The sequence below is a fragment of the Streptomyces sp. NPDC017095 genome (genome assembly GCF_044332325.1).
Classification (GTDB): Bacteria; Actinomycetota; Actinomycetes; order Streptomycetales; family Streptomycetaceae; genus Streptomyces.
The window spans coordinates 1-55,742 of record NZ_JBIROU010000018.1 but is presented as its reverse complement, the minus strand read 5'-3'; the positions used below and the strand labels follow the sequence as shown (position 1 = coordinate 55,742).

General features: G+C 73.5%; 53 protein-coding genes and 1 riboswitch (1 of these 54 running past the window's edge). Of the genes, 27 read left to right on the top strand and 26 right to left on the bottom strand.

The features are described from left to right. From ACH4OA_RS29415 to ACH4OA_RS29395, 5 genes are all read right to left on the bottom strand, one after another. Positions 1-837: the 5' portion of a cobyric acid synthase gene (locus ACH4OA_RS29415; RefSeq protein WP_397941825.1), read on the bottom strand. The gene continues 708 nt to the left of window position 1, outside the view; the window shows 837 of its 1,545 coding nt (coding positions 1-837); the start codon lies at positions 835-837; its stop codon lies off the left edge, out of view. Beyond that, complete coding sequence (locus ACH4OA_RS29410; protein ID WP_397972146.1) at positions 834-1,778, bottom strand: cobalamin biosynthesis protein; 945 nt, start codon at positions 1,776-1,778, stop codon at positions 834-836. The genes ACH4OA_RS29415 and ACH4OA_RS29410 overlap by 4 nt, the downstream gene beginning before the upstream one ends. Positions 1,779-1,875: 97 nt before the next feature. Beyond that, a riboswitch (cobalamin riboswitch) is annotated at positions 1,876-2,017 on the bottom strand. 190 nt (positions 2,018-2,207) lie between these two features. Continuing rightward, on the bottom strand, positions 2,208-2,435 hold the full coding sequence (locus ACH4OA_RS29405) for a hypothetical protein (protein ID WP_365882711.1): 228 nt from the start codon (positions 2,433-2,435) through the stop codon (positions 2,208-2,210). 34 nt (positions 2,436-2,469) lie between these two features. Continuing rightward, positions 2,470-3,792 carry an anion permease gene (locus ACH4OA_RS29400; protein WP_397941831.1) on the bottom strand — a complete coding sequence of 441 codons (1,323 nt, stop codon included), beginning with the start codon at positions 3,790-3,792 and terminating at the stop codon, positions 2,470-2,472. A gap of 143 nt (positions 3,793-3,935) precedes the next feature. Beyond that, positions 3,936-4,607: a lysozyme gene (locus ACH4OA_RS29395; protein ID WP_365882720.1), complete on the bottom strand. Its 672-nt coding sequence runs from the start codon at positions 4,605-4,607 to the stop codon at positions 3,936-3,938. A 500-nt stretch (positions 4,608-5,107) separates the two neighbouring features. Here ACH4OA_RS29395 and ACH4OA_RS29390 point away from each other — a divergent pair, with 500 nt between their 5' ends. The 3 genes from ACH4OA_RS29390 (at position 5,108) to ACH4OA_RS29380 (ending at position 8,913) form a co-directional block, all read left to right on the top strand. Next, positions 5,108-5,872, top strand: coding sequence for a class II aldolase/adducin family protein (locus tag ACH4OA_RS29390; protein WP_397941832.1), 765 nt, complete (start codon positions 5,108-5,110; stop codon positions 5,870-5,872). Between the two features lie 227 nt (positions 5,873-6,099). After that, positions 6,100-7,227, top strand: a complete 1,128-nt coding sequence (locus ACH4OA_RS29385) for an alpha/beta hydrolase (protein ID WP_397941874.1) — start codon at positions 6,100-6,102, stop codon at positions 7,225-7,227. A 420-nt stretch (positions 7,228-7,647) separates the two neighbouring features. Continuing rightward, the gene (locus tag ACH4OA_RS29380; RefSeq protein WP_397972235.1) at positions 7,648-8,913 is read left to right on the top strand and encodes a hypothetical protein; all 1,266 of its coding nucleotides are present in this window, start codon (positions 7,648-7,650) and stop codon (positions 8,911-8,913) included. 16 nt (positions 8,914-8,929) lie between these two features. Here ACH4OA_RS29380 and ACH4OA_RS29375 read toward each other — a convergent pair whose 3' ends face one another. Next, positions 8,930-9,343, bottom strand: a complete 414-nt coding sequence (locus ACH4OA_RS29375) for a VOC family protein (protein WP_365883418.1) — start codon at positions 9,341-9,343, stop codon at positions 8,930-8,932. Between the two features lie 41 nt (positions 9,344-9,384). After that, entirely contained in the window at positions 9,385-10,275 is an 891-nt protein-coding gene (locus ACH4OA_RS29370; RefSeq protein WP_397972143.1) for a neutral zinc metallopeptidase, read from the bottom strand. Between the two features lie 1,381 nt (positions 10,276-11,656). Between ACH4OA_RS29370 and ACH4OA_RS29365 the strand changes: the two genes are divergently transcribed. The 4 genes from ACH4OA_RS29365 (at position 11,657) to ACH4OA_RS29350 (ending at position 15,524) form a co-directional block, all read left to right on the top strand. After that, complete coding sequence (locus ACH4OA_RS29365) at positions 11,657-12,319, top strand: hypothetical protein (RefSeq protein ID WP_397948201.1); 663 nt, start codon at positions 11,657-11,659, stop codon at positions 12,317-12,319. 127 nt (positions 12,320-12,446) lie between these two features. Next, on the top strand, positions 12,447-14,045 hold the full coding sequence (locus tag ACH4OA_RS29360; RefSeq protein ID WP_365879991.1) for an ABC-F family ATP-binding cassette domain-containing protein: 1,599 nt from the start codon (positions 12,447-12,449) through the stop codon (positions 14,043-14,045). Between the two features lie 336 nt (positions 14,046-14,381). Next, the gene (locus ACH4OA_RS29355) at positions 14,382-14,603 is read left to right on the top strand and encodes a helix-turn-helix domain-containing protein (protein WP_004002281.1); all 222 of its coding nucleotides are present in this window, start codon (positions 14,382-14,384) and stop codon (positions 14,601-14,603) included. Positions 14,604-14,720: 117 nt separating this feature from the next. Beyond that, positions 14,721-15,524 carry an enoyl-CoA hydratase/isomerase family protein gene (locus tag ACH4OA_RS29350; protein WP_397941838.1) on the top strand — a complete coding sequence of 268 codons (804 nt, stop codon included), beginning with the start codon at positions 14,721-14,723 and terminating at the stop codon, positions 15,522-15,524. A gap of 789 nt (positions 15,525-16,313) precedes the next feature. Here the strand turns inward: ACH4OA_RS29350 and ACH4OA_RS29345 are convergent. From ACH4OA_RS29345 to ACH4OA_RS29325, 5 genes are all read right to left on the bottom strand, one after another. After that, positions 16,314-17,069, bottom strand: coding sequence for an SDR family oxidoreductase (locus tag ACH4OA_RS29345; RefSeq protein WP_397972141.1), 756 nt, complete (start codon positions 17,067-17,069; stop codon positions 16,314-16,316). Positions 17,070-17,074: 5 nt separating this feature from the next. Further along, positions 17,075-18,859: a glycoside hydrolase family 15 protein gene (locus ACH4OA_RS29340; protein WP_397972139.1), complete on the bottom strand. Its 1,785-nt coding sequence runs from the start codon at positions 18,857-18,859 to the stop codon at positions 17,075-17,077. 62 nt (positions 18,860-18,921) lie between these two features. After that, the gene (locus tag ACH4OA_RS29335; RefSeq protein WP_397972137.1) at positions 18,922-19,731 is read right to left on the bottom strand and encodes an SURF1 family protein; all 810 of its coding nucleotides are present in this window, start codon (positions 19,729-19,731) and stop codon (positions 18,922-18,924) included. 49 nt (positions 19,732-19,780) lie between these two features. Continuing rightward, entirely contained in the window at positions 19,781-20,014 is a 234-nt protein-coding gene (locus ACH4OA_RS29330) for a hypothetical protein (protein ID WP_397972134.1), read from the bottom strand. A 238-nt stretch (positions 20,015-20,252) separates the two neighbouring features. Continuing rightward, the gene (locus ACH4OA_RS29325) at positions 20,253-21,248 is read right to left on the bottom strand and encodes a DEDDh family exonuclease (protein WP_397941844.1); all 996 of its coding nucleotides are present in this window, start codon (positions 21,246-21,248) and stop codon (positions 20,253-20,255) included. Between the two features lie 265 nt (positions 21,249-21,513). On the opposite strand from ACH4OA_RS29325, the gene ACH4OA_RS29320 reads away from it, so the two are divergent. Both ACH4OA_RS29320 and ACH4OA_RS29315 read left to right on the top strand, forming a co-directional pair. Continuing rightward, positions 21,514-22,224, top strand: coding sequence for a VIT family protein (locus ACH4OA_RS29320; RefSeq protein WP_365879977.1), 711 nt, complete (start codon positions 21,514-21,516; stop codon positions 22,222-22,224). Positions 22,225-22,519: 295 nt separating this feature from the next. Then, the gene (locus tag ACH4OA_RS29315) at positions 22,520-23,569 is read left to right on the top strand and encodes a zinc-dependent alcohol dehydrogenase family protein (protein WP_397941846.1); all 1,050 of its coding nucleotides are present in this window, start codon (positions 22,520-22,522) and stop codon (positions 23,567-23,569) included. Positions 23,570-23,600: 31 nt separating this feature from the next. On the opposite strand, the gene ACH4OA_RS29310 is transcribed toward ACH4OA_RS29315, so the two are convergent. After that, complete coding sequence (locus tag ACH4OA_RS29310; RefSeq protein ID WP_397972131.1) at positions 23,601-25,115, bottom strand: CoA transferase; 1,515 nt, start codon at positions 25,113-25,115, stop codon at positions 23,601-23,603. Positions 25,116-25,182: 67 nt separating this feature from the next. Continuing rightward, positions 25,183-26,712: a S8 family peptidase gene (locus ACH4OA_RS29305; protein WP_397941849.1), complete on the bottom strand. Its 1,530-nt coding sequence runs from the start codon at positions 26,710-26,712 to the stop codon at positions 25,183-25,185. A gap of 279 nt (positions 26,713-26,991) precedes the next feature. Here ACH4OA_RS29305 and ACH4OA_RS29300 point away from each other — a divergent pair, with 279 nt between their 5' ends. The 3 genes from ACH4OA_RS29300 to moaA all read left to right on the top strand — a co-directional run bounded on the left by ACH4OA_RS29300 (position 26,992) and on the right by moaA (position 30,133). Beyond that, positions 26,992-27,348: a DUF485 domain-containing protein gene (locus ACH4OA_RS29300; RefSeq protein WP_365878292.1), complete on the top strand. Its 357-nt coding sequence runs from the start codon at positions 26,992-26,994 to the stop codon at positions 27,346-27,348. Then, positions 27,345-28,970, top strand: a complete 1,626-nt coding sequence (locus ACH4OA_RS29295; protein ID WP_397972128.1) for a cation acetate symporter — start codon at positions 27,345-27,347, stop codon at positions 28,968-28,970. The genes ACH4OA_RS29300 and ACH4OA_RS29295 overlap by 4 nt, the downstream gene beginning before the upstream one ends. Positions 28,971-29,143: 173 nt before the next feature. After that, entirely contained in the window at positions 29,144-30,133 is a 990-nt protein-coding gene (gene moaA, locus ACH4OA_RS29290; protein WP_397941851.1) for a GTP 3',8-cyclase MoaA, read from the top strand. 41 nt (positions 30,134-30,174) lie between these two features. On the opposite strand, the gene ACH4OA_RS29285 is transcribed toward moaA, so the two are convergent. Then, positions 30,175-30,414 carry a hypothetical protein gene (locus ACH4OA_RS29285; RefSeq protein WP_365878287.1) on the bottom strand — a complete coding sequence of 80 codons (240 nt, stop codon included), beginning with the start codon at positions 30,412-30,414 and terminating at the stop codon, positions 30,175-30,177. 223 nt (positions 30,415-30,637) lie between these two features. Further along, a complete protein-coding gene (locus ACH4OA_RS29280; RefSeq protein ID WP_397941853.1) occupies positions 30,638-31,042 on the bottom strand; it encodes a DUF3099 domain-containing protein in 405 nt (134 codons plus the stop codon). Positions 31,043-31,285: 243 nt separating this feature from the next. Here ACH4OA_RS29280 and ACH4OA_RS29275 point away from each other — a divergent pair, with 243 nt between their 5' ends. Then, on the top strand, positions 31,286-31,567 hold the full coding sequence (locus ACH4OA_RS29275) for a GlsB/YeaQ/YmgE family stress response membrane protein (RefSeq protein WP_397941854.1): 282 nt from the start codon (positions 31,286-31,288) through the stop codon (positions 31,565-31,567). Positions 31,568-31,659: 92 nt separating this feature from the next. On the opposite strand, the gene tyrS is transcribed toward ACH4OA_RS29275, so the two are convergent. The 3 genes from tyrS to ACH4OA_RS29260 all read right to left on the bottom strand — a co-directional run bounded on the left by tyrS (position 31,660) and on the right by ACH4OA_RS29260 (position 35,909). Beyond that, entirely contained in the window at positions 31,660-32,928 is a 1,269-nt protein-coding gene (gene tyrS, locus ACH4OA_RS29270; protein WP_397972126.1) for a tyrosine--tRNA ligase, read from the bottom strand. 66 nt (positions 32,929-32,994) lie between these two features. Further along, positions 32,995-34,389: a metallopeptidase TldD-related protein gene (locus ACH4OA_RS29265; protein WP_397972123.1), complete on the bottom strand. Its 1,395-nt coding sequence runs from the start codon at positions 34,387-34,389 to the stop codon at positions 32,995-32,997. Further along, a complete protein-coding gene (locus ACH4OA_RS29260; RefSeq protein ID WP_397972120.1) occupies positions 34,386-35,909 on the bottom strand; it encodes a TldD/PmbA family protein in 1,524 nt (507 codons plus the stop codon). The genes ACH4OA_RS29265 and ACH4OA_RS29260 overlap by 4 nt, the downstream gene beginning before the upstream one ends. A gap of 238 nt (positions 35,910-36,147) precedes the next feature. Between ACH4OA_RS29260 and fabG the strand changes: the two genes are divergently transcribed. The 3 genes from fabG to ACH4OA_RS29245 all read left to right on the top strand — a co-directional run bounded on the left by fabG (position 36,148) and on the right by ACH4OA_RS29245 (position 38,290). Further along, positions 36,148-36,852: a 3-oxoacyl-[acyl-carrier-protein] reductase gene (gene fabG, locus ACH4OA_RS29255; protein ID WP_365878277.1), complete on the top strand. Its 705-nt coding sequence runs from the start codon at positions 36,148-36,150 to the stop codon at positions 36,850-36,852. A 5-nt stretch (positions 36,853-36,857) separates the two neighbouring features. Further along, the gene (fabI, locus tag ACH4OA_RS29250) at positions 36,858-37,625 is read left to right on the top strand and encodes an enoyl-ACP reductase FabI (RefSeq protein ID WP_397941858.1); all 768 of its coding nucleotides are present in this window, start codon (positions 36,858-36,860) and stop codon (positions 37,623-37,625) included. Positions 37,626-37,939: 314 nt separating this feature from the next. Continuing rightward, a complete protein-coding gene (locus ACH4OA_RS29245; RefSeq protein WP_365878274.1) occupies positions 37,940-38,290 on the top strand; it encodes a hypothetical protein in 351 nt (116 codons plus the stop codon). On the opposite strand, the gene ACH4OA_RS29240 is transcribed toward ACH4OA_RS29245, so the two are convergent. After that, a complete protein-coding gene (locus ACH4OA_RS29240) occupies positions 38,268-38,960 on the bottom strand; it encodes a FadR/GntR family transcriptional regulator (RefSeq protein ID WP_365878272.1) in 693 nt (230 codons plus the stop codon). The two genes, ACH4OA_RS29245 and ACH4OA_RS29240, sit on opposite strands and share 23 nt — an antisense overlap. A 70-nt stretch (positions 38,961-39,030) precedes the next feature. Between ACH4OA_RS29240 and ACH4OA_RS29235 the strand changes: the two genes are divergently transcribed. The 4 genes from ACH4OA_RS29235 to ACH4OA_RS29220 all read left to right on the top strand — a co-directional run bounded on the left by ACH4OA_RS29235 (position 39,031) and on the right by ACH4OA_RS29220 (position 41,522). Further along, positions 39,031-40,359 carry a CynX/NimT family MFS transporter gene (locus ACH4OA_RS29235; protein ID WP_397941861.1) on the top strand — a complete coding sequence of 443 codons (1,329 nt, stop codon included), beginning with the start codon at positions 39,031-39,033 and terminating at the stop codon, positions 40,357-40,359. A gap of 57 nt (positions 40,360-40,416) precedes the next feature. Beyond that, a complete protein-coding gene (locus ACH4OA_RS29230; RefSeq protein ID WP_364863007.1) occupies positions 40,417-40,536 on the top strand; it encodes an SGM_5486 family transporter-associated protein in 120 nt (39 codons plus the stop codon). A gap of 182 nt (positions 40,537-40,718) precedes the next feature. Next, positions 40,719-40,925 (top strand): hypothetical protein, encoded by a 207-nt coding sequence (locus tag ACH4OA_RS29225; protein WP_397972117.1) that lies wholly within the window; start codon positions 40,719-40,721, stop codon positions 40,923-40,925. A 78-nt stretch (positions 40,926-41,003) separates the two neighbouring features. Next, positions 41,004-41,522, top strand: coding sequence for a histidine phosphatase family protein (locus ACH4OA_RS29220; RefSeq protein WP_365878266.1), 519 nt, complete (start codon positions 41,004-41,006; stop codon positions 41,520-41,522). Positions 41,523-41,748: 226 nt separating this feature from the next. On the opposite strand, the gene serB is transcribed toward ACH4OA_RS29220, so the two are convergent. Beyond that, on the bottom strand, positions 41,749-42,972 hold the full coding sequence (gene serB, locus ACH4OA_RS29215) for a phosphoserine phosphatase SerB (protein WP_365878264.1): 1,224 nt from the start codon (positions 42,970-42,972) through the stop codon (positions 41,749-41,751). A 222-nt stretch (positions 42,973-43,194) separates the two neighbouring features. Here serB and ACH4OA_RS29210 point away from each other — a divergent pair, with 222 nt between their 5' ends. Continuing rightward, positions 43,195-45,942 (top strand): FHA domain-containing protein, encoded by a 2,748-nt coding sequence (locus ACH4OA_RS29210; protein ID WP_397972115.1) that lies wholly within the window; start codon positions 43,195-43,197, stop codon positions 45,940-45,942. 106 nt (positions 45,943-46,048) lie between these two features. Here the strand turns inward: ACH4OA_RS29210 and ACH4OA_RS29205 are convergent, their stop codons facing one another. Continuing rightward, positions 46,049-46,786, bottom strand: coding sequence for a transglycosylase SLT domain-containing protein (locus ACH4OA_RS29205; RefSeq protein WP_397972112.1), 738 nt, complete (start codon positions 46,784-46,786; stop codon positions 46,049-46,051). Positions 46,787-47,243: 457 nt separating this feature from the next. On the opposite strand from ACH4OA_RS29205, the gene ACH4OA_RS29200 reads away from it, so the two are divergent. Next, positions 47,244-48,389, top strand: coding sequence for a GAF domain-containing sensor histidine kinase (locus ACH4OA_RS29200; RefSeq protein WP_365881969.1), 1,146 nt, complete (start codon positions 47,244-47,246; stop codon positions 48,387-48,389). Further along, entirely contained in the window at positions 48,382-49,023 is a 642-nt protein-coding gene (locus ACH4OA_RS29195) for a response regulator (RefSeq protein WP_397972109.1), read from the top strand. The genes ACH4OA_RS29200 and ACH4OA_RS29195 overlap by 8 nt, the downstream gene beginning before the upstream one ends. Positions 49,024-49,132: 109 nt before the next feature. On the opposite strand, the gene ACH4OA_RS29190 is transcribed toward ACH4OA_RS29195, so the two are convergent. Then, positions 49,133-49,966, bottom strand: coding sequence for a hypothetical protein (locus ACH4OA_RS29190; RefSeq protein WP_397941866.1), 834 nt, complete (start codon positions 49,964-49,966; stop codon positions 49,133-49,135). 149 nt (positions 49,967-50,115) lie between these two features. On the opposite strand from ACH4OA_RS29190, the gene ACH4OA_RS29185 reads away from it, so the two are divergent. From ACH4OA_RS29185 to ACH4OA_RS29175, 3 genes are all read left to right on the top strand, one after another. Then, positions 50,116-50,913, top strand: coding sequence for an ABC transporter ATP-binding protein (locus ACH4OA_RS29185; RefSeq protein ID WP_365881974.1), 798 nt, complete (start codon positions 50,116-50,118; stop codon positions 50,911-50,913). A 58-nt stretch (positions 50,914-50,971) separates the two neighbouring features. Further along, positions 50,972-51,400 carry an NfeD family protein gene (locus ACH4OA_RS29180; protein WP_365881976.1) on the top strand — a complete coding sequence of 143 codons (429 nt, stop codon included), beginning with the start codon at positions 50,972-50,974 and terminating at the stop codon, positions 51,398-51,400. Positions 51,401-51,522: 122 nt separating this feature from the next. Beyond that, positions 51,523-52,491, top strand: coding sequence for an SPFH domain-containing protein (locus tag ACH4OA_RS29175; protein WP_365881978.1), 969 nt, complete (start codon positions 51,523-51,525; stop codon positions 52,489-52,491). Positions 52,492-52,598: 107 nt separating this feature from the next. Here the strand turns inward: ACH4OA_RS29175 and ACH4OA_RS29170 are convergent, their stop codons facing one another. The 3 genes from ACH4OA_RS29170 to ACH4OA_RS29160 form a co-directional block, all read right to left on the bottom strand. Continuing rightward, on the bottom strand, positions 52,599-53,105 hold the full coding sequence (locus tag ACH4OA_RS29170; protein WP_365881980.1) for an HNH endonuclease: 507 nt from the start codon (positions 53,103-53,105) through the stop codon (positions 52,599-52,601). A gap of 167 nt (positions 53,106-53,272) precedes the next feature. Then, the gene (locus tag ACH4OA_RS29165) at positions 53,273-53,812 is read right to left on the bottom strand and encodes a YbhB/YbcL family Raf kinase inhibitor-like protein (protein ID WP_365881982.1); all 540 of its coding nucleotides are present in this window, start codon (positions 53,810-53,812) and stop codon (positions 53,273-53,275) included. Positions 53,813-53,853: 41 nt separating this feature from the next. Then, positions 53,854-54,636, bottom strand: coding sequence for a sporulation protein (locus tag ACH4OA_RS29160; protein WP_365881983.1), 783 nt, complete (start codon positions 54,634-54,636; stop codon positions 53,854-53,856). Positions 54,637-54,736: 100 nt separating this feature from the next. Between ACH4OA_RS29160 and ACH4OA_RS29155 the strand changes: the two genes are divergently transcribed. Beyond that, entirely contained in the window at positions 54,737-55,387 is a 651-nt protein-coding gene (locus ACH4OA_RS29155; RefSeq protein ID WP_397941869.1) for a DNA-3-methyladenine glycosylase, read from the top strand. The last annotated feature ends 355 nt before the right edge of the window (positions 55,388-55,742 follow it).

Sequence of the window (55,742 nt, the reverse complement as noted above, 5' to 3'; positions counted from 1 at the left end):
CGCGCACACCGCGACCCGCAGGACGTCCGCGCCGACCGGGGGAGTCACCGCGGACTCGCGGACCGTGCCGCGCAGCGAGCCCCTCCCCCCCGCTCGGCTGCGCTCGCGCGGGGGGACCCCCATCCCGTCCTCCTCGTCGATGCCGAGCCCGTGCCGGAACGGCAGCACGCCGTACGTCCGCCGCCCGGTGAGGCCGCGCAGCATCTCCAGGCCCGGTTCCAGCAGGGAGACGTCACCGCGGAACTTGTTCACCAGGAACCCGGCGACCAGTTCCTGGTCCTCGGGCGAGAGCAGGGCGACCGTGCCGAAGAACGAGGCGAAGACGCCGCCGCGGTCGATGTCGCCGACGACGAGCACCGGCAGCCGCGCGCCCCGCGCGATACCCATGTTGACGATGTCGGTCCGCCGCAGGTTGATCTCGGCCGGACTGCCCGCGCCCTCGCAGATCACCGCGTCATACGTGCCCCGCAACTCGGCCAGGCAGTCCAGCACCGTGCCCAGCAGCCGCTGCCGGCGCCCGCCGTGGTAGCCGCGCGCGCTCAGCTCGCCCACCGGCTTGCCGAGCAGCACGACCTGGCTGCTCTGCTCGCCGCCGGGCTTGAGCAGCACCGGGTTCATCAGCGCGGTCGGCTCGATCCGGCACGCCTGGGCCTGCATGGCCTGCGCCCGGCCGATCTCCGCGCCCTGGCGCGTCACGAACGAGTTCAGGGACATGTTCTGCGCCTTGAACGGCGCCACCTTCACGCCCTGGCGCACCAGCCAGCGGCAGATACCGGCCGTCACGACGCTCTTGCCGGCGTCGGAGGTGGTACCGGCCACGAGGAGACCACCGTTCACTTCCCACGTCCCTTCAGGAGTGCGCGCGCGGCGGCCGTGGCGCCCAGGGCGAGCAGGCCGACGCGGCGGGAGAGCCGTACGGCCCGGTCGATGTCGGCGACCCGGACCGGCCGTCCGGCACCGCCGTTGAGCACGGGCCGGTGCTCGACCCGGCCGCCGTAGGACAGCGTGCCGCCCAGCCGGACACCGAGGGCGCCGGCGAAGGAGGCCTCCACGGGACCGGCGTTGGGGCTGGGGTGCCGGCGCGCGTCGGCCCGCCAGGCGCGCAGGGCGCCCCGCGGGTCGGGTCCGGCCACGGCGGCGAGCACGGCGGTCAGCCGGGCCCCGGGCCAGCCGGCGACGTCGTCGAGGCGGGCGGAGGCCCAGCCGTAGCGCCGGTGGCGGGGCGACTTGTGGCCCACCATCGCGTCCAGGGTGTTGACCGCGCGGAACCCGAGCAGCCCCGGGACCCCGGCCACCGCTCCCCACACCAGCGCGCCGACCACGGCGTCGGAGGTGTTCTCGGCGACCGACTCGACCACGGCCCGGGCGATGCCGTCGGCGTCCAGCGCCTGCGGGTCCCGGCCGCACAGGTGGGGCAGCCGGGCGCGGGCGGCCTCGAGGTCGCCCGCCTGCAGGGCGCGGCCGACGGCACGGGCCTCCCGGGCGAGCGAGGTGCCGCCCACCACGGCCCAGGTGGCGGCGGCGGTCAGCGCGACGGAGGCGGCGGGACAGGGGCGTACGGCACGGACGGCCAGCGCGCCCAGAGCGACGGCGCCACCGGCGCACACGACGGTGTGCACGGCGCCCCAGCCGCGGTGGTCGTGCCACAAGGCGCCTTCCACGGCCGTGGCCGCCCGGCCGAACGCGGCGACCGGATGCCCGCGGCGCGGATCGCCGAGGAGCAGATCACCGAGGAGGCCGGCGGCGGCACCGTACGCATATGTGCGATCGGCACCCATCGGCTCAGCCGGCCGTGGGCGCGGGAGCGGTCCTGGTACGGGTCCTCGGGCAGCCGAGCATGGCGATTCATGTCCTCACTCAGGGTGTCCACGCCCTGGTTCGACGAATCGGCGGTGAGAGTTCCTGGCTCCCGGGGGTTCTTCCCCGGTGACAGTGGCGGGACCGCGCCGGATTCGCACCGGCTTCCTCTCCTGCCGCCGTAGATGGCCTGGGCAGTCCACCACGCGCCCGGAACGGCCGTCAACTCGCCTTTGACCTGGGATGCCCGACTGTGCTGAGGCCCACATCGCCGGGGTGCCGGACGGCTGCGGGCACCCTGCCGCACGGGCCCCGCGAGCACACGTACGCCCCGCCGGTTCAGCGGGGCGTACGGGAGGAACGGGGCGAACGGGGGCGCTGGGAGCGGACCGGGGGCCGGGGACCGGCGGTCAGCCCTTGGCCATGATCAGGTGGATGCCGTAGGCCACCGCCGCCGCGCAGGCCGCGAAGCAGACGTAGGCGCCGGTGACGGCGAAGGCGGCGGAACCGCCCTGGGCCGCGGCCCGCTCGCGGCGGGACAGGCCGTTGATGCCGAGGGTGAACAGCGCCACCACGCCCACCGTGAACGCGACGCTGACGCCGAAGACGGAGCCGAGGGCCGCCCAGTCGATTGTCATGGGGATGCTTCCTTCAGTAACCGGGTGCTCGGGGTCAGACCGTGGCGGCCGGCGGGACGGCCGGGGCCGGCTCGGCTGCCGGGGCGGGGATCGTGGCCGCCAGACCCGTGGCCGCCAGACCGGCGGGCGTCAGGTCCGTGGTGACCCTGGCCGTCAGGCTCCCGGCGGCCTGGGCCGGCACGTGGGCGGTGACCGTGCCGGCGGGCGGCGGGGTCACCGCGGCGATGGCGGTGGTGACCACACCGGCCGGCTCCTCGGTCCCGGCGACCACGTTGGTGTGGTCGACGACCTCGCGGCGGGAGATCTTCCAGATCGCGGCGCTCGCGGCGACCAGGAAGACGGCGACGGCGGCGGTGCCCCCGTCACCCAGGCCGGTGACGGCCTCGGCGCCCGCGCCGACCAGCGCGGCGGCCGGCAGGGTGAGCACCCAGGCGACGGCCATGCGGGTCGCGGTGGACCAGCGGACCACACCGCCCTTGCGGCCGAGCCCCGCGCCCATCACCGAGCCGGAGACGACATGGGTGGTGGAGAGGGAGAAACCGAGGTGGGAGGAGGCCAGGATGGCGGTCGCGGCGCTGGTCTGCGCGGCGAAGCCCTGGCGCGGCTCCAGGTCGGTCAGACCGGTGCCCATGGTGCGGATGATCCGCCAGCCGCCGATGTAGGTGCCGAGCGCGATGGCCATACCCGCGGAGAGGATCACCCAGGTGGGAGGGTTGGAACCGGGGCTGATGGCGCCGCCCGCGATCAGGGCGAGGGTGATGATGCCCATCGTCTTCTGGGCGTCGTTGGTGCCGTGGGCGAGGGAGACCAGGCCGGCGGAGGCGATCTGGCCGGCGCGGTAGCCCTTGCGGGTGGCCTGGTCGTCGGCGCCGCCGCCGATGCCGTAGGAGAGGCGGGTGGCCAGCAGCGAGGCGAGGCCCGCCACGACCGGCGCGGCGACGGCCGGCAGCAGCACCTTGGTGACCAGCACCTCGCCGTGGACGGCGCCGAAGCCGGCGGAGGCGACGGTGGCGCCCACCAGGCCGCCCATCAGGGCGTGCGAGGAGCTGGAGGGCAGGCCCACCAGCCAGGTCAGCAGGTTCCAGAGGATCGCGCCCACCAGGGCGGCGAAGATGACCTCGGGACGGATGCCGCTCTCGTCGACGAGACCCTTGGAGATCGTGTTCGCGACCTCCACGGAGAGGAAGGCGCCCACAAGATTGAGGCCGGCGGACATGGCCACCGCGATCTTGGGCTTCAGGGCGCCTGTGCTGATGGTGGTGGCCATCGCGTTGGCGGTGTCGTGGAAACCGTTCGTGAAATCGAACGCGAGAGCGGTTACCACCACAATCGCGAGGATCAGCGAGAAGCTTTCCATTTACCCAGGCAATCGTTCGAGGTCGTTGGCTGGTCGAACGTAGGCAAGCTGGGTGAACGGAAGATGAACTGGGACGGGCGCATGCGTGTCCGAAACGCATGCCCCGGGTTCCGCTTCGTGCCGTCGGGCCGGGCGCCCCTTGGCTACCGGTCCCGGGCGAAGATCCGCAGCCGGTCCAGGGTCCCGTTGAAGAGATTCTGGTCACCCGGCAGCGTGCCCGCCGCGCCGTACTGCCAGAACGTCCAGTACTGCCAGCCGCCGGGCAGCGTGCCCGGCCGCGAGGTGCCGTGCCGGGCGATCCACAGCGGGTGGTTCTTGGAGAAGGCGCGGCTGTTGCCGGTGCACAGCTTCCACCACTGCGTCGTCGTGTAGATCACCGGGCGCCGGCCCGTCCGCCGCCTGACCTCGTCGCTGAACGCGCGGATCCAGCGGACCATCTGTGCCTTGCCCAGTCCGTAGCACCGGCGCGTCGCGCTGTACGGGTTGTACTCGATGTCGAGCGCCGGCGGCAGCGTCCAGCCGTCCGCCCGCCAGCCGCCGCCGTGCTCCACGAAGTACGCCGCCTGCCGGGTGCCCGAGGACCGGTCCGGCAGGGCGAAGTGGTACGCGCCCCGCAGCAGCCCGGCGTCACGGGCGCCGGTGTACTGCCCGGAGAAGTAGGGATTGCGGTAGGTCGTGGACTCGGTCGCCTTGACGTAGACGAACCGCGCGCCCTTGGAGCGGGCGGCCGGCCAGTTCACGCGCTTCTGGTGCGAGGAGACGTCATGGCCCTTGGGTCCCTTCGGCAGCTTGGCCGCCGGGGACTGCGCCCGCAGCGACCCGGTCCGCTCCGCGGGCCCGGCCGGCCCCGGGAACCCGGCCGCCGGCCGGGCGCCCGCCGCCACCGTGGCCCCGGCGGTCACCCCGGCCGCGGGGGCCGCCGCCTTGGCTGTCACTCTCGCCTCGGGAGTCGGAACCTTGGGAGTCACCGTCGCCCCGGGGGCCGCCGGAGCCTCGGCGGTCACCGGAGCCTCGGCGGGCGCCGGCGGCCCGGCCGACGCGGTGGCGGTGCCCGTGACGGCGAGGGCCACCACCGTGGCCGTCGCCAGGACACCGGCGCGGCGGCGGGCAAGGGTGTGGTCGCGGGGCATGCGTCTCCCGGGGTGGCGGACTTCGGGCGCCCCTCGCCCGCACGGGCGGCGGTCGCCCCGTGGGCAAGCGGGATCATTGAAGGCCGGTCGGTCACGCGATGTGGGCAGATTTCAGGCGTTTCGCACCGTAATCAGCCCGTTCGGCCGACTCCGCCCGCCCGGCGGTCGGCTGGCAGGATCGGCACATGGCTGAACGGCGACAGAACACGGACGACGGACGGCGGCACACGGACGACGGCCGGCAGGACGTACCGCCGGACGCGGCAGGGAAGGGCGTACCGCCGGTCGCGGCACGGCAGGACGTACCGCCGGACATGGCGCGGCTCTGGACGGAGCTGGTCGCGACGGCGCGCCGGACGGTCGCCGACGGGCTGGTGGTCGGCACCTCCGGCAACGTCTCCGCCCGCCTCGGCGACCTCGTGCTGGTCACCCCCTCGGGCGTGCCCTACGACCGGCTCACGCCCGCCGACCTCACCGGCGTCGACCTCACCGGCCGCCAGGTGCTCGGCACGCTCCGCCCGACCAGCGAACTGCCCATGCACCTCGCCGTCTACCGCACCACCGACGCCCGCGCGGTCGTGCACACCCACGCCGTGCACGCCACCGCCGTCTCCACACTCGTCGCCGAACTGCCGCCGGTGCACTACATGACCGCCGCGCTCGGCGGCCCCGTCCGGGTCGCGCCCTACGCCGCCTACGGCACCGGCGAACTGGCCGGGAACATGCTCCGCGCCCTGGCCGGCCGCTCCGGCTGCCTGCTGCAGAACCACGGCACGGTCACCTACGGCGCCACCCTCGACCAGGCCTACGACCGCACCGCGCAGCTCGAGTGGATGTGCCGGCTGTGGCTGACGGCGTCGGCGGTGCCCGGTCTGACACCGACTTTGCTGACCGAGGCACAACTGGAGGAGGCCGGGGCACGCTTGAAGGGGTACGGCCAACGGAGGTGACCCCTTTGCCGAGCAGCGACGCGTTCCCCCGCCGCACGCCCCTGCCCGCCCCGTCCCGCTCCTTGCCCTCCTACCTGAAAACCCTGACCGGCCTGGTCCGCCCGGCCGGCGACGGCACCCGGCCGCGGCGCGCCCGGCCGGCGCCCCGCCCGCCCGGCCGCCACCGTCCGTCACTCCCGGCCGGCCTTCCGCTGGCCGCCGGCCGCGGCCCCCACGACACTGGTGCCGTGCGCACTGCCAAGGCGACCGCCGCCGGACTCACCGCCGTCCTGGCCGCCGGCACGGCCTCCGTGGTCGCCGGCCGGCTCGCCAGCGACGCCGCGCTCAGGGCGCCCGCGGGCCGCCCGCTGCCCACCGAGCCCCGGCTCACCGTGCACGGCGCGGGCGCCGGCGGGATCACGCTCACCCGCGACCTGGCCACCCTGCGCCCCGGCGTCTACGGCCTGGCCGGCGACGGCTCGCACGCGGTCGTCGGCCCGGTCCTGGAGTCGGCCGAGCACACCGCCGACACCGTCGTACGGCGTCTGGACCGCGTCACCCACGGCACCTTCGCGGCCGGTGACGCGGCCTGGCTCACCCCCAACCTGTACGTCGGCAACCCCGCCAGCGCCCTCGGCCTCGACCACGCCGACGTCGACGTGCCCGGCGAACTCGGCGCGCTGCCCGCCTGGTTCGTGCCCGGCCACCGAGACACCTGGGTGATCGCCGTGCACGGGCTCGGCACCACCCGGGAACACGCCCTGAACGTCATGGGCTTCCTGCACGGCCGCCGGCTGCCGGTCCTCGCCCTCGCCTACCGCGGCGACCTCGGCGCGCCCCGCCCGCCGGACGGCCTCAACCACCTCGGCCAGACCGAGTGGCGGGACGTCGAGGCGGCGATCCGCTACGCCGTCCGCTACGGCGCCCGCCGGGTCGTCCTGCTCGGCTGGTCCACCGGCGCCACGATGGTCCTGCGCGCCGCCGCGCACTCCGCGCTGCGCGACCGTGTCTCCGGGCTGGTCCTGGACTCGCCGGTGCTCGACTGGGCGGCCACGCTGCACGCCCTGGCCAGGGCCCGGCACACCCCGCGGCCGCTGCTGCCGCTCGCCGTGCGGGCCGCGCAGGGCCGGGCCGGACTGCACGCCGACCGGGCCGCCGAGGCCGCCTGGACCGACCGGCTCCGGGTCCCCACCCTGGTCGTCCACGGCCCGGACGACGAGGTCGCCCCATGGGAGTACTCCCGCCGGCTGGCCCGGCGCCGCCCCGACCTCGTCGCCCTGCACACCGTCCCGCACGCCCCGCACGCGGCGATGTGGAACGCGGACCCCGAGGAGTACGAGGAACGGCTGCGCCGCTTCCTGACCCCGCTGATGTGACCGGCGGTCCCGGCCCGCACCGCCGCCCGCCACCGCGTCCCGGCCCCGCCTCCCGGCCCGTCGGCGGCGGGCCGGGAGGCCGTCGGCGCGGCACCCGGTGCCACGGTCCGCAGCGCCGGTGCGCGGCATTCCGCTTAAGGCCGGCAAGGCGGTGCGGCTGGCCGGATCACGCCCGTCCCGCCCCTTTCGGACGCCGTGCGTTGGCCAGTCCCGTCGCCCGCCGTGACATTCCGTTTGGGTTTTCGGACCGTCAACCGGAAGACTGCACCCGTGACGTCCCGTATCCCGCGCGACTCCAGGCTCCGACTCGTCCGCTCTCGACCCCTGGCCGCCGCCCCCAGAGCCGTGGACCAGCGGCGCCCGCGCCGCCCCGCGCCCCGGCCGCCGGAGGGCACGCCCGCCCCCGCGGAACTGGCCGGAATGGCCCGCGCCCAACTGGCCGGCGCGGTCCGCGTCGCCCGCTGGGCCGACGCCGCCCTCGGCCCCGGCCGCGACGGCGCCACCGCCGACGGCAAGGCCACCCTGTCCGCCGCGACCGCCGAACGCGCCGCCGCCGACCTCGGCCTGAGCGCGGATCAGATCTGCGCCGACTGGGACACCGCCCGCCTCGCCGGACTGGTCGAGGTGCACGGCGACCGGGCCCGCCCCGGCTGGCGGCTGCGCGCCTGGGACCGCGACGACAGCGCCGTACTGCGCGGCTGGGTCGCCCTCTTCGACGCCTGGTCGCTCGCCTGTCCCGAACCGGACGGGCACGAACCGGCCGCCGTCGCCGAGGTCGTCTCGGCCATGCCCCAGGTGCTCTCCCTCCTCCAGCTGTCCGCCGGGCCGGTCCCCGTCGAGCAGCTGCTCGACCTGCTCCAGCAGCGGGTCACCGAACTGCGCACCGAACGCTGCGAGGTCGCCTACGAGCCCGGCACCGGCCGGCCTGCCGGCGCCCCCGTCCCCGCGGCCCCGGCACCCGCCGACGCCCCGCTCGCACCCCTGCTCGACTGGGCGCTGGGAGCCCTCGCCGCGGTCGGCGCCCTCACCTACGGCTCCGGGCAGGCCACGCTCACCCCGCTGGGCAGCTGGGCGGTGTGGGTCAAGCTGGAGCAGATCTGCGTGGCCGCGCAGAGCCCGGCCGGCAACATCGAGCAGTCCGCCGAGGACATGCTCCGCGGCTGCGCCCAGCTCCGCCCCAACGCCGCCCGTGCCGAGTACCGCGCCTGGCTCGCCGCCCGCCCCGTCGGCAGCGCCGTCACCGAGCTGGTCGCCGCCGCCCGCGGCGACGACGCCCTGCTGCGCGGGCTCGCCTTCGAGGCGCTGCGCGTCGTCGGCGCGCCCGCCGAGCCCGACGTACGGGCCGTCGTGGACGAGCCGGTCCTGCGGCCGTACGCCCTGCTGTGGCTCGCCGAGCACGACGGCGTCGACCCGGAGGACGCCCATGAGGTGCTCACCCGCGAGGAGGCCACCTGGCTGTGGGTGGACACCGCCGCCGCCGTCGCCGACCACGGCGAGGCGCCGATGCTGGTGCGGCACCTGGAGTCCGCGGTGCAGCCGACCGTGCCCCAGCTGCTCGACGAGGTCCGCGCCGTCGGCCACCCGCGCACCGTGCAGGTCCTGGTCGCGCTCGCCGCCGCCCACCCGGACCCGGCCCTGGCCAAGGCCGTGCGCCGGGCCGCGTTCCAGGTGCACACCGGGGGATGACCGGAGGCGGGACGGCTCAGCTCCCGATCTCGGGGGCGTACGTCCCGAAGCTCCAGACGTTCCCCTCGACGTCCCGGGCCAGGTAGTCCCGTGAGCCGTAGTCCTGGTCGGTCGGGGGCATCAGGATCTCCACGCCGTGCGCCACGGCCCGCTCGTGGTGGGCGTCCACGTCGTCCACCACGACGTACACCCCGGCGGGGCCCGCGTCCGCCAGCGCCGTGTCGAACGGACCGCCGCGGCCCCTGGAGCCGATCATCACCGCGCCGCCGCCCTGGACCAGCTCGGCGTGCAGCACCGTGCCGTCCTCCGTCTCGTACACCGTCAGCTCGGTGAAGCCCAGGGCCGTGGTGAGCTGTCTGATCGCGGCCTTCGCGTCCGCGTACAGCAGCGTGGGGTAGACGCTCGGCCGTCCGCCGCCCGTGCCCGCCATGCCGACCACTCCCTCGCGCCCCGGTTGGCCCGGACGACGCCTCAGCCGAACGTGTCGCACCGCGCCATGTCGCCGGTGCGGTAGCCCTCCCGGAACCAGTCCTGGCGCTGCCGCGCCGACCCGTGCGTCCAGGTCTCCGGCGTCACCCGGCCCTGGAACCGCTCCTGGATCCGGTCGTCGCCCACGGCCGCGGCGGCGTTCAGCCCGTCCTCGACGTCGGCGGCCGACAGGCTGGTGATCAGCGGGCGCCCGGTCGACTCGTCGGGCGTGGTCGTGGCGTGCCGCGCCCACACGCCGGCGTAGCAGTCCGCCTGCAGCTCCGTGCGCACCGAGCCGCTGTTCTCGCCGGTCAGCCCGTCCTGGGAGCGGCCGAGCACGCCCAGCAGGTCCTGCACGTGGTGCCCGTACTCGTGCGCGATCACGTACGCCTGCGCGAAGGGCCCGCCGGTGGCGCCGAACCGGGTCCGCAGTTCTTCGAAGAAGCCGAGGTCCAGATAGACCCTGCGGTCGCCGGGACAGTAGAACGGCCCGACCGCCGAGCTCGCGGTGCCGCACGCGGTGCCGATCCGCTGGCTGAAGAGCACCGTCGGCGCGGTGTCGTACGTCCGGCCGCGCCGCCGCAGCTCCTGGTCCCAGTAGTCCTGGACGCTGTTCACCACGGCGACCGCCCGGCAGTCGTCCCTGCTGTTCGCGTCCCGGCCGGTACGGCACGACCGCTCCACCTGGTCGAGGGAGGAGGCGCTCGGCGCGGCCTGGTCACCGCCGGAGGACAGGCCGAGCTGGTCCGGCCCGATGCCGAAGAAGAGGCCCAGCAACAGGGCGATCAGACCGACGACACCGCCTCCGACGGTCGCCCGGCCGCCGGGGATGCGGCTGCCGCGCACATCCCGCACCTCGGAGGTGTCCAGATCAGCGTCGTCGTCGAACTGCACGCGCTACCGCCTTCCGACCGCGGTCCCTCCGGAACCGGTACATCCTTACCCCGTTCCGTTACCCCCGCCACCGGCGAACACCCGGGCGAGGGACTTCCCCGCCCACCCGGACCCGGCGCCGGGCCCCGGCCACCGGGCGTCGTTACGCTGCGGCTGAGCCGTACCCGTGGACAGCGAAGGGGGAGAGGTGCCCGCACCACCCCACCGAACTTCCCCACCGCCCACACCCGCGCCGGTCGGCCCGCCCGCGCCCGCGCACGTGTCCGCGCCCGCACTGGACGGCCCACCCGCACCGGCGCCGGGTGGGCAGTGCGCGTCGGGTGAGTCGCGCGGGTCCGCCCCGGGCGCGCTGCCCCCACCCGCGCCCACACCGGTCGGCCCGCCTGCACCGGCGCCGGGTGGGCAGTCGGCGTCGGGTGAGTCGCCCGGGTTCGCCTCGGGCGCGCCGTCCGGGTCCGGTCCGGGCGGGCCGTCTCGGGCCGTCTCGCCCGGGTCCGTGTCGGGCGGGCAGTGCGCGTCGGGAGAGTCGCGCGGGTCCGCCTCGGGCAGGCCACCCGCGCCCGCGCCCGCGTCCGCGCTGGACAGCTCATCCGCACCCGCGCACGTGTCCGCGCCCGCGCTGGGTGGCCCGCCTGCACCGGCGCCGGGTGGGCAGTCCGTGTCGGGCGGGCCACCCGGGTCCGCCCCGGGCGCGCCGCCCGCACCCGCGTCCGCGCTGGACCGCCCCTCCGCGCCCGCGCCGGGTGGGCAGTCGGCGTCGGGTGAGCCGCCCGGGTTCGTCTCGGGCGGGCCGTCCGGGTCCGGTCCGGGCGGGCCGTCTCGGGCCGCCCCGCCCGCGTCCGCCCCGTCCGCCCCGTCCGCCCCGTCCGCACCCCCGCCCACACCGGTCGGCCCGCCCGCGCCCGCGTCGGGTGGGCCGACCGGTGTGGGTGAGCCGCCCGGGTCCGCCCCGGGCGCGCTGCCCCCACCCGTGCCTGCGTCCGCCGTGGACCGCCCATCCGCGCCCGCGCCGGGTGGGCAGTCCGCGCCGGGCAGGCTGCCCGCGTCCGCCCCGGGCGGGCCGTCTCGGGCCGCCCCGCCCGTGTCCGACTTGGGCCGGGCGCCCGGGAACGCCTTGGGCGGGGCGCCCGGGAACGCCTTGGGCGGGGCGCCCGCGCCCCCGGAAAGGCCGCCTGCCCTCGCCCCGTACCCGGCGCCCGCTCCCGACCTGCCCCCGGCGTCCAGCCCCGCCCCGCGCCCGGCGTCCAGCCCCGCCCCGCGCCCGGCGCCCACCGCCGGGCCGTCCGGGCCGTCCGGTGACCGTGCGCGTTCGTGGCCGGGGCCGGCGGTCCGGGCCGTTGCGTCGCGGGGCGGGCTGCCGTGTTCCGGGCGGGCCGTCGCGGTGCTCCTCGGAATCTGTCTGCTCGGCACGGCGCACCAGCTGCGGCCCGCGCCCTACGGCGACCGGCTCCTGCCCTCCGCGCGCGCCGACCGGCAGCCGGACGCCGTCGCGTGGGTGCCCCGGCTGCGGGGAGCGGCCGTGGCCGCCTACGACACGCGCACCGGTGCGCTGCGCTGGAGCTACGCGCGCGCCGGGCACCGCCCGGTGGCCGTGCTGCCCGCGCGCGGGGAGGCGATCACGCTCTGGGACGACGGGCTGCTCACCGACACCGACGGCCGCTCCGTGCGCTGGCACCGCGCCCTGCCCGACGCGGCCGAATGGCTCCCGGCCCACGGCGGCACCGGCGTCCTGCGCCCCCTCGGCCACGGCATCCTCGCCGTCGTCACCCCGCACCGCGTCACCGCGTACCGCACCGCCGACGGCGACCTGCGCTGGGTGCTGCCCGCCCGCGCGGGCTGCGCGTTCCGGCCCGAGAGCGCGCTGCGGCGGGGCGCCGCCCTGCTCCTCGCCCAGCCGTGCGCGGACACCGCCTGGACCGGCCAGCTCGTGGCCCTGGACGACCTGGGCCGGATCGCGCCCGGCCGCACCCCGCTGGGAAACGAGCCGCCCGGCCCGTCCCCGGCGCCCCCGCACGCAGGAAAACCGCTTGCCCGGCCCCGTTAGACTGGGCCCATGGCCATTCTCCTCGCGCATTAGACGGCGGGAACGCCCTCAGCCGCCCACCCGTCAACCCTCCCCCGAGCGCTCGGCTCCGCTCGAGCAGGGGTAACCATCGCCCTGGAGTCTGTCCGTGATCTCCGCCTCCGGTATCGAGCTGCGCGCCGGTGCGCGCGTCCTCATCGAGAACGCCACCTTCCGTGTCGCCAAGGGCGACCGCATCGGCCTCGTCGGCCGTAACGGCGCAGGAAAGACCACCCTCACCAAGTGCCTGGCCGGCGAGGGCATCCCGGCCGCCGGCACCATCACCCGCTCCGGCGAGGTCGGCTACCTCCCGCAGGACCCCCGCACCGGCGACCTGGACGTCCTCGCCCGCGACCGCGTCCTGTCCGCGCGCGGCCTCGACGTACTGCTGCGCAAGATGCGCGAGAACGAGGAGCGGATCGCCAGCGGCAAGGGCTCCACCCGCGAGAAGGCCCTGCGGCAGTACGAGCGCCAGGAGACGGAGTTCCTCACCAAGGGCGGGTACGCCGCCGAGGCCGAGGCCGCCACCATCGCCGCCGCGCTGAACCTGCCCGACCGGGTGCTCGGCCAGCCGCTGCACACGCTCTCCGGCGGTCAGCGCCGCCGTATCGAGCTGGCCCGGATCCTTTTCTCGGACGCCGACACGCTGCTGCTCGACGAGCCCACCAACCACCTCGACGCGGACTCGATCACCTGGCTGCGGGACTACCTGAAGTCCTACCGCGGCGGCTTCATCGTGATCTCCCACGACGTCGACCTCGTGGACACCGTGGTCAACAAGGTCTTCTACCTGGACGCGAACCGGTCCGCGATCGACATCTACAACATGGGCTGGCGGCTCTACCAGCAGCAGCGCGAGGCCGACGAGAAGCGCCGCAAGCGGGAACGCGCCAACGCCGAGAAGAAGGCCGCCGCGCTCAACGCCCAGGCCGACAAGATGCGCGCGAAGGCCACCAAGACGGTCGCCGCGCAGAACATGGCCCGCCGCGCCGAGAAGCTGCTCTCCGGTCTCGACGACATCCGGATGTCCGACAAGGTCGCCAAGCTGCGCTTCCCGGAGCCCGCGCCCTGCGGCAAGACCCCGCTGATGGCCGAGGGCCTGTCGAAGTCGTACGGCTCGCTGGAGATCTTCACCGACGTCGACCTCGCCATCGACAAGGGCTCCCGGGTGGTCATCCTCGGGCTCAACGGCGCCGGCAAGACCACGCTGCTGCGCCTGCTCGGGGGAGTGGAGCAGCCGGACACCGGAAAGGTCGTCCCGGGCCACGGCCTCAAGCTGGGCTACTACGCGCAGGAGCACGAGACCCTGGACCCCGGCCGCACGGTCCTGGAGAACATGCGCTCGGCCGCCCCGGACATGGACCTGGTCGAGGTCCGCAAGGTGCTGGGCTCGTTCCTGTTCTCCGGCGACGACGTCGACAAGCCGGCCGGTGTCCTGTCCGGCGGCGAGAAGACCCGGCTCGCCCTGGCAACGCTCGTGGTGTCCTCGGCGAACGTGCTGCTGCTGGACGAGCCGACGAACAACCTGGACCCGGCCAGCCGCGAGGAGATCCTCGGCGCGCTGCGCACCTACAAGGGCGCGGTCGTCCTCGTCACCCACGACGAGGGCGCCGTCGAGGCGCTCCAGCCCGAGCGGATCATCCTGCTCCCGGACGGCGTCGAGGACCTGTGGGGCTCCGGCTACGCGGACCTGGTCGCCCTGGCCTGAGCGTAGGGCCTGATCCACTACGGGTGGATCATTCGGCCCATCCGTGATCCATCATCTGTGTGAGATCTCCTCGTATCGGGGTGTGTCGTACACGGATTTTCCGGCCGATCCCCCGGCAGTCGGGGGGTCGGCCGCTTCGCGTTCCTGACCTGGCACTTCGTGAATCCGCCCGCACTGGTCCCCGGCCGCCGACCGCTGGAATCTCTCCTTCCGGTTGTGGGGAACCGCTCCTGTCGTCACAACGATGTCTCACCGACCTTGCCGAATGGGTGGCCATCGGGCGCGGGAGGGGTGATCATGAGGAGACCAGAGCGCACTTCCCATGAGGAGGCACGGGTGGCCGAGACTCTGAAGAAGGGCAGCCGGGTGACCGGCGCCGCGCGCGACAAGCTCGCGGCAGACCTGAAGAAGAAGTACGACTCCGGTGCGAGCATCCGGGCGCTGGCCGAGGAGACCGGCCGCTCGTATGGCTTCGTGCACCGGATGCTCAGCGAGTCGGGCGTCACGCTCCGTGGGCGTGGCGGGGCGACCCGCGGTAAGAAGGCCGCTTCGTCCTGACTACGGGCGGCCCATCGGCTTCGATGGTGGCTACCCGGTCGGCGGACCGACCGGCCGGGTGGTTACTGTGCAGTCACTTAGCTCAGCTCTGCTGACCGCACCCATCGGAGGCACTCCATGGCTTCGTCCGCGCAGGACCTCGCTCCCGCACTCGACAAGGACGGCGTACGGCTCACCGTCGACGACGCGCTCGCCACGGTGACGCTGACCAACCCGGCCAGGCGCAATGCGCAGAGCCCCGCCCTGTGGCGGGCGCTCGCGGAGGCCGGGCGGCTGCTGCCGGGCTCCGTCCGGGTCGTCGTGCTGCGCGGCGAGGGCGTGTCCTTCTCGGCCGGGCTGGACCGTCAGATGTTCACTCCGGAGGGCATCGAGGGCGAGCCGACCTTCATCGACCTCGCGCGCCGTGACGACTCCGCGCTCGACGCGACCATCGCCGCATACCAGGAGGCGTTCACCTGGTGGCGGCGGACCGACATCGTGTCCATCGCCGCCGTCCAGGGCCATGCCATCGGGGCCGGTTTCCAGCTCGCGCTCGGCTGTGACCTGCGGGTCGTCGCCGACGACGTCCAGTTCGCCATGCGCGAGACCAGCCTCGGTCTCGTCCCCGACCTGACCGGTACCCACCCGCTGGTCGGCCTGGTGGGATACGCCCGCGCGCTGGAGATCTGCGCGACCGGGCGGTTCGTCGGGGCCGAGGAGGCGGTGGCCAGCGGCCTGGCCAACCTCGCGGTGCCCGCCGGGGAACTCGACGGCGCCGTACGCGACCTGGCGGCGGCCCTGCTGGCGGCGCCCCGGGACGCGGTCGTCGAGACCAAGGCGCTGCTGCGCGGCGCCGTCGACCGTACGTACGACGAGCAGCGCGCCGCCGAGCGCGCCGCCCAGGCCCGACGCTTGCGCGACCTGGCCGGCCTCGGCGACTGAACCCCGCGCCCACCCCACACCCCCGGCCCACCAGGACCCCACCCGACGACCCCGACAGAGCTGCCCCTACGGCCCGCCACCCGCAGACGGCCCGGCAGGGGTGACGCCTAAGGGGCCGCCACCCGCCGACGGCCCCGGCGGGGCTGCCCCCTACGGCCCGCCGCCGCTTGCCGACGGGCCCGGGGGGAGTGACGCCTATGGGTCCGGCGCTTGCCGGCCTGCCCGGCGGGAGTGACATCTGCGGTCCGCCGCTTGCTGGTCCGCCCGGCAGGAGTGACGCCTACTGGCCCGCCGCTTGCCGACCGGCCCGGCGGGGCTGCCCCCTACGGCCCGCCGCCGCTCGCCGACGGGCTCGGCGGGTCTGCCCCCTACGGCCCGCCACCGCTTGCCGACGGGCCCGGCGGGGCTGACGCCCGCCACCCGCCACCCGCCGGCGGCCCGGCGGGTCTGCCCCCTATAGGGCCGCCGCTTGCCGACCTGACCGGCAAGGGTGACACCTACGGGCCCGCCGCTCGCCCACGGGCGCAGAGGGGCTGACCCCTAAGGTCCCGCCACCCGCCGGCGGCCCGGCAGGGATGACGCCTACTGGCCCGCCACCCGCCGACCGGCCCGGCAGGCTGCCCCCTACGGTCCGCCACCGCTTGCCCCCGGGCCCGGCAGGGCTGCCCCCTACGGCCCGCCGCCGCTTGCCGACGGGCCCGGTGGGGCTGCCCGCTACGGTCCGCCGTCTATCGGCGGCCTTTCGCCGGGCAAGGCGGGCCGGGTGCCGGTCTGTCCGGCGGGCCGGGGTCAGAAGCCGTGGCGCATGCCGCCGTCGACCGGGACCATGATCCCGGTCAGATACGACGCGGCCGGGGACAACAGGAACGCCGCGACCCGGCCGAACTCCTCCGGCCGCCCGTACCGGCGCAGCGGAATCCGTGACTCGTTCGCGGTGCGGGTGGCCTGCGGGTCGGCGGACAGCCCGTCCAGCTCGCGCACGCGGTCCGTGTCGATCCGGGCCGGCAGCACGCCCACCACCCGGATGCCGCGCGGCCCCAGCTCGTCGGCGAGCGACTTGGCGAACCCGGCCAGCCCCGGCCGCAGCCCGTTGGACACGGTCAGTCCCGGGATCGGCTCGTGCACCGACCCGGACAGCACGAACCCGACGACCCCGCCCTCCGTCAGCTCGGCCGCCGCCGCGCGGGCCATCCGTACCGCGCCGAGGAAGACGGACTCGAACGCCTCGCGCCACTGCTCGTCGGTGTTGTCGGCGACGAACCCGGGCGGCGGCCCGCCCACGCTCACCAGCACGCCGTGGAAGCCGCCGAAGTGCTCCCGGGCAGCCGCGATCAGCCGTTCGGGAGCCTGCGGATCGGCGTTGTCCACGGCCACGCCCACCGCGTCCGGGCCCAGCGCGGCGGCGGCGTCGGCGACCCGCTGCCCGTCCCGGCCGGTGATCACCACCTTCGCCCCGTCGGCGAGGAGCTCCCGCGCGACGGCGTTGCCCAGTCCCCGGGTGGCTCCGGTGACGACGTACACCCGGTCCTTCAGTCCAAGATCCATGGCCCCTATACTGCCCGCTCCCCGCCGAACAGCGTGAGGGCGGTGTTCACCAGGCCGACGTGGCTGAACGCCTGCGGGAAGTTGCCCAACTGGCAGCCGGCCGCCGGATCGTACTCCTCGGCCAGCAGCCCCACGTCGTTGCACAGCCCCACCAGCCGGCCGAACAGCTCGCGGGCCTCCTCCGCGCGGCCGGTCAGGTACAGCGCGTCGGCCAGCCAGAAGGAGCAGGCCAGAAAGGCACCCTCGCCGCCCGGCAGCCCGTCGATCTCCGAGTCCTCGGTGTCGTAGCGGCGCAGGAAGCCGCCGTGCCCGAGGTCGCCGCGGATCGCGTCGACCGTGCCGACCACGCGCGGGTCGTCCGGCGGCAGGAATCCGGCGCGCGGGATCAGCAGCAGCGCGGCGTCGAGTTCCCGGGAGCCGTAGTACTGGGTGAAGGTGTTCCGCTCCGGGTCGTAGCCCTTCTCGCACACCTCCCGGTGCACCTCGTCCCGGAACCGGCGCCAGCCCGCCAGATCGCCGCTCAGCTCGGGGTGCGCCTCCAGCGTCCGCACGGCCCGGTCGACGGCCACCCACACCATCACCTTGGAGTGCACGAAGTGCCGCCGGCCGCCCCGCACCTCCCACAGCCCCTCGTCCGGCTGGCGCCACGCGGACTCCAGGAACGTGATCAGAGAGCGTTGCAGGGCCCACATGTGCGGCTTCGGGGACAGCCCGGAGGCGCGGGCCAGCGACAGCGAGTCCATCACCTCGCCGTACACGTCGAGCTGGAGCTGGTCGACGGCGCCGTTGCCGATGCGGACGGGCGAGGAGCCGGCGAAACCGGGCAGCCACGGCAGTTCCGTCTCCGGCAGCCGCCGCTCACCCGCGACGCCGTACATGATCTGCAGGTCGGCCGGGTCGCCGGCGACCGCGCGCAGCAGCCAGTCCCGCCATGCCTCGGCCTCCTCCAGGTAACCGGCGGCCAGAAGCGTGCCGAGGGTGAGGGTGGAGTCGCGCAGCCAGCAGTACCGGTAGTCCCAGTTGCGCACACCGCCCGGCTTCTCCGGCAGCGAGGTGGTCGCGGCGGCGACGATCCCGCCGGTCGGGGCGTAGGTGAGGGCCTTGAGGGTGATCAGGGAGCGGACGACCACGTCCCGGTACGGCCCGTCGTAGCGGCACCGCCGGGCCCAGCGCCGCCAGTCGGCGACACTGCTCGCCAGCGCCTCGTACGGGTCGATCAGCGGCGGACGCCTCTCGTGCGAGGGATGCCAGGTGAGCACGAACGCGACCCGGTCGCCCGCGCCGACGGTGAACTCCGCGTGGGTGCCGAAGTCCTCACCCCAGGCGGGCACGGCCGGCTCGGTGCGCAGCCAGGCCGAGTCCGGGCCGGCGACCGCCACCCGGTGGCCGTCCGAGCGGCGCATCCACGGGGTGATCGAGCCGTAGTCGAAACGCAGGCGCAGCGTGCTGCGGACGGTGACCCGGCCGCGCACGCCCTCCACGATCCGTACGACGTCCGGGGCGCGCTCGCGCTGCGGCATCAGGTCGGTGACCCGGACCGTGCCGTCGGCGGTCTCCCACTCGGTGTCCAGGACGAGCGTGTCGCTCCGGTAGGACCGGCGCGTGCACACCTGTGCTCCCCGGGGCGCGATCCGCCAGTGGCCGTGGTCCTCGTCGCCCAGCATCCGGGCGAAGCAGGCACCGGAGTCGAAGCGCGGCAGGCACAGCCAGTCGATCGAGCCGTCCTTGCCGATCAGGGCCGCGGTCTGCTCGTCCCCGATGAGGGCGTAGTCGTCGATGCGCGCGTTCACGAGGTGCGGTTTCCCGGCGGGCCCGGGGGCCAACCAGGCGGGCCGCCGGGGGAGTGACGCGGTCAGACGGTGGCCGGCTCACCCGGTTCGCTCGGCTCGCTGCGCCGCTCGGCCGCGGCGGCCTCCTCCTGCTCGCGGATCTCCCGCCGGACCAGGAACCACCAGCCGACCGGGACGCCGGCCGCGAACAGCCACCACTGGATCATGTAGGCGTAGTTCAGCGGGGCGTCCTCGCTGCCCGGGTCGGAGATCTGCTCCGGGGAGCCGCCCGGGGGTTCGGGCGCGGTCTGCTGGATGTAGCCGCCGAGCACCCGCGCGTCGAGCCGCCGGGCCTCCCGCGCGCTGTCGATCAGCATGATCTGCCGGTCGGGGAGGCCCGTGACGTTCTTGATGCCGCTGGCGGCGGTGGTCTCGTCGGCCATCAGCCGGCCGGTGACGGTGGTACGGCCGGACGGCGGCGCGGGGACCTCGGGGAAGGCCGTCTGCGCGCCGTTCGCGGGGACCCAGCCCCGGTTGACCAGGAGCACCTTGCCGTCGTCGAGGACGAAGGGGGTGAGGACGTGGAAGCCGACCTCGCCGTCGGCGTTGGTGCGGCGGCGGACCACGACCTGCTGCGCGGTGTCGAAGGCGCCGGTCGCGGTGACCGTGCGGTACTTCTCGGTGCGGGTCACCGCGTGCCCGGGCGCGGTCAGCCGCTCCACCGGGACCGGCTTGGCGTGCAGCGCGGCGGAGACCAGGTCGTTGCGGGCGGTGCGCTGCTCATAGCGGTGCTGCTGCCAGAAACCCAGCTTGACCATCGTCGGGATCAGCGCGATCGCGACGAGGGTGAGGATCACCCACTGGCGGGACAACAGGAAGCGGTAGCGGTGCACCCCACGACGGTACCTCCGCGCCGTGGGGTGCCCGGAGGCGGGTACCGGGTCATACCCGGTCGGCGACCCCGGCCCTCCCCTCGGCGCGGGCGCAGTGCGCGCCGCAGTACCAGTGCCCCTCGGCCTCCACACCCTGGCCGATGATCTGCACCCGGCAGTGCTCGCAGATCGGGGCCATCCGGTGGATCGCGCAGGAGAAGCAGTCGAAGACGTGCACCGCGCCCTGCGCGTGCACCTCGAAGGTCATTCCGTAGTCGTTGCCGCATACTTCGCATGTCGCCATGCGCCACAGGGTGAGCCGTCGCCGATTCCGGGGCGAGCGGGACCCGGGTGAGTCGGACGGCAAATCACCCGTTCGTACGATCACCCGTCAGTGGCGGTCACCCGTCGGTGGCGGTCACCTGTCTCGGTGGCGGCCAACCGTCGATGGCGCGCGTCCGTCCGTCAGAGGCGTGCGCCGTCAGAGGCGTGCGCCGCCAGTGGAAGCCTGCCAGTGGAAGCCCGTCAGCGCTGTGCGGTTCTCAGCGGGGCGTCTGCTCGTCGGCGGGCTCGACGTCCCCGAGCAACTGGCCGAACGCGGCCTCGTCCACGATCGGCGTGCCGAACTGCCGGGCCTTGACCGTCTTGGAGGTGCCCGAGTCGGGGTCGTTGGTCACCAGCAGGCTGGTCAGCCGCGAGATGCTGGTGGCGACGTGCAGTCCGGCCTCGGCGGCGCGGTCCTCCAGCAGCTCCCGCTCGGTCGACGTGTCACCGGAGAACGCCACCCGCATGCCCTGTTTGAGTCGTTTGCCGTCTTCGTAGCGCCCCGGGTTGGGATAGGGGCATGCGGGCCTTTTGCGGGAGGGGCGCCAACCGCCCGCCCGGTAACCGCCGTAGCCGGCCGACGCCTGCCGGGGCACCGGCCGGTCCGACCACTCCGTCAGCGGCCGGCACTCCAGCAGCGGCAGCCGTACGCCGCCCGCCGCCGCGGCCCGCAGACTGGGCCGGAACGCCTCCGCCAGCACGCGCGCGTCGTCCAGCGCGTGGTGCGCCCGCTGCTGGACGACCCCGAAGTGCGCGGCCAGCGACTCCAGCTTGAAGTTGGGCAGCGGCAACCCCAGCTCCTTCGACAGCGCGATGGTGCACAGCCGCTGCCGCACCGGCGCCGCGCCGCGCACGCGCGCGTACTCCCGCGCGATCATCTGCCAGTCGAAGACGGCGTTGTGCGCGACGAGCACCCGGCCGTCCAGCCGCGCCGCGAACTCCTCGGCCACGTCCGCGAACAGCGGCGCGCCCTCGAGCAGCTCGCTCGTCAGGCCGTGTATCCACACGGGCCCCGGATCGCGCTCCGGGTTGACCAGCGTGTACCAGTGGTCCTCGACCTCGCCGTACGCGTCCAGCCGGTACACGGCCGCGGAGATGATGCGGTCGTCCCGGGCCAGGCCGGTGGTCTCCACGTCAACAACCGCGTATCCCTTCGGATACGCGGCCGGCCACGGCGTGGCGGAGGACACTGCGGTCGCACGGTCTTCGAGCATGGTCACTGAGGATACGGGCCACGACTGACAGCCCGGTCCCTCAGGTCCCCGCCCGCGCCCCCGGCTCGTCCGGCCGCTCGGCCACCGCACACCTGCGCGCTCCGCCAAGGGGCCGCGGGGGCAGGCGACTTCGGCCGGCCGCACGGTCGAGGCCCGGCAGGGCCGGCCTCGGTGGGTGCCGCCCGCGGCCGGCCCGGGGCGGTGCGGGGGCCGGGGCGAGCGTCGGTGCGGCGGTCGTGGCACCGCGGGTGGGATCCTCCCTGCTGTGACGGAATCCACGCACGACGAGAGCCATGGCGGCGCGCTCGGGTCGCGGCTGAACTGGCTGCGGGCGGCGGTGCTGGGCGCGAACGACGGCATCGTCTCCACCGCCGGACTGGTCGTCGGCGTGGCCGGCGCGACCGGGAGCCGCGCCGCCCTGCTCACCGCCGGACTGGCCGGGCTGCTGGCCGGCTCGATGTCCATGGCGGCCGGCGAATACGTCTCGGTCTCCACCCAGCGCGACTCCGAGATGGCCGCGCTGGCCGTGGAGCGACGGGAACTGCGCGAGCAGCCGGAGGCCGAACTGCGGGAACTGACCGACCTGCTGGTGCAGCGCGGCCTGTCCGGCGAGGTGGCCCGCGAGGCCGCCGAACAGCTCACCGCCCGGGACGCGCTGCGGGCGCACGCGCGCGTGGAGCTGGGGATCGACCCGGACGGGCTGGCCAACCCCTGGCACGCCGCCTGGGCCAGCTTCCTCGCCTTCACCGTGGGCGCGCTGCTGCCCCTGCTGGCCATCGTCCTGCCCCCGCCCGGCCTGCGGCTGCTCGTCACCGTGGTCTCCGTCCTGGCCGCGCTGGTCCTCACCGGCTGGAGCAGCGCCCGGCTGGGCGCCGCCGACCCGAAGCGGGCGGTGCTGCGCAACCTGGCGGGCGGGGTGCTGGCGATGGGTGTGACGTATGCGGCGGGGAGCCTGCTGGGGGCGGTGGGCGTGTGAGGGCACCGGCCGGCCGGACGTCACCTCCAGGTCGGTGTCGTACAACTCCGGTCCGGTGCACGGCAGTTGTCCGCGCGGTCCGGGGTGCGGGGTGCACATCGGCGGCCCGGCCGTCAGCCGGCGAGGTTCCGGCGGGTGGTCACCGCCTCGCCGGGACCCGCCGGCACCGGCGCCCGTCCGGTGGCGCGGACGGCACCTCGCCGCGCGGTCCGCGGGCGGGGCGACGTACCGTGAAGGTCGCCCGGACCGCCCGGGGCATCCGACCCGGCACGACCTCCACGAGAAGGACCCCGTCATGCGCGCCACCACCATCCACGCCCCGTACGACCTGCGTGTGGAGGACGTGCCCGAGCCCGTGGTGCGACTGCCCACCGACGCCGTCGTCCGGGTGCTGCGGGCCTGCATCTGCGGCAGCGACCTGTGGGCCTACCGGGGCGAGGCGGCCCGGCAGCCGGGCCAGCGCATCGGGCACGAGTTCCTGGGAGTGGTGGAGGAGACCGGCTCCGAGGTGAGCGGCGTCCGGCGCGGTGATCTGGTGGTCGCGCCCTTCATGTGGTCCGACGGCGTCTGCGCCTACTGCCGCGAGGGCCTGACCACCTCCTGCGAGCATGGCGGCTTCTGGGGCACCGTCGGCTACGACGGCGGGCAGGGCGAGGCCGTCCGGGTGCCGTTCGCCGACGGCACCCTGGTGCGGCTGCCCCGGGAGGCGGCCTCGGACGAGCGGCTGCTGTCCGCCCTGCTGACCCTGTCCGACGTGCTCGGCACCGGCCACCACGCCGCGCTCGGCGCGGGCGCCCGGCCCGGCGCGACGGTCGCGGTCGTCGGCGACGGCGCGGTCGGGCTGTGCGCCGTGCTGGCCGCCAGGCGGCTCGGTGCCGAGCGGATCATCGCCCTGGGCCGGCACGAGGTGCGGACCGGTATCGCGCGCCGGTTCGGTGCCACCGACGTCGTCGCCGAGCGCGGCGACGCGGCCGTCGAGGCCGTCCGCGAGCTGACCCGCGGTCAGGGCGCGCACGGCGTGGTGGAGGCCGTCGGCACCGAGCAGTCCATGCGGACGGCCGTGCACATCACGCGCCCGGGCGGCGCCATCGGCTTCGTGGGCGTGCCCCACGGCAGCGGCACCGGTCTGGACCTCGGTGTGATGTTCGACCGGAACATCGCGCTGCGCGGCGGTGTCGCCCCGGTCCGCGCCTACATCCCCGACCTCCTGCCCGACGTCCTCGACGGCACGATCGACCCCTCGCCCGTGTTCGACATGACCGTGGACATCGAGGGCGTACCGGCCGGTTACCGGGCCATGGACGAGCGCACGGCCCTGAAGGTGCTCGTCACCAACGGCGGGTGACCCGCGGTCCGCACGCGGCCGGCCGTGATCCTCAGCCCGTGCCGTCGGTGCCGGCCGGTGCGGTGGACCAGCGGGCCGGGTCCGTGCCCCAGGGGGCCGGCGGCCGGGCCCAGCCGGCGGGGCCGCCCGTGAAGGACACGGCCGGGCGGGCGTGCCGCAGCCGGCCCAGGGCACTGCCGGTCTCGGCCAGCCAGGCGTCCGGACCCGGGTACGGCGCCTCTCGGACCGGACCCGGACGCGACGGCTCCCCGGCTGAACCCGGGCACGGCGGCTCCTCGGCCGAACCTGAATACGGCGGTTCCTCGGCCTGGCCCGGGTTCGGCGGCTCCTCGGCCGAACCCGGCCCGATGCCGGTCGTCAGCCAGTGCGCGGTGCGGGCCAGCGCCAGCCGGACCAGCCGGCTCCCGCCGTCGTACGACTGCTCGGTCAGCGCCCGCAGCACGGCCGCCGCCAGCAGATAGCCGGTGCCGTGGTCCAGGGCCTGCGCCGGCAGCGCGCCGGGCTCCCCGGCCGCGCCCTCGGTCACCGCGATACCGGTGGCGGCCTGCACCAGGCTGTCGAAGCCCCGCCGCCCGCCCCACGGCCCGTACGCGCCCCACGCCGACACCTGCGCCACGACCAGGCCGGGCCGCCGCCCGGCCAGCGCCCGCGGGGAGAGCCCGAACCGGTCCAGGGCGCCCGGCCGGTAGCCGGTCACCACCACGTCGGCCGTGCGCACCAGTTCCTCGAAGACATCCCGGCCGGTGTCCAGGCCGAGGACGGCGGACCGTTTGCCGAAGCCCGTGTCGGCGTGGCTGTCCGGCAGTTCCGGCAGCCACGGCGCGTCCAAGCGCAGGACGTCCGCGCCGAGCAGGGCGAGGGTGCGGGTGGCGACCGGGCCCGCCAGCACCCGGGTCAGGTCCAGGACGCGCAGCCCGGCGGCGGGCAACAGGGCGGTGGCGTCCGGAGCGAGCGGCGGGAACACGCGCGCGGGTGCCGCGTCCAGCCGTTCGCGCTCCACCAATGGACGCGCGGCCACCGCGGCGGCCTGCGGGTGCGCCCGCCACTGCGCGGGCGTGCGCAGGGCCACGGCGAGGCCGCCGGCGGCGGTGACCGTCTCCTCCACCTCCAGCGCGCGGCGCCCGGCGAGCCCGGCGGCGGCCCGCTCCACCGGGGCGTCCTGCGGCAGTCCCAGCGCGCCGAGCAGCCGGGCCCGGTGATGCGGGTAGTTGGCGTGGGTGCGTACCCAGCCGTCGGCCGTCCGCCAGAACCGGGACAGGGGCGCGAAGGCGACCGGGGGCCGGCCGTCGACGCGCAGCAGCCGCTCGCTGTGGAAGGCCGCCGCGACCGCGCCGTCGTCGACCCGGACCTCCGGCGCCGCCCCGGACCCGGTCCTGCGGGCCGCCAGCTCCGCGGCGGCCAGCCCGCAGACGCCGGCGCACGCCCGGGCCAGCTCCCGCACGGGAAGGCGCGCGGCGAGCACGCCCTCCCGCGACACGGCGGTGAGCCGGGGGAGCCGGGCGGGAGTACCGCCCAGCGCGGACCACGCGTACATGATTGGAGTCATGACTGCACTATGCATGATCGACTCAATCAATATATGGAGCGACCGCGCTGGCTCCCGGTACAGCCGTCTACCTGGTCACTGCGGCCAGTGCGTCCACCAGGCCCCAGCCGTAGAAGCCGTTGCGGTTCCGCGATCCCTCGCAGACGGCGTCCACCTTGCCGTCACCGTTGATGTCGTACGGGTCCGTGCACGGCGTGGCGGTGGCCTCCGCGTACAGCAGTGCCTTCACGGCGGCCGCGGGCGCGTGCGGGTGGGTTGACTTGATCAATGCGGCGACGGCGGCGACATGCGGGGTCGCCATGGAGGTCCCGGACATGTACCCCCACTTGCCGCCCGGCAGCGGGCCCAGGATCTGGCCGCTGGTCGCCGGGGGCGCCGGGGTCTGGTAGGCCGTGTTGTCGCCGCCCGGCGCGGCCACGTCGACCACACCGAGGCCGTAGTTGGAGAAGGACGACTTCAGCCCCTTGGCGCCGGTCGCCGAGACCGTCACCACACCCGGCAGCTGGGTCGGGATGTCGTAGCACTCGTGCGGGTCGATCACCCGGCTCGACGGGGTGCCGTCGTTCGGCGAGACCGGGTCGGTGATCGCGTCGGACGCCAGGTCGTACCGCTCGTTGCCGGCCGCCGCGACGTTGACCGCGCCCTTCCGCTCCGCGTAGCCCGAGGCCCGCCGGACGGCCGTCACGAGCGCCTTCTGGTCGGGGTCGGTGGAGCAGTTGAAGTACCACGGGTCGGTGTAATAGCTGTTGTTGGTCACGTCGACGTGGTGCTCGGCCGCCCAGACGAAACCGCAGACCACGGCCTCGGTGTAGAAGAAGCCGCCCGGCGTGCCCACCTTGATGCCGGCCACCTTCACGCCCGGCGCCACGCCCGTGACGCCCACGCCGTTCCTGGCCGCCGCTATCTCGCCCGCCACGTGGGTGCCGTGCGGGCTCTCCGACGCGCTCGGCCGCCAGGCGCCGTCCGTCGTGTCCGGCTTGCCCGACACGCAGTTGACGGACGCCGCGCGGTCGAAGTTGGGCGCGATGTCCGGGTGGGTGTCGTCGACGCCCGTGTCGATGACGGCGACCGTGACGTCCGGGCTGCCCAGCGTCTTCTCGTGCGCCCGGTCCGCCTTGATGGCCGGCAGGTCCCACTGGAGCGGCTCCAGCGGGTCCTGGCCGTCGGCGGCCCGCACCGCGGAGATCTCCCCGGCCGTCAGCGCCTTCGGCGTGCCCTGGTCGGTGGTGGACTCGGTGGGCAGCGGCGCGGTGCGCGTGGCACCCGCCGAGTCGACCCCGGGCACGGCGCGGAGCGCCTGGGCGAAGCCGGGGTCGGCGGAGTGCGCGACGATCACGCCGATCGCGTCGTAGCTCGTCACGACGGTGCCGCCGGCGCGGATGATCGCCCGCCGCACCGACTCGATCGTGCGATGGTCCTTCCGGGTGTTGACCACGTACGACAGGGTGGGGCCGTCCGCCGCCCGTGCCGCCGGGACCGCCGGGCCGGCCGGGGCCGCCGCGGAGGCCGCCGACGGCAGGAAGCCGAGCGTGGCGGTCAGCGACAGCACGGCCGGCACGGCGAGCGCGAGCCGGCGGCTGGAGCGCAGATGAGCCATGGGATCTCCACATCATCCGGATACGGGGCCGCCCGAGCGGGGTGGGTGGCTCGGGCAGGTACATGACGGGTGGTGCAGGGCGAAGCTATCTCCCGGAGCTGATCTCCGAAAGAGTCCCGCCGGCTTGAACCACCCCGCGCGGGGCGCCGTGACCGTGAGGGGGCGCACGAGGGGTGCGCACCCCGGGAATCACGCCGAGGAGCCGGTCGATGACTCCCTGTAATGTGATCCCGTTCCTGTGAGGACAGCAAGCGCACGTCCGTGACACGAGGAGACTCCGTGGCAACCGAGACACCGCCGCCCGCGAAACCCCGAGCCCACCTTCCCTCCACCGAGGAGTTCACCGAGGTGCAGCACAGCGCGGAGTTCGGTGAACTGCGCCGCGCGCACCGCTCCTTCGCCTTCCCGCTGACGATCGCCTTCGCCGCCTGGTACCTGCTGTACGTCCTGCTGTCCAACTACGCGGGCGGCTTCATGGGCACCAAGGTGGCCGGCAACGTCAACGTCGCCCTGGTCCTGGGCCTCGCCCAGTTCCTCACCACGTTCCTCATCGCCTGGTGGTACGCGCGGCACGCCGCCGCCAAGCTGGACCCCAAGGCCGCGGCCATCAAGTCCCGGATGGAGGACGGCGCATGAGCCCCGTACCGCACACCCTGCTCGCGGCCGGCGAGGCGAGCGAACACCGCACACTGATCATCACCCTGTTCGCGGTGTTCGTCGCCGCGACCCTCGTCATCACCGTCTGGGCGGGCCGGCAGACCAAGGACGCCGCCGACTTCTACGCCGGCGGACGGCAGTTCACCGGCTTCCAGAACGGTCTCGCCGTCTCCGGGGACTACATGTCGGCCGCGTCCTTCCTGGGCATCGCCGGCGCCATCGCCCTCTTCGGCTACGACGGCTTCCTGTACTCCATCGGCTTCCTGGTCGCCTGGCTCGTCGCCCTCCTGCTGGTCGCCGAACCGCTGCGCAACTCCGGCCGCTACACCATGGGCGACGTGCTGGCCTACCGGATGCGCCAGCGCCCCGTGCGCACCGCCGCCGGCACCTCCACGATCGTCGTGTCCATCTTCTACCTGCTGGCCCAGATGGCGGGCGCCGGCGTCCTCGTCTCCTTGCTCCTCGGCATCACCAGCGACGGCGGCAAGATCGGCATCGTCGCCCTGGTCGGCGTACTGATGATCGTGTACGTCACCATCGGCGGCATGAAGGGCACCACGTGGGTGCAGATGGTCAAGGCGGTCCTGCTGATGGCCGGCGCCCTGCTGCTGACCTTCCTGGTGCTGCTGAAGTTCGACTTCGACGTCTCCGGCCTGCTCGGCAAGGCCGCCGACAACAGCGGCAAGGGCGGCGCGTTCCTGGAGCCCGGCCTGAAGTACGGCGCCACCGGCACGACCAAGCTGGACTTCCTCTCGCTCGGCATCGCCCTGGTCCTCGGCACCGCCGGCCTGCCGCACATCCTGATCCGCTTCTACACCGTGCCCACCGCCAAGGCCGCCCGCAAGTCCGTCATCTGGGCCATCGGCCTCATCGGCACCTTCTACTTGATGACCCTCGCCCTCGGCTTCGGCGCCGCCGCGCTGATCACACCGGAGGAGATCACCACCTCCAACAAGGCGGGCAACACGGCGGCCCCCCTCCTCGCGCTCCACCTCGGCGGCACCGACTCCACCTGGGGAGCCGTCCTGCTCGCCACCATCTCCGCGGTCGCCTTCGCCACCATCCTCGCGGTCGTCGCCGGCCTGACCCTGGCCTCGTCCTCCTCGTTCGCGCACGACATCTACGCGAACGTCATCAAGAGGGGCCGGGCCACCGAGAAACAGGAGCTGCGCGCCGCCCGCTGGGCGACCGTCGGCATCGGCGCGGTCTCGATCGTCCTCGGCGCCCTGGCCCGCGAGCTGAACGTGGCCGGCCTGGTCGCCCTCGCCTTCGCGGTCGCCGCCTCCGCCAACCTGCCGACCATCCTCTACAGCCTGTTCTGGAAGCGGTTCACCACCGCGGGCGCCCTGTGGTCGATCTACGGCGGCCTGGTCAGCGCGGTCGGCCTGGTGCTGTTCTCCCCGGTGGTCTCCGGCAAGGAGACCTCGATGTTCCCCGGCGCCGACTTCGACTGGTTCCCGCTGGAGAACCCCGGCATCGTCTCCATCCCGATCGGATTCCTGCTCGGCGTCGTGGGCACCCTGCTGTCCAAGGAGGTCCCGGACCACGGCAAGTACGCGGAACTGGAGGTGCGGTCCCTGACCGGCACCGGAGCCCACTGAGACGTCCGGCCGGCGACCGCGTCGGGCGGGGACTGTACGGTCCTACGACGCGGTCGTGCCGTACCTCGTGGGATCGGGGCCGCCGTCTGTGTCGGCGGGGTCACGTAGGCTCACAGGTGACGGAGGACGCACGCCGGACGAGAATGAGTGACCGGGAGAGGGAGGGGCCCCACGTGCTCATCGACACCTACGGCCGAGTCGCCACTGACCTGAGGGTCTCGCTGACCGACCGGTGCAATCTGCGCTGCACCTACTGCATGCCCGAGGAGGGCTTGCAGTGGCTCGCCAAACCCGACCTGCTCACGGACGACGAGATCGTCCGCCTCATCGGTATCGCGGTCCGCACGCTCGGCATCGAGGAGGTCCGCTTCACCGGCGGTGAGCCGCTGCTGCGCCCGGGCCTCGTCGGCATCGTCGAGCGCGTCGCGGCCCTCGACCCGCGCCCCCAGATGTCCCTGACCACCAACGGCATCGGCCTGGGCCGTACCGCGGCCGCCCTGAAGGCGGCGGGCCTGGACCGGGTCAACGTCTCCCTGGACACCCTGCGCCCGGACGTCTTCAAGACCCTCACCCGCCGTGACCGCCACCGGGACGTCCTGGCGGGCCTCGAAGCCGCCCGCGCGGCCGGTCTCACCCCGGTCAAGGTCAACGCGGTCCTGATGCCGGGGCTGAACGCCGACGAGGCCCCGGACCTGCTCGCCTGGGCGGTGGCGAACGACTACGAACTGCGGTTCATCGAGCAGATGCCCCTGGACGCCCAGCACGGCTGGAAGCGCGAGGGCATGGTCACCGCCGGGGACATCCTCGCCTCCCTGCGCACCCGCTTCGACCTCGCCCCCGAGGACGCCGGCGAGCGCGGCTCCGCACCCGCCGAACGCTGGCTGGTGGACGGCGGCCCGCACCGCGTCGGTGTGATCGCCTCGGTGACCCGGCCGTTCTGCGCGGCCTGCGACCGCACCCGCCTCACCGCCGACGGCCAGATACGGACCTGTCTGTTCGCCACCGAGGAGACCGACCTGCGCGCCGCCCTGCGCTCGGGCGCCCCGGACGAGGAGATCGCCCGGCTGTGGAAGCTGGCGATGTGGGGCAAGAAGGCGGGCGCGGGCCTGGACGACCCGTCGTTCGTCCAGCCGGACCGGCCCATGTCGGCGATCGGAGGCTAGCGCCCGGCCGTTCCCGGCTGCCGCACAGCGGCAGAGGGACCCTAGGGCTCGCGCCGTCCCGGCTCCGCCGCTTCGGCCGCCCGCCACTCCTCGAAGCGCACCACGTCCTTCAAGAACCCCCGGACGCCGAGGAACTGCGACAGATGCTCGCGGTGCTCCGCGCAGGCCAGCCAGGTCTTGCGCCGCTCCGGCGGGTGGATCGTCGGGTTGTTCCACGCCAGCACCCATGCGGCGGCGGCACGGCAGCCCTTGGCCGAGCAGATCGGGGTCTCGTCACTCACGGTTTCGTCTCGGGTTCGTCTCGGATAAGGGGCCGGACATGGCGACGCCGGGCAGCCACGGGGGGAGCTGCCCGGCGTCGGTCCATCGCTCCGACGGGGGATGCGGAGCGCTTACGCAGTATGTCACGGGTACCCCGCCGCCCGGCACTGGAACTGCAGGATTGATCTGAGCATTTCTTGAGCCTCGCGCGGGCCCGTTCCTCCCGCGCCGCGTCCGCCGTGCTCAGACCGGTCCGGGGTGCTCACCGGGCACTCCGGCCGCCTGGTCCGCCGGCCCGTCGCCGGGCACGGAACCCCGTGCCGACTCGGCCTGTTCGTCCCGTTCCGGCCGTGGCGCGATCATCGGACGCGGCGGCGCGGCGACGAACGTCGACGGGAGCGACGGCGGCCGTTCGCGGCCCGCGTTCGCGATCACCACGGCGATATAGGGGAGCGCCGCGCCGAGCACCAGGGCGACGACGGCGACGTAGCGCTCCACGTTCCACAGCGAGGCCGCGAGGATCACCGCCACCGTACGCACCGACATCGAGATCACATACCGGCGCTGCCGGCCCCGGACGTCCTCGGCGAGCCCGGTCCGGGCACCGGTGATCCGGAACACCTGGGCACCGCCGTGCTGTTTCCGCATCACCTGTCACCATCCGCCCGCAGGACTCTCCCCGGCCCGCACCCTCGTCCGCGTCCGGCGGGGAACCGGCCCGGGACACCTCCCACGGTACGCCGCCCCCGCGCCGCCCACGAGACCGGGTCGCCCGCAACCTGCGAGGACGCGTCCGGCCCCGCCGCGTATGGGGTAAGCCGACATGCGCCGTACGGCGGGCCGAACCACACTGGCCGTAATGCTCACGTCGAGCCGTACAAGGAGGCAGCCATGGGCTGGTTGTGGGCGATCATCGTGGGATTCGTGCTGGGCCTCATCGCCAAGGCGGTCATCCCGGGAAAGCAGCACAGTCCTCTCTGGCTGACCACCATCTGCGGCATCCTCGGCGCCATCGTGGGCAACGCGGTCGCCCGCGCGGTCGGCGTGGCGGAGACCCGGGGCATCGACTGGAGCCGGCACATCTTCCAGCTCGTGGCGGCGATCATCATCGTCGCGGCCGTGGACGCCCTCTACATGGCGACGCTGGGCAAGCGCAGGCACCAGCGGGCCTGACGCCCGGGCGCTGCGCAGGGGCGCGGGAGCGGCGCGCGGCCACGGACCACCGCGGCCGGCGCACCGCCCACGCCCCTCACGCCCCTACGGCGTCACGCGGGAACGATCTCCACGGCGGCCAGGTTCTTCTTCCCCCGCCGCAGCACCAGCCACCGCCCGTGCAGCAGCTCCTCGATGCCGGGGACGGCGTCCTCCGCGGTGACCTTCACGTTGTTCACGTAGGCCCCGCCCTCCTTCACCGTCCGCCGGGCCGCGGACTTGCTGGCGACCAGGCCGACCTCGGCGAACAGGTCCACCACCGGCGCCGGCTCGGCGACCCGGATGTGCGGCACCTCGGACAGCGCCGCCGCCAGGGTCCGCTCGTCCAGCTCCGCCAGCTCGCCCTGCCCGAACAGGGCGCGGGACGCGGCGATCACCGCGGCCGTCTGGCCGGCGCCGTGCACCAGCGTCGTCAGCTCCTCGGCCAGCGCCCGCTGCGCCGCCCGGGCCTGCGGACGCTCCTCGGTCAGCCGCTCCAGCTCCTCGATCTCCTCCCGGGACCGGAAGCTGAAGATGCGCAGGAACTTGGAGACGTCCCGGTCGTCGGCGTTGACCCAGAACTGGTAGAACGCGTACGGCGTGGTCATCTCGGGGTCGAGCCACACCGTGCCGGACTCGGTCTTGCCGAACTTGGTGCCGTCCGCCTTGGTGATCAGCGGGGTGCCCAGCGCGTGCACCACGGCCTCCGGCTCGGCCCGGTGGATCAGGTCCGTGCCCGACGTGAGGTTGCCCCACTGGTCGCTGCCGCCGGTCTGCAGGGTACAGCCGTACCGCCGGTACAGCTCCAGGAAGTCCATGCCCTGGAGGATCTGGTAGCTGAACTCGGTGTAGCTGATGCCCGCGTCGGAGTTGAGCCGCCGGGAGACGGCCTCCTTGGCGATCATCTTGTTGACCCGGAAGTGCTTGCCGATGTCCCGCAGGAACTCGATGGCCGACAGGCCCTGGGTCCAGTCCAGGTTGTTGACCATCACCGCGGCGTTCGGCCCGTCGAAGTGCAGCAGCGGCTCGATCTGGGCGCGCAGCCGCTCCACCCAGCCGGCCACGACCTCCGGCGCGTTCAGCGTGCGCTCGGCCGTGGGCTTCGGGTCGCCGATGAGGCCGGTGGCACCGCCGACCAGCGCCAGCGGACGGTTGCCCGCCTCCTGGATGCGGCGCATCGTCAGGATCTGCACCAGGTTGCCCAGGTGCAGGCTGGGCGCGGTCGGGTCGAAGCCGCAATAGAACGTGACGGGGCCGTCCGCGAACGCCTTGCGCAGTGCGTCCTCGTCCGTGGAGAGGGCGATGAGCCCCCGCCACTTCAGCTCGTCGACGATGTCCGTCACGGTTCTCGTGTCTCCTTGATGATCTTCGGGCAGCCGGGTGACACCCGACCACGAACGCCTACGAGGTTATACGCCCTGGCTGACAGAGCTCATGTTGAAATCGGGGACGCGCAGCGCGGGCATCGCGGCCCGGGTGAACCAGTCGCTCCACTCGCGCGGCAGCGTCTGCTCCGTCCGCCCCGCCTCGGTGGCCCGGCCCAGCAGGTCCACCGGCGACTCGTTGAACCGGAAGTTGTTCACCTGCCCGGTCACCTCGCCGTTCTCCACCAGGTAGACGCCGTCCCGGGTGAGGCCGGTCAGCAGCAGGGTCGCCGGGTCGACCTCGCGGATGTACCACAGGCAGGTCAGCAGCAGCCCGCGCGCGGTGTCCGCGACCATCTCCTCCAGGGAGCGGTCGCCCCCGCCGTCCAGGATCAGGTTGCCGGGCGCGGGAGCGACCGGGAGTCCGGTCAGGGCCGCGCTGTGCCGGGTCGTCGTCAGGTGCTTCAGCGTGCCCTGCCCGATCCACTCGGCCGCCGGCGCGGGCAGCCCGTTGTCGAACACCGACTCGTCGCCGCCGGAGGAGTGGGCGATCACGAAGGGCGGGCACTGGAGCCCCGGCTCGTCCGGGTCGCTGCGCAGGGTCAGCGGCAGCGCGGAGAGCTTCTCGCCGAGCCGGGTGCCGCCGCCCGGCTTGGAGAACACCGTCCGCCCCTCGGCCGCGTCCCGCCCCGAGGTCGACCACAGCTGGTAGATCAGCAGGTCCGCGACCGCGGTCGGCGGCAGCAGCGTCTCGTACCGGCCCGCCGGCAGTTCCACGCGCCGCTCGGCCCAGCCGAGCCGTACGGCCAGCTCCGCGTCGAGCGCGCCCGGGTCGACGTCCTTGAAGTCCCGGGTGGACCGGCCGGCCCACGCCGAACGGGAGCGGTCCGGGGACTTGGCGTTCAGCTCCAGCGTGCCGGTGGGCTGGTCGTGCCGCAGCCGCAGCCCGGTGGAGGTCCCCAGGTACGTCGACACCAGCTCGTGATTGGCGAAACCGTACAGTTCCCGGCCTCCCGCACGCGCGCGGGCGAACGCCTCGCCGAGCGCCGGCGCGAAGTCGGCGAAGACCGCGGAGGAGGTCTCGGCGGGCGCGTCCGTGAAGTCGGGGGACTCCGGCACACCGCCGACCAGCGGCTGCGCGTCCTCCGCGGGCCCGGCGCCGCGCGCGGCGGCCTCGGCGGCCCGCACCAGCGGCTCCAGCTCCCCGTCGGTGACCGCGGAGCGGGACACGACACCGGAGGCGGTGCCCCGCGCGCCGTCCACGGTCGCGATCACGGTGAGGGTACGGCCGCGCGTCACGCCGTTGGTGGTGAGCGCGTTGCCCGCCCAGCGCAGGTTGGCGGTGGAGTGCTCGTCGGCGATGACGACGCAGCCGTCGGCGCGGGACAGCGCCAGCGCCTGCTCGACGATCTCGTGCGGCTTGCGGGTACGGGCGCTCATCGGCCGGCCTCCTGCGTGGTGTTGAGGATGTTGACGCCCTTGAAGAGGGCCGACGGGCATCCGTGGGACACCGCGGCGACCTGGCCCGGCTGGGCCTTGCCGCAGTTGAAGGCGCCGCCGAGGACATAGGTCTGCGGACCGCCAACGGCGGCCATGGAACCCCAGAAGTCGGTGGTCGTGGCCTGGTAGGCGACGTCCTTCAGCTGTCCGGTGAGCCGCCCGTTCTCGATCCGGAAGAAGCGCTGGCCGGTGAACTGGAAGTTGTACCGCTGCATGTCGATCGACCAGGACCGGTCGCCGACGACGTAGATGCCCCGGTCGACGCCGCCGATCAGATCCTCCGTGGACAGCCCGGCGGGATCGGGCCGCAAGGAGACGTTGGCCATGCGCTGCACCGGCACATGGGCGGGCGAGTCGGCGTACGCGCACCCGTTGGACCGCTCGAACCCGGTCAGCCGCGCGATCCGCCGGTCCAGCTGGTAGCCGACCAGCGTGCCGTCCTTCACCAGGTCCCAGGACTGCGCCGCGACGCCCTCGTCGTCGTAGCCGATGGTCGCCAGGCCGTGCTCGGCGGTGCGGTCGCCGGTGACGTTCATCAGCTCCGAGCCGTACCGCAGCGTGCCGAGCCGGTCGAGGGTGGCGAAGGAGGTGCCGGCGTAGGCGGCCTCGTAGCCGAGGGCGCGGTCCAGCTCGGTGGCGTGGCCGATGGACTCGTGGATGGTCAGCCACAGGTTGGACGGGTCGACCACCAGGTCGTACAAGCCCGGCTCCACGCTCGGCGCGCGCATCTTCTCGGCGAGCAGCTCCGGGATGCGCTCCAGCTCGGCGTCCCAGTCCCAGCCGGTCCCGGTCAGGTACTCCCAGCCGCGCCCCGCCGGCGGCGCGAGGGTGCGCATGGAGTCGAACTCGCCGCTCGACGCGTCGACGGAGACGGCCGTCAGCTGCGGGTGCAGCCGCACCCGCTGCTGGGTGGTCACCGTGCCGGCGGTGTCCGCGTAGAACTTGTTCTCGTGCACGGTGAGCAGCGAGGCGTCCACGTGGTCGACGCCCGGCGCGGCGAGCAGCCGGCCGCTCCACTCGGCGAGCAGCGCGGACTTCTCCTCGTCCGGCACCGAGAACGGGTCGGTCTCGTACGACGAGATCCACGTCTTGTCGGCGTGCACCGGCTCGTCGGCCAGCTCGACCTTCTCGTCCGCGCCGGCGGCCTTGATGACCTGCGCGGACAGCTTGGCCATGGCCACCGCCTGCGAGGCGACCCGGGCGGCGGCGTCCATGGTCAGGTCCACACCGGAGGCGAAGCCCCACGTGCCACCGTGCACGACCCGCACCGCGTACCCCAGGTCGGTGGTGTCCGACGATCCGGCGGGCCGCGCGTCCCGCAGCCGCCAGGACGCGCTGCGCACCCGCTCGAACCGGAAGTCCGCGTGCTCGGCGCCCAGCGCCCGCGCGCGGGCGAGCGCGGCGTCGGCGAGGGCCCGTAGGGGAAGCGCCGTGAAGGCTTCGTCGATGGAATGAGGCACGGAGGTCTCCCTGCTGTCGTGGCCTGTCGGGTCCGATCATGTCGCGTGAGCGGGCCGGCGGACCACACGTTCGGCTCCGGGACGGCCCCGTTCTGTAGGGACCCGACAGTGACACCCGCACGCCACTGTCGGTGCCCGCTTCTTCGCGTGCGTGGCGGTACCGATAGGTTTTCGCTGAAGCCGCCTGTCGTTCAGGGTCCGGGCGGATGTGTAAGACCGCTATCGAAAGGGTGATCCGTTGAGCCGCTCGGTTCTCGTCACCGGAGGCAACCGGGGCATCGGCCTCGCCATCGCCCGCGCTTTCGCCGACGCCGGCGACAAGGTCGCTATCACGTACCGCTCGGGTGAACCGCCGGCCGGCTTCCTGGCCGTCAAGTGCGACATCACCGACCGGGAGCAGGTGGAGCAGGCCTACAAGGAGATCGAGGACCAGCACGGTCCGGTCGAGGTGCTGGTCGCCAACGCCGGCGTCACCAAGGACCAGCTCCTGATGCGCATGTCCGAGGAGGACTTCACCTCGGTCGTCGACACCAACCTCACCGGCACCTTCCGGGTCGTCAAGCGCGCCAACCGCGGCATGCTGCGCGCCAAGAAGGGCCGGGTCGTCCTGATCTCCTCCGTGGTCGGCCTGCTCGGCTCGGCGGGGCAGGCGAACTACGCCGCCTCCAAGGCCGCCCTGGTGGGCTTCGCGCGTTCCCTCGCCCGGGAGCTGGGCTCGCGCAACATCACCTTCAACGTCGTCGCGCCCGGCTTCGTCGACACCGACATGACCAAGGTGCTCAGCGACGAGCAGCGCCAGGGCATCGTGTCGCAGGTGCCGCTCGGCCGGTACGCGCAGCCGGAGGAGATCGCCGCGGCGGTGCGCTTCCTCGCGTCGGACGACGCCTCGTACATCACTGGAGCCGTCATCCCGGTTGACGGCGGACTGGGAATGGGTCACTGATCACCATGAGCGGAATTCTCGAGGGCAAGCGCATCCTGGTCACGGGTGTGCTGATGGAGTCCTCCATCGCCTTCCACGTCGCCAAGCTGGCCCAGGAGCAGGGCGCCGAGATCATCCTGACCGCGTTCCCGCGGCCCACGCTGACCGAGCGCATCGCCAGGAAGCTGCCGAAGCCCGCCAAGGTCATCGAGCTGGACGTGACGAACGACGAGCACCTCGGGCGCCTGGCCGACGTGGTCGGCGAGGAGCTGGGCGGCCTCGACGGCATCGTCCACTCCATCGGCTTCGCGCCGCAGGACGCGCTCGGCGGCAACTTCCTGAACACGCCGTTCGAGTCGGTGGCCACCGCCATGCACGTCTCGGCGTTCTCGCTGAAGTCGCTCACCACGGCCTGCCTGCCGCTGATGCAGAACGGCGGCTCGGTCGTCGGCCTCACCTTCGACGCGCAGTACGCCTGGCCGCAGTACGACTGGATGGGCCCGGCCAAGGCGGCCCTGGAGGCCACCAGCCGCTACATGGCGCGTGACCTGGGCAAGCAGAACATCCGCTGCAACCTCATCTCGGCGGGTCCGATCGGCTCCATGGCCGCCAAGTCCATCCCGGGCTTCGCGGAGCTGGCGTCCGTCTGGGACAGCCGCGCGCCGCTGGAATGGGACCTGAAGGACCCGGAGCCGGCCGGCCGCGGTGTCGTCGCCCTGCTGAGCGACTGGTTCCCGAAGACCACGGGCGAGATCATCCACGTCGACGGCGGTCTGCACGCCATCGGCGCCTGAGCCTCCCGGGCCACACCGACGCCCCGTTTCCCGCGCGTGCGGGGAGCGGGGCGTCTGGCATGTGCGGCCGAGCCGCGGGGCGTCCGGCGTGCGCGGGGGAGCCTCGGGGCGTCTGCGTGCGCGAGCCGCGAGGCGTCCGGCGTGTGCGGGGGAGCGGGGCATCACCCTTCCGGCGGGCCCGGCGCGGACTTCACCCGTTCGGCTCACCGGCCGGGCCGCCCCCGGACCGGCGGCGCACCCTGGATTACGGCGTCCCGCACGCCCTCTACGGCGTCCCGCACGTCCCTCCGCAGCCCGGCCGAGGAGGTCCCCTTGTGCGCCTGTCCCGCAGCCTGGCCCCGGTGACCGTGGCCCTGGCCCTCGTCCTGTCGCTGCCCTACGACGCGCTGCCCCACGCGCGCGGGAGGCACGGCGAGCCGTCCGCACCGAGCCGGTTCGGTGCCTCCTGTCGCACGGACGTGCGCGGCTCCCGTGTGGTCGCCTACTGCCACAACCCCTATGTGGACATCGACCGGGTGCGGCTGCACATCGAGTGCGCCCGCTGGTGGGACATCGACACCGACAGCGCCCCGGTGGACACCTGGCCGGCCCTGACCGTACGGCTCACCGGCCGGTGCTGGAAGGAGGTCCGCTCCGTCTGGATCAGCCACCAGAAGGCGCGGTGAACCGGCCCGGATTGCACAGGAACGGATAGCTGGCGGCCTCCGCGGCCGCCGCCTCCGTGTCGCCCGCGCGGATCGCGTCCACCAGGCGCCGGTGGTCCATGTGGGTCTCCGGGGTCAGCTCCGCCCCGACGTCCGCGCGCAGCCAGTCCCGCAGCACCTCGCCGAGGTCGGCGTACATCGCCGTCATCACGTCGTTGTGGGACGCGGCGACCACGGCCAGGTGGAAGGTGGCGTCGGCGGTCACGAAGGCCTCCGTGTCGCCCGTCTCCCAGGCATGCTCGCGCCGGGTCAGCAGCGCCTCCAGCTGCTTGAGGTCCCTGCCGGTGCGCCGCTCGGCGGCCAGCTTCGCCGCGGCCGACTCCAGCGTGGAGCGCAGCTCGGCGATGTGCCGCGGGTCGGCCTCGGCGAAGCGGCGGTGCATCACGCCGGCCAGCTCGCTGGTGGCCACGACGTACGTGCCCGAGCCCTGGCGGATGTCCAGCAGCCCGTTGTGCGCCAGCGCGCGGACGGCCTCGCGGACGGTGTTGCGGGCGACGCCGAGCTGCTCGACCAGTTCCGGTTCGGTCGGGATGCGCGCGCCGACCGGCCACTCGCCGGAGGTGATCTGGTTGCGCAGTGCGGCGATGACCTGCTCGGACAGCGCCGAACGGCGCGGGTGGCTCAAGGGCATGGCACACCTTCGCACGGGAGGAGCGGGCACGGACGCTCCGGGAATGGACAGGGAATCATCCTATGATTCTATGATGGGTCTCATGGCTAGTGAGGAAACCCGGACAGTGGAGACCCGTACGGCGATGAAACCGACCGAACGCGGTACGGCCCCCGCGGCGAGCACCCCCGAGACGGCCCCCGGCGCGGGCCGCACGCGCGCGTGGGCCGCGCGCCTGGTCGTCGTCGGCATCGTGCTCTCCGCGCTGAACCTCCGCCCGGCCATCACGAGCCTCGGCGCCCTCCTGGAGGAGGTCCGCGACGGGCTCGGCATGAGCGGCAGCGTGGCCGGGCTGCTCACCTCCGTGCCCCCGCTGTGCTTCGCCGTCTTCGGCGTCACCGCGCCCCGCCTGGCCCGCCGCTTCGGACCGTCCGCCGTGGTGTGCGCCGGCATGGCCGCCATCGCCGCCGGCCTGGTCATCCGGCCGTACGTCGGCAGCACGGCCGGATTCGTGGCCGCCAGCGCGCTGGCGCTGATGGGCATCGCCGTCAGCAACGTCCTGATGCCGGTCATCGTCAAGCGCTGGTTCCCCGACCGGGTCGGCTCCATGACCGGCCTGTACTCGATGGCCCTCGCCGCCGGCACCTCCCTCGCCGCCGCGGTGACCGTCCCGCTCACCGACGCCCTCGGCGGGAGCTGGCAGTCCGGCCTCGCCGTGTGGGCGGTCATCGCCGCCGCCGCCGTGCTGCCCTGGCTGCCGCTGCTGCGGGACCGCGGCCCCGCCGAGCCCCGGCCGTTGGAGCCGGCGCCCGGCGCCGAAACCCGGCAGGCCCCGCTGCGCATGACCCGCAGCCGCACCGCCTGGGCGCTCGCCGTCTTCTTCGGCCTCCAGGCCACGGCCGCCTACATCACGATGGGCTGGATGCCGCAGATCTTCCGCGACGCCGGCGTCCCGGCCGGCACCGCGGGCGTACTGCTCGCCGTCACCATGGTGATGGGCGTGCCGCTGGCCTTCGTCATCCCGCGGGTCGCCACGCGCCTGCCGCACCAGGGGCCGATCGTCCTGGTGCTGGGCGCCTGCGGGCTCGCCGGATACGCCGGGCTGTACCTCGCGCCGGCCGGCGGCTCCTGGGCCTGGGCCGTGCTGCTCGGCGTCTCCAACTGCGCCTTCCCGCTCGCCCTGACCATGGTCGGCATGCGGGCCCGCAGCGGTCCGGGCGTGGCCCAGCTGTCCGCGTTCGCGCAGAGCACCGGCTATCTGATCTCCATCCCCGGCCCGCTGCTGGTCGGCGTGCTCTACCAGCAGAGCGGCGGCTGGGGCCTGCCGATCGCCCTGATGGCGGCGCTGATGGTGCCGCAGATGGTGGTGGGCTTCGTGGCCGGCCGCGACCGCACGGTCGAGGACGAGGCGACACGCTGACCCGTACGGCGGTGCCCCCGGCGCCGCCGTACCGGACCGAAGTGCGACACTGGGCGCATGCAGCCTGTGCTCGACCCGAACCCGCAGAACGGCCAGAAGAAGATGCTGATCGTCTTCGGCTCGTTCCTCGCCATCTTCGTGATCATCGCCATCGTGGCGACCCTCGCCTCCCCGTGACGGCGGCCCCCGGCCGGGTCCCTCCGGGCGGATGGTGGGGCTGACCCCCCTGTCCCCTAGGGGGCCAGGCTCAGGGTCAACTGGGTGGGAATCCGGATGGGTTGGCGGCGCCGGGCCGCGTAGTTTCGAGGTGTGCCCGCGGCAGGCGGGCACGGACCGCTCGAAGACTCACGGAGGCGATCATGCCGGCCCGCACCCACCCCCGGTTCCCTCCGGCGACCACGGGCGCCGTCCCCGCCCGGCTGCCCTGGTGGGCGCTGGCCCTGCCCGTCCTCGCGTTCGTCGCGCTGCTCGCGCTGATACGCAACCCGTCGGACGCCCAGGCGGCGAGCGGCGCCCCGGTGATCGCGCGGGTGCTGGAGCGCGCCCAGCAGTTCCTCGGGCGCTGACGGCAGGGTTCCCCGCGGGGTGAATCCGCATGTCAACTCCCTGCGCCGGGCGGTCTTTTTCATGCGAAGCTGGATCTCATGAGCGTCGCAGAACCCCGCAGGATCGTCCTCTTCCGGCATGCGAAAGCCGACTGGCCCGAGGTCCCCGACCATGAGCGCCCGCTCGCCGAGCGGGGCCGCGCGGACGCCGCGGTCGCCGGACGCAGGCTGGCCGACACCGGCCTCGCCTTCGACCTGGCCCTGTGCTCCACGGCGACCCGTACCCGCGAGACCTGGAAGCTGGCCGTCCACGAGCTGGCCCACCGGCCGAAGACCGTCTACGAGGAGCGGATCTACGAAGCCTCGCCCGGTGAGCTGATCGCCGTGCTCAACGAGCTGCCCGACGAGGTCCGCAGCGTGATCCTCATCGGCCACAACCCGGGCGTGCACGGCCTGGCCGACATCCTGGCCGGCACGGGCGAGAAGGACGCGCGGGAACGGATGAACCGCCGGGGCTTCCCCGCCGCCGCCTTCGCCCTGCTGACCCACGACGGCCCCTGGAAGGGCGTCGAACCCGGCGTGGCCGCGCTCACGGACTACTGGGCTCCCTCGGAGTGAGCGCGGGGCCGGCCCGCCGGCCGGCCTGCGCGCCCGGCACCTCACCGGGCGCCGGACCCTTCCGGCAGCCGGGCGCCGCGGGCACGACGGGCGCATGGGCGCGACGGGCGCCCCGGGTCTGACGGGCACCGCGGGTCTGACGGGCACCGCGGGTCTGACGAGGCCGGCGAAAGGGACCGGCCGTACGCGGGCCGGGCCGGTCTCGTCCGGCCCGGTCTGGTCCGGCTCAGCCCTCGTCGTGCGTGTCAGCGGCCTCCACCTCTTCCCGGGTGATGCCGAGGAGGTAGAGGACCGTGTCGAGGAAGGGGAAGTTCACCGCCGTGTGCGCCGCCTCCCGCACCACCGGCTTGGCGTTGAAGGCCACGCCCAGGCCGGCCGCGTTCAGCATGTCCAGGTCGTTGGCGCCGTCACCGATCGCCACCGTCTGCGACAGCGGCACCCCGGCCTCCGCGGCGAACCGGCGCAGCAGTCGCGCCTTGCCCGCCCGGTCCACGATCTCGCCGGTGACCCGGCCGGTCAGCCTGCCGTCGACGATCTCCAGCGTGTTGGCCTGCGCGAAGTCCAGACCCAGCCGCTCCTTCAGGTCGTCGGTGACCTGGGTGAAGCCGCCGGAGACGACCCCCACCTGGTAGCCGAGCCGCTTCAGGGTGCGGATCAGGGTGCGCGCGCCCGGCGTCAGCCGGACCTGCTCGCGCACCTTGTCCACCACGGACGCGTCCAGCCCCTCCAGCAGCTTCACGCGCGCGTGGAGCGACTGCTCGAAGTCCAGCTCCCCGCGCATCGCCGCGGCCGTCACCTCGGCGACCTGGTCCTCGCAGCCGGCGTGCGCCGCGAACAGCTCGATGACCTCGTCCTGGATCAGGGTCGAGTCCACGTCCATGACCACCAGCCGCTGGGCGCGCCGGTGCAGGCCCGCCGAGACCACGGCGACGTCGACACCCAGTGCCGCGGCGTCGGAGGCCAGGGCGGTGCGCAGCGGTTCGGTCTCCACGCCGGACACCGCGAACTCCACCGCTGTCACGGGGTACTTGGCGAGCCGGAAGATCCGGTCGATGTTGCCGCCGGCCTTAGCGATCCGCGAGGCGATCGCGGCCGTCGACTCGGCGGTGAGCGGATGGCCCAGCACGGTCACCAGGGAGCGTCCGAGGCCGCGCGGACGGTTGTCGCCGTGCCCGGAGATGATCTCCGCCTGCATCTTCATCGACTCGGCCCAGCTGTGCACGGTGGACCGCAGGTGGCCCTCCAGACCGGCCGGCGGCTGGGTCACCAGCGCGCACAGCACCAGCCGGCCCCGGGTGACGACCTGCTCGATGTCGACCACGTCGACGAGGTAGGCGGCGAGGGTGTCGAAGAGACCCGCCGTGATGCCCGGCCGGTCCTTGCCGAAGATCTTGACGAGGAGGGTGGGGACCTCGGGGGTCTGCGAAGCGGAGGTCTGCGAAGCGCTCATGGTGTCACCACCGTATCCGGCACCCAGTGCCTCCCGCCGCCGAGGTCCGCCAGACGGACACGGACCGGGGGCGGCGGCGCCGTCCGGAGCGCGTGCCGTAACGCAGGGCAAGGCCCGGGTTTCTGTCAGGGGGCGGAGCCTGAAATAGTTCCCCACGATGTTCGACATCCCTAGACTCCCCGCTTCGGGGGCAATTCGGGGGACAACTCAGTGGGGCATGGAGTGCCGGAACTCGTACTGGAATCACACGGACGGACCTGGACGCTCGACCCGTCCAGGCCCTATACCCTCGGCCGCGATCCGCAGGGTGACATCGTCTTCGACGACGCCAGGGTCTCCTGGCGGCACGCCACGGTCAGTTTCGACGGCCACGGATGGGTCGTGGAGGACCACGGCAGCACCAACGGCACGTTCGCCCAGGGCCGGCGGATCCAGCACCTGGAGATCGGCCCCGGTGTGGTGCTGCACCTCGGCAACGCGACCGACGGGCCGCGGCTGAACCTGTCGGCGGCCGCGGCACCGGCCGGCGGACCGGACCAGCACCCGCAGCAGGCGCCGTACGCGGCGCAGGGCGCCGGTGCGGCCGGCTGGCCCCAGCAGGCCATACCCGAGCAGGCCCCCGCCCACCAGCAGGCCGTGCCCCACCAGGCCCCCGCCCACCAGGCCCCGGCCCACCAGCAGGCCGTGCCCCACCAGGCCCCCGCCCACCAGGCCCCCGCGCATCAGCAGGCCGTGCCCCAGCAGCACGTTCCGCACCAGGCCCCGGCGCACCAGCAGGCTCCGCAGCCCCACCAGGTCCCGCAGGCCCAGCCGGCCCCGCAGGCGGGCTGGCACCAGGCCCCGCAGCCGCAGCCGCCCGCCTTCGCGCACCAGCACGGCGGTCCGGCCGGGCAGTACGCGCAGCAGACGCCCGGCGACGGCGCGGGGGCACCGCCGGTCTACGGCGACCGCAGCCCGACCACGTTCCACGAGTTCGCGCTCGGCCGCGTGATGCGCATCGGCCGTGCCCTGGAGAACGACCTGGTCGTCTCCGACCTGCAGGTCTCCCGGCAGCACGCCGAGTTCCACGCCACGCCCGACGGCCGCTTCGAGATCCGTGACCTCGGCTCGCACAACGGCACCTACGTCAACGGCCAGCCGATCGCGAAGGGCGGCTCGGCGCTGCTCGGCCCGAGCGACATCGTCGGCGTCGGCCACTCCGCCTTCCGGATCGTCGGCGACCGCCTCGAGGAGTTCGTCGACACCGGTGAGGTCTCCTTCTCGGCCCGCCATCTGACGGTCACCGTCGACGGCGGCAAGCAAATCCTCAAGGACGTCTCCTTCGGCGTACCCGAGAAGTCGCTGATCGCCGTGATCGGCCCGTCCGGATCCGGCAAGTCGACCCTGCTCAAGGCGCTCACCGGCTACCGGCCCGCCAACCAGGGCGAGGTGCTGTACGACAACCGGAACCTGTACAAGCAGTTCGCGGAGCTGCGCCAGCGCATCGGTCTGGTCCCGCAGGACGACATCCTGCACCGCGAGCTGACCGTGAAGAAGGCCCTGAAGTACGCGGCCAAGCTGCGCTTCCCGGCCGACACCACGGCGCAGGAGCGCGACGCCCGCATCGACGAGGTGCTGCGCGAGCTGAAGCTGGACATCCACAAGGACAAGAAGGTCACCTCGCTCTCCGGCGGCCAGCGCAAGCGCGTGTCGGTCGCCCTGGAGCTGCTGACCAAGCCGTCGCTGATCTTTCTGGACGAGCCGACGTCCGGGCTCGACCCGGGCATGGACCGGGACGTCATGCAGCTGCTGCGCGGCCTCGCCGACGACGGCCGCACGGTCCTCGTCGTCACCCACTCGGTGGCCGAGCTGGCGCTGTGCGACAAGCTGCTGGTGATGGCGCCGGGCGGCGCGGTCGCCTACTTCGGCCCGCCGGAGGAGGCGCTGAACTTCTTCGGCTACGACAGCTGGGCCGATGTCTTCTCGGCGTTCGAGAACTACCGCGACTACGACTGGGCGGGCCGCTGGAAGGGCTCGCAGCACTACCAGATGTACGCGGCGGAGATCGACGCCATCGCCCCCCAGGCCGTGCCCATGCCGGTGCCGCAGGCGCTGAAGCCGCCGAAGCCGCAGAGCTGGGGCTCGCAGCTGATGACCCTGGTCCGGCGCTATGTCTCCGTCATCGCCTCCGACAAGGGCTTCCTGGCGCTCACCGTGCTGCTGCCGGCGGTGATCGGCGCGGTCAGCCTGCTGATCCAGCACGACCACGGTCTGCTGCCGAACCCGCCCAACCGCAAGACCGGCCTGCCCGTCCCGAACGGCACCGCCACCACCGTCCTGCTGATCCTCGCCGTCGGCGCGTGCTTCGCGGGCGCCGCGAACTCGGTCCGTGAGCTGATCAAGGAGCGGGTGATCTACGAGCGGGAGCGCGCGACCGGGCTGTCCCGCTCGGCGTACCTGATGTCCAAGGTGGTCGTGCTCGGCGCCGTCACCATGTTCCAGGGCCTGCTGGTCGGCCTGATCGGCTTCGCCAGCCGCGAGATCCCCGGCAAGGGGCTGGTGCTGGGCGGGTCGACGCTGATCGAGCTGTGCCTGCCGGTCATGGCGCTCGGCTTCACCTCCATGATGGTGGGCCTGGTGATCTCCTCGCTGGTGAAGACCGCCGAGAAGACCATGCCGCTGCTCGTGATGTTCGCGATCGTCCAGGTCGTCTTCACGGGCTGCCTGTTCACCCTGCACGGCACGCCCGGCGTCAACGAGTTCTCGTACCTGATGCCGTCGCGCTGGGCGGTGGCCGCGGCCGGCACCACGCTGGACTTCAACGCCATCGCCCCGAACACCGACGACCCGGGCAGCACCGACCCGCTGTGGGACCACGCCGCCTCGGCCTGGGGTCTGGACATGGTCGCGCTGCTCGCGCTCGGCGCGGCCTGCGGCTTCTTCGTGTCCCGCTTCCTGCGCCGCCACGAGCCGGAGGTCATGCGCAAGTAGCCGGCACCGCCGTGCGCGCGCACGCGCCCGCAGGACGCCGAAGGGCGGCGCCCCGTCACGGGGTGCCGCCCTTCGGCGTTCGCGTCGCAGAGGTCCGCGCCAGGCCTCAGTACGCGCTGTTGACGTTGTCGATCGAGCCGTACCGGTGGGCCGCGTAGTTGGCGGCGGCGGTGATGTTGGCGACCGGGTCGTAGATGTTCCAGGAGGTGCCGGAGACGTGGTACGCGGTGAAGGTCGGCGGGATCACCTGGAGCAGGCCCTTGGACGGGATGCCGTTGACGGCGTTGACGTCCCAGTTGTTGATGGCGTACGGGTTGCCGGAGGACTCCCGCATGATGTTGCGGTGCAGTCCGCTGTAGCTGCCCGGGATGCCCTTGGCCTGCATGATGTCCAGGGCCTGGCGGATCCAGCCGTCGAGACCGTTGGCGTAGGTCTTCGCGGCGACCGGCTGGATCTGCAGCCGCTGCGTGGAGCGGGTGGCGGCCTGGGTGGCGGCGTGCTCGCGGGTGGCGGCCTGGGCGGCCTCCTTGGCCGCGGCGGCGTCGGCCGCCTTCTTGGCCACGGCGGCGTCGGCGGCCTTCTTCTGCGCCGCCAGGGTGTCCAGCTTGACGTTGGAGGTGGCGAGCTGGTCGGTGAGCGTGCCCTTGACGTTCTTCAGGGCCGTGCCGGAGGCGACCTGGGCGGTGGTGGCCGGGGCGCCGGTGGTGACGGTGCCGGCTCCGCCCGGGACGGCCGAGAAGGCCAGGGCGGCGGTGCCGAGGGCGGCGGCGCCGGCGACGGCGGCCAGCTTGTGCTGCTTGGTCAGCGGGCGACTGTGAGCACGGCTGAGGATGTTCTTGGGCATGGCTGATGGACCTCTTCGGATAGCGCGGAGGCCGCTCTCGCGTCCGCCGGGGGAATCGGCTCCTCCCGCACGAACGCCGCGGTGGGAGTCCGCGGCGCTGAGCGACGGTGCAATTCTTAGCGGGCGCAAAATCCCCAGGCAACGGTGTGACGTACGATCCCGCTTAGTGGATCAGGGAAGGGCAAAATAGGACAGACGGGACCGTCTATCCCGTTCATGTGGACGGGTCGTTCTCCTAAGCCCCTTCGTACGTGATGCAGGCCCTATGGGCGGGCTCACACCGGCCGCGGCGCCACCTCACCGCGTGTTGCCGTCGCAAAGCTCTGTGTGAGGGCCCTCCTCCGTGCGGAGGAGGGGGCGGCGCCGGACCTACGCCGTGCGGACCAGGACCAGCGGACCGGGCCCGGCGGGCGGCGGACCGATCCGGGGCGCCGGACCCCGCCGGTACCGTGAGGACATGAGTCACGGCCCCCGGTCCGGCCTCGCCGCGGTGAGTTCCGCGCTGCTGGCCATGAGCAGGCATCTGGAGGTGCGCGACGTCCTGAAGACGATCGTCGCCTCCGCCCGCGAACTGCTCGACGCGCGGTACGCCGCGCTCGGCGTCCCCGACGACCACGGAGGCTTCGCGCAGTTCGTCGTGGACGGCGTCGACGAGGAGCAGTGGCGTGCCATCGGCCCGCTCCCGCGCCAGCACGGCATCCTCGCCGCGATGCTGCACGAGGCGAAGACCCAGCGCCTCGCCGACGTGCGCGAGGACCCCCGCTTCGGCGGCTGGCCGGCCGCCCACCCCGAACTGGCCGACTTCCTGGGCCTGCCGATCAGGGACGGCGAGGAGGTCATCGGGGCCCTGTTCCTCGCCAACAAGCGCTGCGCCAGACCGGAGGGAGGCTGCGGCTTCACCCAGGACGACGAGGAACTGCTCGCCATCCTCGCCCAGCACGCGGCCATCGCCCTCACCAACGCCCGGCTCTACGAGCGCAGCCGCGAGCTGACCATCGCCGAGGAACGCTCCCGCCTCGCCCACGAGCTGCACGACGCGGTCAGCCAGAAGCTGTTCTCCCTGCGCCTGACCGCCCAGGCGGCGGCCGCGCTCGTCGACCGCGACCCCGCCCGCGCCAAGGACGAACTGCACCAGGTCGCCACGCTCGCCGCCGAGGCCGCCGACGAGCTGCGCGCCGCCGTCGTGGAGCTGCGGCCCGCCGCGCTGGACGAGGACGGCCTGCTCGCCACCCTGCGCACCCAGATACGGGTCCTGGACCGCGCCCACACCGCCCGCGTCACCTTCACCAGCAACGGCTTCCGCGCCCTGCCCGCCGCCCAGGAGGAGGCCCTGCTCCGGGTCGCCCAGGAAGCCCTGCACAACGCGCTGCGGCACTCCGGGGCGGCCCGGGTCGGGGTGAGCGTGGAGCGGCGCGGCGGCGGCGCCGTCCTGCGCGTCACTGACGACGGCCGCGGCTTCGACCCCACGGCCGTCCGCCGCGCCGGGCGCCACCTCGGCCTGGTCTCGATGCGGGACCGGGCGAGCGGGGTCGGCGGCGCGCTGAGCGTGGAGTCGGCGCCCGGCAAGGGCACCACGATCGAGATGGAGGTCCCCGGTGGCTGAACCCGTCAAGGTACTGCTGGTCGACGACCACCAGGTGGTCCGCCGGGGCCTGCGCACCTTCCTGGAGGTGCAGGACGACATCGAGGTCGTCGGCGAGGCCGCCGACGGCGCCGAGGGCGTCGCCCGCGCCGAGGAGCTGCGGCCCGACGTCGTCCTCATGGACGTCAAGATGCCGGGCATGGACGGCATCGACGCGCTGCGCAGACTGCGCGAACTCGGCAACCGGGCGCGCGTGCTGATCGTCACCAGCTTCACCGAGCAGCGCACGGTCGTCCCGGCCCTGCGCGCCGGCGCCGCCGGGTATGTCTACAAGGACGTGGACCCCGACGCCCTCGCCGGCGCCATCCGCTCCGTGCACGCCGGCCACGTCCTGCTCCAGCCGGAGGTCGCCGACGTCCTGCTCTCCCAGGAGGAGACGGGCGGCGGCCAGGGCCGGGGAGGCTCGCTCACCGAGCGGGAGCGCGAGGTGCTCGGCCTGATCGCGGACGGCCGCTCCAACCGCGAGATAGCCCGCGCCCTCGTCCTGTCCGAGAAGACCGTCAAGACGCACGTCTCCAACATCCTGATGAAGCTCGACCTCGCCGACCGCACCCAGGCCGCCCTGTGGGCCGTACGCCACGGCACGGCCGGCTGAGCGGCCCGGTCACCCGGCCAGAACGGCCGGCCCAGGCCACGCGCCGGTCCCGGGTCTCCCGGTCCCACCGGGAGACCCGCCCGGCCGGCCACCCGTCCGGAACGCGCGGTCAGCGCACCCCGCGTTCCCGCTCCTCCACATACGCGTTGTACGCCGCCACCTGCGCCCGCCGGGCCGTCCGCTCCACCGGTCTGAGCGCCTCGGCCCGCGCCGCCATCTCCGCGGAGCTGACCGCGCCCCCGTGCCCGGTGCCCTGCGCCAGCGACACCAGCAGCCGCACCCGCCGCGCCAGCTCCCACACCCGCACCGCGCGCGGCGGATAGCCCGGCGCCAGCACCTCCGGCCGCCCGTCCGCCACCCGGCCGCCCCCAGGGGAGCCGCCGCGCACCGCTCCGCCGGCCCGCGCCCGGTACGCCTCGATCGCCGCCTCCGCCACCGGCCCCGACGCGGCCACGTCCAGCTTCGACAGCACCTCGGTCGCCTCGCGCAGCGCCTCCGCCAGCTCCCGCTCGGCCTCGCCCAGCGACGGCACGTCGGCCGGCGGCGCCTCGCGCACCGGCAGCACCCGCCAGACCACCTCGGCGTGCACATCACCCTCGGGCCCGGCCTCGTACACCTCGGGCACCAGCCCGAACGCGGCACCGTGACAGACCACCGCCTCCCCGGCCTCCAGCGCCCGCGCGTTGAACTCCGGCGGACCGCTCAGCCCCAGCGGATGACCCGGCGCGGGCAGCGCCACCCGCAGCCCGGTCACCCCGAGCGTGCGCAGCCGCCCCAGCGCGAGCGTCAGCCCGACCGGCGCGGTCTCGCCGGGCAGCCCCTCCACCCGGTGCACCGCGTCCTCGTCCACGATGGCGAGCACGGCGTCGTCCGGAGAGACAAGTCCGGCCAAAAGGGCGTTTCCCCAAGCGGCAAGGCGTCCTGAACGCGGTTCCGAGAGCATGCCCCCACCCTAAGGACCGGACCGATGGAATGGAGCGCGGCACTCGTGGCGTAGATTTCATAAGGGCTGCGCCCACCGGCGCGGCGGACCCGAGCCACAGGCGTACGACAGCCGAGACCGGCCACACTGCAAGGGGAGACAACGCGCTCATGAGCGATGTTCTGGAGCTTCAGGACGTATCCGTGGTCCGCGAGGGCCGGGCTCTGGTGGACCAGGTCTCCTGGTCGGTGAAGGAGGGCGAGCGCTGGGTCATCCTCGGTCCCAACGGCGCCGGCAAGACCACCCTTCTGAACGTCGCCTCCAGCTACCTCTACCCCAGCAAGGGCACCGCCACCATCCTCGGCGAGACCCTCGGCAAGCCCGGCACCGACGTCTTCGAGCTGCGCCCCCGCATCGGCATGGCCGGCATGGCGATGGCCGACAAGCTGCCCAAGCGCCAGACCGTCCTGCAGACCGTCCTCACCGCCGCCTACGGCATGACCGCCGGCTGGCAGGAGGAGTACGAGGACGTCGACGAGCAGCGCGCCCGCGCCTTCCTCGACCGCCTCGGCATGAGCGACTACCTGGACCGCAGGTTCGGCACCCTCTCCGAGGGCGAGCGCAAGCGCACCCTGATCGCCCGCGCCCTGATGACCGACCCCGAGCTGCTCCTGCTGGACGAGCCCGCCGCCGGCCTCGACCTCGGCGGCCGCGAGGACCTCGTCCGCCGCCTCGGCCGCCTCGCCCGCGACCCCATCGCCCCCTCCATGATCATGGTCACGCACCACGTCGAGGAGATCGCCCCCGGCTTCTCCCACGTCCTCATGATCCGCCAGGGCAAGGTCCTCGCCGCCGGCCCCGTCGAGCTGGAGCTGACCAGCCGCAACCTCTCCCTCTGCTTCGGCCTGCCGCTCGTCGTCGAGCAGATCGGCGACCGCTGGACCGCCCAGGGCCTGCCCCTGTCCTGACCCCGCGCCCCGCCCGCGCGCCCTGTCCGCCGCCCGGCCACGGCCCTACCATGACCATGTGGACATCGACGCATGGGTGTGGTGGCTCGTCGGCGCGGCGGCGCTCGGAATTCCGCTCGTGGTCACCGCGATGCCGGAGTTCGGCATGCTCGCGGTGGGAGCCGTCGCGGCGGCGGTCGTCTCCGCCCTCGGCTTCGACGCGGTCATCCAGGTCCTCGCGTTCGTCGTCGTCTCCGTCGCCCTCATCGCCGTCGTCCGGCCCATCGCGGCCCGGCACGGCCGGCAGCGCCCCCAATTCGCCACCGGTATCGAGGCGCTGAAGGGCAGACAGGCCGTCGTACTGGAACGCGTCGACGGGTCCGGCGGCCGGATCAAGCTGGCCGGGGAGATCTGGTCGGCCCGCGCCCTCGACACCGGCCGCGCCTACGAGGTGGGCCAGGAGGTGGACGTCGTGGAGATCGAAGGGGCCACCGCGATCGTCCTGTGAGACAACTGGCCCGGAACAGCTCACGTGTTGCGCGACGGTCTGTCAGACTCGACCAGCAAGATCTTCGACACTCATGAGATCTGCCGAAGGCGCCGAAGCGGAGAAGGGTACGGGGAACGACGATGGAACCGGTCATCATCGTCTTGGTCATCCTGGTGGTGTTGGTCTTCATCGCCCTGATCAAGACGATCCAAGTGATCCCACAGGCGAGCGCGGCCATCGTCGAGCGTTTCGGCCGCTACACACGGACACTGAACGCGGGCCTCAACATCGTGGTCCCGTTCATCGACACCATCCGCAACCGCATCGACCTGCGGGAACAGGTCGTACCGTTCCCGCCGCAGCCGGTGATCACCCAGGACAACCTGGTCGTGAACATCGACACGGTCATCTACTACCAGGTCACCGACGCCCGGGCCGCCACCTACGAGGTCGCCAGCTACATCCAGGCGATCGAGCAGCTCACCGTCACCACCCTGCGCAACATCATCGGCGGCATGGACCTCGAACGGACCCTGACCTCCCGCGAGGAGATCAACGCGGCCCTGCGCGGCGTCCTGGACGAGGCCACCGGCAAGTGGGGCATCCGCGTCAACCGCGTCGAGCTGAAGGCCATCGAGCCGCCCACCTCCATCCAGGACTCGATGGAGAAGCAGATGCGAGCCGACCGGGACAAGCGCGCCACGATCCTCCAGGCCGAAGGCGTCCGGCAGTCCGAGATCCTGCGCGCCGAGGGCGAGAAGCAGTCCCAGATCCTGCGCGCCGAAGGCGAGGCCAAGGCGGCCGCGCTGCGTGCCGAGGGCGAGGCCCAGGCCGTCCGTACGGTCTTCGAGGCCATCCACGCCGGCGACCCGGACCAGAAGCTGCTCTCCTACCAGTACCTCCAGATGCTCCCCAAGATCGCCGAGGGCGACGCCAACAAGCTCTGGATCGTCCCCAGCGAGATCGGCGACGCCCTCAAGGGCCTGTCCGGCGCCATGGGCAACTTCGGTTCCCTGGGCGGAGGTTCCGGCAACAACGGCAACAACGGCGGCCCCGACAACGGCAACAACGGCGGCACGGAACGCCGGGAGAAGCCGCGCATCGACTGAAGCCCGGCCGCCCGCGCCCCCGCCGGGGGGTGCGGGCGACCGCGCGAGCGGCCCCAACGGCCCACGGCCCACCCCCGGAGGAACCCGGCAGCGCGTGCTACGCCGCGTTACGCCGCGTCCCGGGCGAGCCACCCGGGGAGCGCGGCGAAGTCCTCCCGTCCCAGCGCGAGCAGCATCGCATCGGCGGGCGTGGGCTCGAACGGCTCCCGCAGCAGAGCCATCCCCGCCTCCTGGGGAGTCCGGTCCGCCTTGCGGTGGTTGTCCTCCGCGCAGGCGGCCACCGTGTTCAGCCAGGTGTCCTGCCCGCCCCGCGACCGCGGCACGACGTGGTCCACGGTCGTCGCCCGGCGCCCGCAGTACGCGCACCGGTGCCGGTCCCGCACCAGCACCCCGCGCCGCGACCACGGCGCTTGTCTTCGGAACGGCACCCGTACGTACCGGCACAGCCGGATCACCCGGGGCGCGGGTATGTCCACCTCGGCACCGCGCATACGCAGTTCGGGATGGGTCTGCTCGACCACGGCCTTGTCCTGCAGCACCAGGACCACGGCTCGGTTCAGGGTCACCGTCGACAGCGGTTCGAAACTCGCGTTCAGGACCAACGTGTCACGCATCCAGCCCACCTCCGTGTGCGCCTGCCCGCCCCCCGGCGGGCTTCGGTCAACTCTGGACGGGCACGCCGAGATGGACAACGCAATAAAAACTGCCCGCCTCCGGTCACTTCCAAGACCGGAGACGGGCAAAACCTCGGTGAACCCCCGGCCGCGCCGGGCCGCCGTGGTCAGTCCTCGGCGGGGTTCTCGTACTCACCGATCAGCTGGGCGCGCGCGATCGTGTGGAACCGCAGGTTGAAGCCGACGACGGCCGGCGAGGCGTCCGCGTCCGGACCCAGCTTCTCCTGGTCCACCGCGTACACCGTGAAGACGTACCGGTGCGGGCCGTCACCGGGCGGCGGCGCGGCGCCGCCGAAGTCCTTCGTGCCGTAGTCGTTGCGCGCGTGCACGGCGCCCTCGGGCAGCCCCGCGAACGCACCGCCGCCCGCACCCGCCGGCAGCTCGGTCACCGAGGCGGGGATGTCGAACAGGACCCAGTGCCAGAACCCGCTGCCGGTCGGCGCGTCCGGGTCGTAGCAGGTCACGGCGAAGCTCTTGGTCTCCGCCGGGAAGCCCTCCCAGCGCAGCTGCGGCGAGGTGTTGCCCTCGGCCTGCACCTGGGCGCTCTTCAGCGTCGCGCCCTCCTGGACGTCCTCGCTCGTCACCGTGAACGACGGCACGGGCGGATGGAAGTCATGGGGGAGCGGCCGCCGCTTCTGCTCGGTCACCTCGGTACCTCCTGATCTTGATGCAACAGCGAGTACCGAGCCTAGAACCAGTTGCGCTTGCTGCCGACCTCGGACAGCCACTGGTTGAGGTAGGCCGCCCAGTCGGTCCCCTGCCAGTCGTTCAGACCCACCTGGAAGGACCGGTAGGTGTCCGAGCCCTCGCTGAACAGGCCCGGCTTCTTGTCCATCTCCAGGACGACGTCCATCGCGTGCTCGTCCGCCACGAAGCTCAGCTCGACCTGGTTCAGACCCCGGTACTGCGCCGGCGGGAAGAACTCGATCTCCTGGTAGAAGGGGAGCCGCTGCCGCGTCCCCCGGATGTGGCCGCGCTCCATGTCCGCGCTCTTGAAGCGGAAGCCCAGCTGGATGAAGGCGTCCAGCACGGCCTTCTGAGCCGGCAGCGGGTGCACGTTGACCGGGTCCAGGTCGCCCGAGTCCACCGCCCGCGCGATCGCCAGCTCGGTGGTGACACCGATGTGCATCCCGCGCAGCGCCTGCCCGTCGATCATGGTGACCGGCGTCTCCCAGGGAATCTCCAGCCCGAACGGCACCGCGTGCACGGCACCTGCCTGGAGTTCGAAGGCACCGCCCAGCCGCACCTTCGTGAACTCGATGTCCTGCTTGTACTCCTGGTCGCCGCTCTCCACCTCGACCTTGGCCTGTAGACCGACGGACAGCCCCTCGATGGCCTGGTTCACCGACCCGCCCTGGATCCGCACCTCACCCTGGACCACACCGCCCGGCACGACGTTGTCCTCGGTCAGCACCGTCTCGACCGACGCCCCGCCGGCCCCGAGGCTCGCGAGCAGCTTCTTGAACGCCATGACACTCCCTCTACGAATGAACCGTCGACCCGTACGAACGCGATCCGCCCGTGACCGGTTCCGCCGGCCCGGTACGCCGCCTGGGCTACCCTCGGAGGGCATGATCGCGCCTCCGGACCGTACGCCACTGCCCCGCAGCTTCTTCGACCGCCCGGTGCTGGAGGTCGCTCCCGATCTCCTCGGCCGCATCCTGGTCCGGACGACACCCGACGGCCCGATCGCCGTCCGCCTCACCGAGGTGGAGGCCTACGACGGACAGAACGACCCCGGCTCGCACGCCTACCGCGGCTGCACCGCGCGCAACGCGGTCATGTTCGGCCCGCCCGGACACGTGTACGTCTACTTCACCTACGGCATGTGGCACTGCATGAACCTGGTCTGCGGACCCGAGGGCCGGGCGAGCGCCGTGCTGCTGCGCGCGGGCGAGGTGGTGGAGGGCGCCGAGCTGGCCCGGCAGCGACGGCTTTCGGCCCGCAATGACAAGGAACTGGCCAAAGGTCCCGCCCGGCTGGCCACGGCACTGGGCGTCGACCGGGCACTGGACGGCACGGACGCGTGCGCCTTGGGCGAGACGCCGATGCGGATGCTGACCGGCACGCCGGTCCCCTCCGACCAGGTGCGCAGCGGCCCCCGGACCGGTGTCGCCGGCGAGGGCGGGAACGGCGACCTGCACCCGTGGCGCTACTGGGTGGCCGACGACCCGACCGTCAGTCCCTACCGCGCGCACGTGCCGAGGCGCCGCCGGGGTTGACTCGGGTCGGCGAGGTGCGTAATGTGGCCCGAGCCGCTGAACCGGGTACGGCTTTAGCCTGCAGCCGGAGCGGCCAACCCACTACCTTGGCTCCAGCCCCTCGACGGGGTCGTTTCTGACGCGTCCGCGCGCCCGAATGCGAACCCGCGGGACTCGATTATGAGTCTCCGGGGGAATCCGCTAAAGTAGTGAATGTCGAAAGGGCGGGCGGCGAAAGCCGAAAGCCCCAAGACAATCCCGCCGACAGGGAATCGGATCAAAAAAAGATCTGATAGAGTCGGAAACGCAAGACCGAAGGGAAGCAGCCCGGAGGAAAGCCCGAGAGGGTGAGTACAAAGGAAGCGACCGTTCCTTG

Excerpts from the sequence above, each read along its gene's own strand:
- ACH4OA_RS29410 (WP_397972146.1), bottom strand. The coding sequence starts at position 1,778 with ATGGGTGCCGATCGCACATATGCGTACGGTGCCGCCGCCGGCCTCCTC.
- ACH4OA_RS29405 (WP_365882711.1), bottom strand. The coding sequence starts at position 2,435 with ATGACAATCGACTGGGCGGCCCTCGGCTCCGTCTTCGGCGTCAGCGTC.
- ACH4OA_RS29400 (WP_397941831.1), bottom strand. The coding sequence starts at position 3,792 with ATGGAAAGCTTCTCGCTGATCCTCGCGATTGTGGTGGTAACCGCTCTC.
- ACH4OA_RS29390 (WP_397941832.1), top strand. The coding sequence starts at position 5,108 with ATGGCTGAACGGCGACAGAACACGGACGACGGACGGCGGCACACGGAC.
- ACH4OA_RS29380 (WP_397972235.1), top strand. The coding sequence starts at position 7,648 with ATGGCCCGCGCCCAACTGGCCGGCGCGGTCCGCGTCGCCCGCTGGGCC.
- ACH4OA_RS29375 (WP_365883418.1), bottom strand. The coding sequence starts at position 9,343 with ATGGCGGGCACGGGCGGCGGACGGCCGAGCGTCTACCCCACGCTGCTG.
- ACH4OA_RS29350 (WP_397941838.1), top strand. The coding sequence starts at position 14,721 with ATGGCTTCGTCCGCGCAGGACCTCGCTCCCGCACTCGACAAGGACGGC.
- ACH4OA_RS29345 (WP_397972141.1), bottom strand. The coding sequence starts at position 17,069 with ATGGATCTTGGACTGAAGGACCGGGTGTACGTCGTCACCGGAGCCACC.
- ACH4OA_RS29330 (WP_397972134.1), bottom strand. The coding sequence starts at position 20,014 with ATGGCGACATGCGAAGTATGCGGCAACGACTACGGAATGACCTTCGAG.
- ACH4OA_RS29325 (WP_397941844.1), bottom strand. The coding sequence starts at position 21,248 with ATGCTCGAAGACCGTGCGACCGCAGTGTCCTCCGCCACGCCGTGGCCG.
- ACH4OA_RS29315 (WP_397941846.1), top strand. The coding sequence starts at position 22,520 with ATGCGCGCCACCACCATCCACGCCCCGTACGACCTGCGTGTGGAGGAC.
- ACH4OA_RS29310 (WP_397972131.1), bottom strand. The coding sequence starts at position 25,115 with ATGACTCCAATCATGTACGCGTGGTCCGCGCTGGGCGGTACTCCCGCC.
- ACH4OA_RS29305 (WP_397941849.1), bottom strand. The coding sequence starts at position 26,712 with ATGGCTCATCTGCGCTCCAGCCGCCGGCTCGCGCTCGCCGTGCCGGCC.
- ACH4OA_RS29295 (WP_397972128.1), top strand. The coding sequence starts at position 27,345 with ATGAGCCCCGTACCGCACACCCTGCTCGCGGCCGGCGAGGCGAGCGAA.
- ACH4OA_RS29280 (WP_397941853.1), bottom strand. The coding sequence starts at position 31,042 with ATGCGGAAACAGCACGGCGGTGCCCAGGTGTTCCGGATCACCGGTGCC.
- ACH4OA_RS29275 (WP_397941854.1), top strand. The coding sequence starts at position 31,286 with ATGGGCTGGTTGTGGGCGATCATCGTGGGATTCGTGCTGGGCCTCATC.
- ACH4OA_RS29265 (WP_397972123.1), bottom strand. The coding sequence starts at position 34,389 with ATGAGCGCCCGTACCCGCAAGCCGCACGAGATCGTCGAGCAGGCGCTG.
- fabI (WP_397941858.1), top strand. The coding sequence starts at position 36,858 with ATGAGCGGAATTCTCGAGGGCAAGCGCATCCTGGTCACGGGTGTGCTG.
- ACH4OA_RS29240 (WP_365878272.1), bottom strand. The coding sequence starts at position 38,960 with ATGCCCTTGAGCCACCCGCGCCGTTCGGCGCTGTCCGAGCAGGTCATC.
- ACH4OA_RS29235 (WP_397941861.1), top strand. The coding sequence starts at position 39,031 with ATGATGGGTCTCATGGCTAGTGAGGAAACCCGGACAGTGGAGACCCGT.
- ACH4OA_RS29230 (WP_364863007.1), top strand. The coding sequence starts at position 40,417 with ATGCAGCCTGTGCTCGACCCGAACCCGCAGAACGGCCAGAAGAAGATG.
- ACH4OA_RS29225 (WP_397972117.1), top strand. The coding sequence starts at position 40,719 with ATGCCGGCCCGCACCCACCCCCGGTTCCCTCCGGCGACCACGGGCGCC.
- ACH4OA_RS29220 (WP_365878266.1), top strand. The coding sequence starts at position 41,004 with ATGAGCGTCGCAGAACCCCGCAGGATCGTCCTCTTCCGGCATGCGAAA.
- serB (WP_365878264.1), bottom strand. The coding sequence starts at position 42,972 with ATGAGCGCTTCGCAGACCTCCGCTTCGCAGACCCCCGAGGTCCCCACC.
- ACH4OA_RS29205 (WP_397972112.1), bottom strand. The coding sequence starts at position 46,786 with ATGCCCAAGAACATCCTCAGCCGTGCTCACAGTCGCCCGCTGACCAAG.
- ACH4OA_RS29200 (WP_365881969.1), top strand. The coding sequence starts at position 47,244 with ATGAGTCACGGCCCCCGGTCCGGCCTCGCCGCGGTGAGTTCCGCGCTG.
- ACH4OA_RS29190 (WP_397941866.1), bottom strand. The coding sequence starts at position 49,966 with ATGCTCTCGGAACCGCGTTCAGGACGCCTTGCCGCTTGGGGAAACGCC.
- ACH4OA_RS29185 (WP_365881974.1), top strand. The coding sequence starts at position 50,116 with ATGAGCGATGTTCTGGAGCTTCAGGACGTATCCGTGGTCCGCGAGGGC.
- ACH4OA_RS29175 (WP_365881978.1), top strand. The coding sequence starts at position 51,523 with ATGGAACCGGTCATCATCGTCTTGGTCATCCTGGTGGTGTTGGTCTTC.
- ACH4OA_RS29170 (WP_365881980.1), bottom strand. The coding sequence starts at position 53,105 with ATGCGTGACACGTTGGTCCTGAACGCGAGTTTCGAACCGCTGTCGACG.
- ACH4OA_RS29160 (WP_365881983.1), bottom strand. The coding sequence starts at position 54,636 with ATGGCGTTCAAGAAGCTGCTCGCGAGCCTCGGGGCCGGCGGGGCGTCG.
- ACH4OA_RS29155 (WP_397941869.1), top strand. The coding sequence starts at position 54,737 with ATGATCGCGCCTCCGGACCGTACGCCACTGCCCCGCAGCTTCTTCGAC.